Below are 55917 nucleotides of genomic sequence, written 5' to 3'. Positions count from 1 at the left end.
CGGGATGGAGAGCGCTATTTTGCCCTCCAGAAGGTCAATACCATCAATTTTGAGGCACCAGAGCAGGTCCGTGCCCGTATCAATTTCGACAACCTGACCCCCCTCTTCCCCGAGCGCCGTCTCCGCATGGAAACCGAGCCGACAGGGGAAGCTTGCGCTGCTCCGGCTCCTGCCAAGGGCAAGGGGCGTGATCGCAAGGACCAGAAGGATTACACCTCCCGTGTGATTGATCTGGTCTCTCCCATCGGCATGGGGCAGCGTGCCCTGATCGTTGCACCGCCGAGAACGGGTAAGACGGTGATGCTTCAGAGCATTGCTGCTTCCATTTCTGCCAATCACCCGGATGTGTTCCTTATCGTTCTGCTGATTGATGAACGACCTGAGGAAGTGACGGACATGGCCCGGTCCGTTCGTGGTGAGGTCGTTTCCTCCACCTTTGATGAACCGGCCCACCGCCATGTGCAGGTGACGGAAATGGTGCTGGAAAAGGCGAAACGCCTTGTCGAGCACAAGCGTGATGTGGTCATCCTGCTGGATTCCATTACCCGTCTGGCCCGGGCCTATAACACGGTCGTGCCCTCATCCGGCAAGGTGCTGACCGGTGGTGTGGATGCCAACGCCCTCCAGCGGCCGAAGCGTTTCTTCGGTGCGGCCCGTAACATCGAGGAAGGTGGCTCGCTGACCATCATTGCCACGGCCCTGATTGATACAGGTTCCCGCATGGATGAGGTCATCTTTGAAGAGTTCAAGGGCACGGGCAACTCCGAGCTGATGCTGGACCGCAAGCTGGCAGACAAGCGCACCTTCCCGGCCATCGACATCACCAAGTCCGGCACCCGCAAGGAAGAGCTGCTGGTGGACCGGGCTTCCCTCTCCAAGATGTGGGTCCTGCGCCGTATCCTTGCCCCGATGGGCACGATGGATGCCATGGACTTCCTGCTGGACAAGCTGCGTTACAGCAAGACCAATCAGGACTTCTTCGATGCGATGAACAACTGATTAACAGCCTGGTCTGTTGTCCATGAAAGAAAAGGCAGGGCCATGCATATGGCCCTGCCTTTTCTTTAGGTGAAGTCCATGTCAGACCATCAGCCATGGGGGATCAGAAGGTGAAGGAAGCTTGCCATCAAGATGATGGCAAGAGTGCCCATTCCCCAGAGGGCCAAGAACCACGCTAGACGTTTGGAGAAGGAGGCTGGCACCTTCTTCTTATCGTATGTGGTGAACTTAGTGATATCCATCGGCTTTTGTGACCTTTCCACGGAAAAGATAGTAGGAATAGATCGAATATCCCGTGATGATGGGGAGTAGGATGACGGTCCCGACGAGCTGGAAAAGCTGGCTGGGAACTGGAGATGCTACATCCCACAGGGTCAGGGTTGGTGGTACAGCGTAGGGCCAGATGGTAATGGCCAGGCCAACCAGGCTGAGCAGGAACCATCCAATGGCGCACAGGAAAGGCGTGATGGCGTGTTCCTTGTCTAGGGTCCGCCACATCAGGAAACCGGCCAGTGCCACCAGTAGAGGAACAGGCAGGCCGAACAGAATGTTCGGAAAGGCAATCCAGTGATGGAGATAGGGCGCATGGAGAAACGGCGTCCAGCAGCTAACGGCAATGATGCAGAGAATCATCAGAATGGATAATCTTTTGGACCAGCGGCGGCATCGTGCTTCCAGTTCATCGGATGTGCGCCAAACGAGCCAGGTCGTACCAAGAAGAGCATAACCTGTAACAACGGACAGGCCACAAAGAACGCTGAACGGTGTCAGCCAGTCCATGGCTCCTCCGGCAAAGGCACCGTGGCTTGTATGCACCCCCTGAACGTACCCGCCAAGAATGCAGCCCTGACAGAAAGCGGCAAGTGTGGACCCTGCCATGAAGCCCGTATTCCAGAAGGCCCGATGGTTGGGTGAGTGCGCCATGATGCGGAACTCGAATGCAACACCACGGAAGATCAAAGCCCCCAGCATGATGATGATGGGGATATAGAAGGCAGGCAGCAGCGTGCTGTAAGCACCGGGGAAAACACCGAACAGGGTTGCTCCACCCAGAACCATCCATGTTTCATTACCATCCCAGACGGGGGCAATCGTGTTGATCATGATGTCACGATGCTCCGGTTTTTTCTCGAAAGCAAAGAGCATGCCAATTCCCAGGTCAAAGCCATCAAGGATGACGTAGACCGAAATGGCCAGAATGACGATGAACGCCCAGATGAAGGGAAGATAGAATGCAAGGCCGGACATGTTATGACGCATCCTTGTTCTGAGAGATCGTATGATGATGGCTACCTAGGATCATGATGTCATCGCTGGTGTTGTCAGCAGCTTCTGGGGTGGCCCGTAGCAGGCGGATGAGCATCAGGAGGCCTGAGCCGAAAACAAAGAGATAGACCGCAACAAAAAACAGCATGGAGAAAGACAGGCTGGAGAGTGCCAGCGGTGAGGCGCTGTCTTTCGTGCGAAGCAGGCCATAGACCGTCCATGGTTGCCGCCCGACTTCTGTCGTAACCCAGCCACAGAGCAGAGCCAGAAACCCAGCTGGTGCCATGGTGAGTATCACCCGCAGGAAAAGAGGATGGTCGAACAAACGCTGTCGGCGCCGCAGCCAGAGTGACCAGAGGCCGCAGAGCAGCATAAGCCCCCCTAGGGCAATCATGATGCGGAAAGAAAAGAACACGATTGGTGCCGGGGCCCGCTGGTCTGCCGGATAATCTTTCAGGCCGGGCACCTTGCCGTTGATATCATGGGTCAGGATGAAGGAGCCCAGTAGCGGAATCCCTATGGCGTAATCCGTACGTTCTGTCTTCATGTTCGGGATGCCGAACAACAGTTCAGGGGCTCGTGTTTCGCTTGTCCAGTCGCCTTCCATGGCGGCAATCTTGGCGGGCTGATATTTCAGGGTGTTCAGCCCATGCATGTCGCCCGCTATGATCTGGAGAGGGGCTGTGATGACAATCATCCAGAGGGACAGGGAGAACATGAGGCGGATCGTACTGTCTGCCTGTGTACCTCCCTTTTTGGCCTTGAGCAGATGCCATGCACCTGCGGCAGCTACCGTGAAGGCCACTGAAAGCATGGCAGCCAGCCCCATATGGGTGATCCGGTAGGGAAAGGATGGATTGAAGATGATGGCCAGCCAGTCATGGGGCAGGAAATGGCCTGTCTTTTGGTCAATGACATAGCCTTGTGGGGTTTGCATCCATGAGTTGGATGCAAGGATCCATGTCATGGAGATCAGCGTTCCTGTAGTGACGGCACAGGTTGCAAAGAAATGCATTCTGCGGCCGACACGGTTCAGCCCGAACAGCATGACACCAAGGAAACCAGCCTCCATAAAGAAGGCCGTCATGACTTCGTAAGAGAGAAGCACGCCTGTGATGGGCCCTGCCTTGGCAGAGAAGCCTGCCCAGTTGGTACCGAACTCGTAGGCCATCACGATGCCAGAGACGACCCCCATACCGAAGACGATGGAGAAGATTTTCAACCAGTATTTAAAGAGATTCAAATAACGGTTATCATTCGTTTTTAACCACATGCCTTCAAGAAAGGTGAGGAATACAGATAGACCGATCGAAAATGCTGGGAATATTATATGTACGCCAACGGTAAAGGCGAATTGTATTCGTGCGATTGTGAGAGGTAACTCATGGTCATTAACCATATATAATCATTCCTTTTCGTTGGAATGGGAGGAATTTGACATTTTTTCATTATTGATTTTGGCGAGTTTTCAACAATTGATTTTATTTTTCTTCTTATAAATATTTTTTAAATAAAAAATTCCCGTCATTTTTTGCGGGGTCAGGCCGATGGCAGGTGATGAAAATTTGCCATCATATTTTTGTAAGATCATGTGATGATCAGCTTTGGCAATAAGGTAAGGCTGGATGATCCCGTGTTTCAGGAACTGGATGCTTCTTGTTCCAACCCCAGCAGGAAGGCCTTGCTCTCTGCGCCTTCAAACCCGCTATAGTCACCATGGCCCCTGCCGTGGGAGGGCAGGACACGGTGGCAGGGGATGAGAATGAGCAGCGGGTTGCGGGCCACGGCCTGACCGATGGACTGCGGGCTTCCACCGACAGTTTTGGCCAGGTCGCCATAGGTCCGGGTCTGCCCGTGCGGAATGGCACGCAGGGCCGCCCAGACACGTTTCTGATAGGCCGTGCCATCAAGCATCAGTGGAATGGACTGGAAATCCACCGGCTCTCCATCAAAATAATCCTGCATCATGTCCCGCACTTTCAGCAGGAGGGGCGTCTCACTCTGGTCCCGGCCCCAGCCTTCATCAAGGGAGACGATCTGCCCCTCTTCTTCGCTGAGGGTCAGGGCACCGAGGGGAGAATGGAAAGAAAGCTGTGGCATGGCTGTCAGGCTGCCCCTTTTGCGGGAGAGCGTCAATTCTTTCTTTGGCCCGCTGCTTTTCGGGCATGAGTGCTGTATGAAAGGCGGCATGACATCATCCAGCATTTCCACCAAGACGGTTTTTGCGTTGGCGACAGGCCCGGTGCAGGGGGCGATTGCGGTCATGCGGGTCAGCGGGCCGGAGAGTGCGGCCCTGCTGGCGGCTCTCTGTGATGCCCTGCCAGCTCCCCGTCATGCCAGCCTGCGGGCTTTGCGGCATGAAGGTGACGTGCTGGATCACGCTCTCGTCCTCTGGCTGCCGGGGCCTCGGTCCTATACGGGGGAAGACAGCTTCGAGCTGCATCTTCATGCCGGTCCGGCCATCGTGGAGGCAGTGGCGCAGGCCCTTGTTTCCCTTGGTGCCCGCCCTGCCGAACCGGGAGAGTTCACCCGTCGGGCCGTGCAGGCAGGACGGATGGACCTGTTGCAGGCCGAGGCCATAGCCGATCTGATCGAAGCCGATACGCAGGCCCAGCGGCATCAGGCCCTGAAACAGGCTGATGGTGCCCTGAGCCAGCTTTACACGGAATGGGCGTCCCGCCTGCGGCAGGTTCTGGCCCAGCAGGAAGCCCTGATCGATTTCCCGGATGAGGAACTCCCCCCGGAGGTGGAAGACGCCCTGCTGGGTGACTGCCGGACCCTGGCGGAAGAGATGCAGGCCCATCTGGCCGATGAACGGGGCGAGATCGTCCGTGATGGTCTGAAGATCGTTCTGGCGGGGGCACCGAATGTGGGAAAATCCAGCCTGCTGAATGCGTTGAGTGGTCAGGATGCTGCCATCGTCACGCAGAAGGCGGGTACGACACGGGATGCCATCGCCGTGGACTGGATGATAGAGGGCATCCGTGTCCGGCTGATTGATACGGCAGGCGTGCGGGAGACGGAGGATGAGATCGAGGCGGAAGGCATCCGCCGGACCATGCGGCACGTGAAAGAGGCCGATCTGCTCTTTCATCTTGTCGGGCCGGGGGATGAGACGCCCCTGCTGGCGGATCACGCCATAAGGCTGCGGACGAAGACGGACCTCGCCCCGGCACGGGAGGATGAGCTTGGCATCCATACGAAGGATGAAGCCGGTCTGGCCCCTCTGAAGGCATGGCTGAAAGCCCATCTGTCCCGTCTCATGGCTCAGCGTGGCACCCCGCCCCTGACCCGTGCCCGCCATCGGGCAGGGCTGAAGGAGGCACAGGAACATATGACCCGTGCGCTGGAAGCCCCATGGCCGGAGGTGCGAGGAGAGGAGCTGCGTCTGGCCATGCAGGCCCTTGGCCGACTGACGGGCCATGTGGATGTGGAAGCCCTGCTTGATACGATTTTTGGCCAGTTCTGTATAGGAAAGTGACGTTACCTCAATGAGCACATCACCTGCGCAAACCTATGATGTCATCGTGGTGGGGGGCGGTCATGCCGGGACGGAAGCCGCCGCTGCCGCTGCCCGCTTCGGGGCCCGGACATTGCTGCTGACGCACAGGCTGGACACCGTAGGCAGCATGTCCTGCAATCCGGCCATCGGAGGCATCGGCAAGGGCCATCTCGTGCGGGAGATTGATGCCTTTGATGGTCTCATGGGCAAGGCGGCAGACCGGGCGGGAATTCATTTCAAGTTGCTGAACCGTTCCAAAGGGCCAGCGGTACATGGGCCACGGGCGCAGGCGGACCGCTCGCTTTACCGGGCCGCCATACAGGACCTTCTGGCGGCCACACCAAACCTGACCATGCTGGTCGGGGCCGTGGGCGACCTGATTGTCGAGAAGGGCCATGTCCGGGGTGTGATCTGCGAGGATGGCCGCCGTTTTTCCGCCGGGGCGGTCGTGCTGACAAGCGGCACCTTCCTGCGGGGCGTGATCCATACGGGGCGGGTCAGCCAGCCAGCCGGACGCATTGGCGATGCGCCCGCCACGCAGCTTGGGGAGCGGCTGGAAGCCCTGGGGCTGAAAATGGGCCGCCTGAAAACAGGCACCCCGCCCCGTCTGGCCCGTGACAGCATCGACTGGGAGGCCCTGCCTGCCGATGAGGGCGATGCCGAGCCGGAGGCCTTCAGTACGCTGACAGCCTCCCTGCCCAATAGACAGATCGTCTGCCGCATCACGCAGACAACCCCACAGACACACAGGATCATTGAGGACAACCTGCATCTTTCGGCCATGTATGGCGGTGAGATCACCGGGCGGGGTCCCCGCTACTGCCCGTCCATCGAGGACAAGATCGTCCGTTTCGCAGGGCGGGACAGTCATCAGGTGTTTCTGGAGCCGGAGGCCCTGCCGGGCAATCCGGGTGGGGAGCTGGTCTACCCCAACGGCATCAGCACCTCTCTGCCTGCCGAGGTGCAGGCGCAGATGATTGCTTCCATGCCGGGGCTGGAGACGGCCCGCATTGTCACCCCCGGTTATGCCGTTGAGTATGATTATGTTGACCCACGGGAGCTGCGTCCGTCTCTGGAGCTGCGGGCCTTGCCCGGCCTGTATCTCGCCGGGCAGATCAATGGCACGACAGGGTATGAGGAAGCGGGCGCACAGGGTCTTCTGGCCGGTCTGAACGCTGCCCGGGCCGTGGCAGGCAGGGAGCCCCTGACGCTGGGACGGGAGGAATCCTACCTTGGCGTGCTGATTGATGACCTGACTCTGCATGGTATCAGCGAACCTTATCGCATGTTCACCTCACGGGCGGAATATCGCCTTCTTCTGCGGGCGGACAATGCGGACCTGCGCCTGACACCAAAGGCCATCGAGGCCGGATGTGTTGGCACAGAACGTGAGGCGGCCTTCCGTGAGACGGTGCGCCAGATTGATGAAGCGATGGAGGAAGCCCGGAAACCGGCCTTCCTGCCCCAGCACCTGCGGGAGCATGGCATCGAGGTCTCGCAGGATGGACGGCGGCGCAGCCTGCTGGACGTACTGGCGACACAGGCCGATGAGACACGGATTGCCAGTCTCTCTCCATGGTTTGCCGCTCTGCCGGTCCGTATCGGGCGGCATGTACAGACAGAGGCCCGCTATGGTGGCTATCTGCGCAGGCAGGAGCGGGAAATCCAGCAGCTGAAGAGTGAGGCGGCCTTGCGCCTGCCGGATGATCTGGATTACGGGGCGATCGGGGGGCTGAGCCAGGAAATGCAGGAGCGGCTGGGGGCTGCCCGTCCGGCCGATTTCGCCGCTGCGGGGCGTGTCCGGGGTGTGACGCCCGCTGCCCTCATTGCCCTGCTTGCCCATGTCAGGAGCCGTACATGATGACGCATGTTTCACATGAAACAGAAAAGAAGCTCGCCCATTTTGCCAGCCTGCTGACCCGCTGGAATGAGAAGATCAATCTTGTCAGCCCGAAGGATATCGCCCACCTCCGCCAGCGTCACATTGAGGACAGTCTCCAGCTCGTCCCGCATGTTGCGGCTGGTGTGCGGATAACGGACCTTGGTTCTGGCGGTGGTTTCCCCGGGCTGATCGTGGCGATTGCAACAGGAAACCCGGTCACGCTGATTGAGTCCGACCAGCGGAAGTGCGCCTTCCTGCGGGAAGCAGCACGGGAATGTGGTACCCGTGTCACCGTGCTAGCAAAACGGATCGAGCAGGCAGAGGTGGAACCGGCGGACATTGTGACAGCCCGTGCGCTGGCCCCCCTGCCCCAGCTGCTCGACTGGGCACGGCCCCTGCTGAAGGAGGAAGGTTACTGTCTTTTCCTCAAGGGAAGAAAAGCGTCAGATGAGTTGACCAGTGCCCGTTCTGACTGGCACATGAGATATGAAAGTTTCCCAAGCCGAACAGACCCAGACGGGGTCCTTCTCAGGATCAGTGATTTCAGACGTGTCTAAAGCTGCTTCACATACACCGCACATCATCGCCATTGCCAACCAGAAGGGGGGTGTCGGCAAAACGACGACCAGCCTGAATCTGGCGGCAGCTCTGGCGCAGCGCAAGCGTGTCCTGCTGGTGGACCTTGACCCGCAGGGCAATGCGTCAACAGGCCTCGGGCTGGATTATGATGAGCGTGGCCGTGGCACCTATGGCGCCTTGCTGGAGGATGCCCCGGCGGAGACGCTTCTCCGTTCCAGCGTGGTGCCGAAGCTGGATGTCATGCCTGCCAATGGCGACCTGGCCGGAGCCGAGCTGGAGATGATCGACCAGGACCGGCGGGAATACCGGCTGCGGGATGCCCTGAAACCATTGCTTAACCGGTATGACATCATTCTGATCGACTGCCCGCCCAGCCTGGGGCTGTTGACCCTCAATGCGCTTGTCGTGGCCCAGAGCGTTCTGGTGCCGTTGCAGTGCGAGTTCTTCGCTCTGGAGGGGATCAGCCAGCTGGTCCGTTCCATCGAGCGGGTGCGTCTTGCCTTCAATGCGGACCTGCATCTGGAAGGGATCGTGCTGACAATGTTCGATACCCGCAACAATCTCTCTGCTCTGGTGGCGGAGGATGCCCGTGGCTTCTTTGGTGATCAGGTCTTCAAAACGATGATTCCCCGTAATATCCGTATTTCCGAAGCACAGAGTCATGGGCGGCCTGTCATGGATTATGCCCGCAGTTCCACCGGGGCACTGGCCTATGAGGCTCTGGGGGCCGAGCTGCTGAAACGGCTGAAGAAGAAAGGCTGAGCACCATGGCAAAGAAGGCATCCCCCTCCTCCCGCAAACTTGGCCGGGGTCTGGCCGCTCTTCTGGGGGATCAGGCGCCCAATCTGGCCCGTGTTGGGGCCCCGCAGGGTGAGGTTCAGGCTCCGTCCCAGCCAGGAAGTCTGGGGGTGGATCTGCTCGCTCCCAGTCCGTTCCAGCCGCGTCGGGACATGAATGAAGACCGGCTGGCCGAGCTTGCTGATTCCATCCGCTCCCGCGGGGTGATCCAGCCCATTCTTGTGAGACCGGACCCCGAGCAGAAGGGGCGGTATCAGATCATTGCTGGTGAACGCCGCTGGCGGGCTTCGCAGAAGGCGGGCCTGCATGAGGTGCCCGTCTATATCCGTCAGCTTGATGATACGGATGCCATGGCGGCGGCCATGGTCGAGAATCTCCAGCGGTCGGATCTCAACCCTGTTGAGGAAGCAATGGGGCTGCAACGGCTGCTGCAGGATTATAGCCTGACGCAGGAGGAACTGGCCGGGGCGATTGGCAAGTCCCGCTCTCACATCACCAATACCATGCGCCTGCTGAACCTGCCGGAGGCTGTTCTGGTCCAGCTGCGGGATGGTGGGTTGAGTGCCGGTCACGCCCGTGCCCTGCTGGGCCATCCCGACCCGGTGGCCGGTATGGCTGAGGTGCTGGCAAAGGGGCTGAATGTTCGCCAGACGGAAGACCTTGTGGCCCGGCTGAACAAGGCGGCCAGTGAGGAGAAGACCACGGCTGCCCCGGCTCCGGAGATCACCCGGCTGGAGGAAGACCTCTCAGCCCGTTTCGGGCTGAAGACGCAGATACGCTTCAATGGGAAAAGTGGATCGCTGAAGATCAACTATTCCTCTCTGGAGCAGTTTGAGGCCCTCATGGCCCGTCTGACCGGACAGAGCTGATTTTTTTGAGAAAATATTTAAAATCCCCTTGTCAGCCTTCATGAAGGCTGATAGATAACCATCCATCGGTTACCGATTGTGGGCACATAGCTCAGTTGGTAGAGCAGCTGACTCTTAATCAGCGGGTCCTAGGTTCGAGCCCTAGTGTGCCCACCACAATCGGCCGGTTCCCCTGAAAAGATGTCGAAAACTTTCCGGATGCCAGCGGCAGGACACCCGCTCTGCGTTTTCTGCTGGAAAGAAGATGATCCCCTTTCTCCTAAAAACCGCTCTGTCCGCCGTGCTCGTGGCCTCCATTGCCACGGTGGCCCGTCGCCTTCCTGCCTTGGGTGCGCTCATTGCGTCCCTGCCGCTTGTGTCTGTTCTGGGGATGATTTTTCTCTGGGCTGAGAAACCGGACCGTGAGCTGATGGCCACTCATAGTGAGGCGACTTTCTGGTACGTTCTGCCATCCCTGCCCATGTTTCTGCTCATTCCCGCCCTCCTGCGGCGAGGCTGGCCTTTCTGGGGCAGTCTGGCGGTTGGCTGTGTATTGACGGTTCTGCTTTATCTTGTCGTGGTCTGGTGCGCCCGACGTTATGGCATGGTCCTGTAAATGGTCAGACAGGACATGCTCATGATTATTCTGCGTCTTGACTGACGTTACCCTGCGTTGACTTTTCATTTATTTTTTTGAAAAATTACTCTTTCTTTCTGGAGGATGAAACGTGAAGAGTGCCAGTCCGTTCGGCTATTTCATAAAAGGTATAAAAAATTAGGTGACATTCAGCGGACGGGCAACTTGTCCTGAATACTGGTATTTTAGGCTTTTTGAATGTATTTTTTATTTTGTTATTGAAATAATTTATTATATATTTGTTAGTATATTTCCATGGATTGTTTTTTCTATTTTAATGTTTTTACCGGGTATAGTTGTTGGGATGCGACGGTTACATGATACTGGTCGGTCCGGTTGGTGGGTATGGCTGCCGTCAGCATCCTTCTCAGTGATCGTTTACTATGTTGCGTTCCTGTATAAATTAAATCCGTCAGGGGGACATCTGTCCCCACTCGTTTTCCTTCCCATTATCCCATTCCTGCTTTGCCCGATCGCTACTCTCATTTTTTTGTGTCAGCCGGGGACGCCGGGGAACAACAGGTTTGGTCCTCCGCCTGGTAACGGCAGAGGCTGAGAGTAAAATCTGTTTCATGTCCTGAGAAAGGCATAAGCGATATTCAGCAAGTTTCGATGGCTGGCATCCTCATGGAGGTTGCCAGCCATTTTTTATGGGCAGACCGTTTCATGATGATGACGTGTTTCCTCATGTTAAGGATATATGGCTGGATCAGGGCACTTTATGCGGGCAGGCCGGCCATAAGTCTGTTATGGACAGGCAGGACAGGATAGGATGGCAGCGTCAGAGAAGATGAGAGTGCTATGCGTGTAAGCGATTTCAAGCCTCGGCCAGTCGCAGGGCGGCATCAGCCGGTGATAGCCCTGGTCGGGTGTGATGGAAGTGGGAAGTCCACCGTGGGGACGGCCCTGCTGGCGCTGTTGCAGGCCGAGCGGCCGACGGCTTTCTGCCATCTCGGCAAGCAGGCAGGTAATCTGGAGCGTACGCTTGCCCCCCTGCCCTTCATTGGCCCGTATGTGACAGGCAAGGCCAGGAAAGAAAACAGCCGGATACAGACCGGCAAAAAAGCAGGCGTGCTGGCGGCCGTGTCGGGTTTCGTTCTGTCCATGCGGCGTGTGTTTCGTTTCGCACTCATGCGGTGCAAACATGAACGGGGCATGGCCGTGCTGACGGATCGTTATCCGCAGAATAGTGTGCCCGGCCCCATGGATGGCCCCACTCTGGCCAATCTGAACCGGGATGGCGTCCTGCTGCGGATTTTCAGCCGGGTGGAGCGGGCGCTTTATGCACGGATGGCCCGTTTCCGGCCAGATGTTGTCATACGGCTGAATGTTGACCTGGAGACAGCCCTGCAACGCAAGCCGGACCATGTTTCTTTCAAGCTGGCCCGCAAGATTGAAGACCTTGCCCGGCTGGATTTTTCTGGTGCTCCCATCGTTGATATCGATGCCACCGAGCCGCTGGCGCAGGTGCTGGCACAGGCAGAAGAAACAGTCCGCAAGGTGCTGGCACTCTATCCCCGTTCCGGCCAGGGATTGGCTGCGCAGCCCCGGGCAGGCTGTCTGGTTTCGCTGGTTGGGTGTGATGGGTCTGGCAAGTCCAGTATCAGCCAGTCTCTGGTCCAGCATTTTTCTGAAACACGTCCAACCGTTTATGGGTATCTTGGTCTTGGTTCGGGTGATCTTGGGCGGCGGATCGGGGCTCTGCCCCTTATTGGTCCAGCGTTGGAGAAGAAGCTGAACGGCAAGGCCAAGAAGGCCCGGACCAAGGGTGAAAAAATGCCGGGCCTGATGACGGGTCTTGTTCTGTTTGTCTTTTCTCTGGTGCGGCTGAAGCGCTTTCTACGGGTCAGGCGGGCGGTCGAGAAGGGATTTCTGGTGGTGACGGACCGTTACCCGCAAATGGAAATTCCTGGCCAGTGTGATGGTCCTGGTCTTTCAGCGGCTTATAGCAGCAATCCGCTGATCCGGTTTCTGGCCTGGCTGGAACGTGGCATCTATCGCCGGATCGTGGCCTTCCGGCCTGATCTGGTCATCCGGCTGAATGTGGATGCGGAAACAGCCCATGGCCGCAAACCGGACCATGACCTCGAGGCCCTGCGGATCAAGGCGGAGCTGATGCCGCAGCTGAATTTCAATCATGCTCCGCTGGTTGAGGTCGATGCCCGCCAGTCTTACGAAGCTGTGCGGCAGGACGTGCTGGATATTCTGGTACGGCACGGGCTTGTCTGAAGCAGGAAGGCCCATCCGTTTTTCTGGATGGGCCTTGCCGCAAGGGGCGGGCGTTCAGTGTGGGCTGCGTTCCAGGAAGGCCCGGATGCGCTGGGGAATTCCCTCCGGGGATTGGAAGCGGTCCCGCCGGTAATCCTGCGTTCCCTCCAGTTTTTTCTCGATCAGCCCGTCATGGAAATCGCCCATCATGCCGTTGATCGTGGCGAGATATTCTGAAAGCTGGTCCAGCGCTCTGGAGGGGCGGATCGTGCGCAGTGTGTCATTGAAGGCCACCCGGCGGCTGATGATCTTGCGCATGACATGGAATTCATGGCCGGTTGTGGCATCCAGCGTGCGTATCAGTTTTGCCAGTCTGGCATTTTCTTTCTTCTGGTAAGCGATGATGCCTGCCGTACTGTCTTCTTTCCAGAGAGCGATGGGGGCGGCGATCAGCCAGTAATAGACCGGTGAGAGCACGACCCAGAGGATGAGGCCGTTGATCAGCGTAGCCCGCCGCTGGTGGTTTTTGAAGGCATCCTGCATGTTGCCCATGATGATGGTGACAACATGCAGCAGGAGCGGATAACGGTGCTGCCTGGTGAAATTGGCACAGGCAAAGCGCATGTGCTTGAATTTGGCCCGTGCGTATTTGAAGGCCAGCTGTTCGTCCTTGCTGGCTGTGCCAGAGAGGGCAATCTTCAGGATCAGGCGACGGAAGGCCTTGCGGTCCACGCCATGTTCGAGAAGCTGCCAGCAGAGATTGTAGCCATCCCGGATTTCAGTCTTCTCACAGGCGGGCAGGACATCCTCGGGCAGGGGGGTGTCAGGGTGGGGAACGTCATCAAGGAGAACATGCTCAAAGACGGTATCCAGCATCTTCTGAGGGAAAGCCGGTGTGCTGCGGCGGCTGGCAGAAGGGCGGAAAGGGAAAATGGGCATGGCTGGGCTGGCATCTCCTGGCAAGGTATCAGCTGCCGGGCGAGGCGGGCAGGCTGTCGGTCTGGCGGATCTCCCTTTCATGAGGGAGGATGATCCTGTTGCGGCGCAGATAGGTTATACCCATTATGGCGAACGTGGTCATGGTAGCAAAGAACATGCCCAGGGCATAGGCAAGCCCGGCGCCGTTCAGGCCGTAGTGATGGCCCATGTAGACAAGCAGCGGGACGTAAAGAATCACGGAAACGAGCTGGGCCAGCATGATGTAATGGGAGCGTCCCGCCGTGTAGAGCACGCCTTCCATTGGCAGCCCGGCGGTGAAGAAGACCAGAGCCGGAGACATCCACATCATCAGGGTTGCGGCATCGCCAAAGCGGTGACCGAACATGCTGATGACGGGTTTCCCCCCGATATAGACAACCAGCATGGCCAGCATGCCCAGTGCGCCGGAAAGGACGCTGGTCCGCAGGGCCAGCTTCCATGGGGCGGAGGTCCGTGGATCCATGAGAACGACTTCGGGGTAGTAGCTTTTCTCCAGCAGTTTTGCAGGCCGCTGGACAGCATCCAGAAACTCCATGGCGAGGGAATAGAGGCCGGCTGCCGATGTGCTGACGATCTTGCCGACCAGCAGTTTGCTGATCGGCTCCCAGACCGTTTCCAGCAGGGTGGTGATGTTGGCGGTCCAGACGAAGCCCCACATGCCCTTTGGCATCTGCCGGGCTGCCTTCAGGATGCTGGGGCGCAGCCCTTTCAGCAGGTCATGGCGTTTCAGTTCCAGCAGGGCCGTGGCCCAGAGATATATCTGGCCAGCCAGAAGAGCCAGGTACCAGGCGATGACGAAACCGGCCAGCTTCATGCCACTGCCCCATGCCAGCAGGCAGCAGACAGCCCGGACAGCTGGCGTGATGAGCTGCTGCCGGGAGACGAGGTCTATGCGGTCGAAAAGGCGGAGGATGCCGTAGGCGGCCGTGCTGCCTATGCCGGGGATCAGCGTGCAGTAGAGCAGGATCAGCAGGGTTGGCTTGTCATGGACACCCAGCACTTTGCCCAGACAGAGGAAGGCCACCATGCCGAACACCATGGAGAGAAGCCCCGCACAGATATCCAGCCCCATGGCCAGGCTGATACTGGTCTGAACAGTCTTGCGCTCTCCCTTCTGCCAGGGAACAGCAGCATAGTGCAGGACAATCTGCCAGCTCTGGAACTGGCCGATGGCGGCAATCGTCTCGATGTAGGAGGCTATCAGTGTCAGCACGCCGAAATCATGCGGGCGCAGTGTTCGCCCGGTCACGACCAGTGCGACGAGGCCCATGACAGCCCCGATGAGTTTGGTCGATCCCAGCTTTCCCGCATTTTTCAGAACAACGCGGAAAAGATCATCCTTGAACCACCCTTTCATTCTGCGGGCTCGTGGAAGGCAGGAAGTTCATTGATGGCAACAACCCGCCAATACCCGGCAATATGTTCGATGATGCTCAGGGAAAGATTCTGGATGCAGAAGCGCAGGGCCGTTTCCACGGGGATGTCCAGACAGTGGGCAAGAGCCATGCGAATGGCGCCGCCATGGCTAAGAATGACCATGTCTTTTCCGGCATTCTGTCGGGCATGGCTTTCCAGCGCCAGGCCGATGCGCTGGCGGACATCCACCATGCTTTCACCCTCTGGTGGACGTTCATCTGCTGCGATGGACCAGAAAGGGGGAGCCGGTTTTCTGAGCAGGGATGGAAACGTGTCGTGGGGGGTACCGTTCCATTGCCCGATGGACTGTTCAATGAAGGCGGGGTCAATCCTCATGGGAGTGGAGAAATTGCCGGCTTTCTGAATGGTCAGGCCGGTGTCGCGGGCCCGCTGGAGGGGGGAGGAAAACCATGTCGCCTTGCGGGGCAGGCGCCGGGCCAAGGCCTCGTAGGCGGGCTTCTGGCTGCGGAGATGCTGGGGACAGAGGGGCACGTCCAGCGTGCCGTACATGGTCTGTCGTGCTGCTTCTTCCACGATGGCATGACGCACCAGCCAGAAACGTGTCACACCGGCGGGGAGGTCCGGTCCATCCAGAAAATGCTCCTGAGGGTCTGGCATGGCGGGCTGCGTCACAAAAAAACCTCTCGAATGGGTCAGACAGCTGTGTCGGTTTGCCGGGGGAGGGCTGACAGGCTGATCACAGATTCATGATAAGGCGCATAGCGGGGAAAGAAACAGCTCTCAAGGAGAAGTTTCATAATTTGTGAAAACTGTTGCGGTCCTGGATGCGGTTTTTCATTCCGTTCTGACGCCGGGACAGCTATCTGATAGGCATGGCCCCGTCAGGTGGGGAACAGGCCAGAAAGCCACGAAGGAGAGAGACGGACATGAAACTTTCAGCAGGGCCGGTCATGGCTCCGGGTTTCTGGGTCAGGCTGTTCCGCACGGTCTGGCCGAAGAGCGACAATGAAGTATTCGTGCTGGATGGCAAATGGGTGATCCTGTTTCATGTCGTCATTGTTGCCATCCTTATCGGCGTCCATCTGATTCTGATGAACCTCAAGGATTTCTGACAGGACGCAAGGCTTTCCGGGTCATGACGGTTCCAGCCAGCAGGTAGAGGCCGACACCGCCCAGACTGATCCAGAATGGCAGGGGAATGTCGCTGTACCAGGCGAGGAGCAGCCCGCCCCATGAGAGCAGAAGCGCCCCCAGAACGGAGCAGACCATGCCCCGGAAGGGAGGGAGCTCCAGCTTCAGGGCAGCGGCAGCGGGGCCGACCATCAGGCTGAAACAGAGCAGTGCTCCGGCGATTTCCGCACAGGCCGCCGCAGCGAGGGCGGCAAGCAGGAGGAAGAGCTGGCCCAGCCGGGTTGGCGAGAGGCCCTGTGCCTCTGCCAGGCTGGGGCAAAGGCTGCTGAAAAGCAGGGGGCGCCAGAGGATGGCCACCCCTCCAAGACAGACAGAGACCAGCCCTGCCAGCATGCCAAGGGTTGGGCCATCCAGCCCCAGGACATCGCCAAAAAGCAGGGTCGTTGTCTGGGAAGACGCTTCATTCGCTTCATGAAGACACCAGACACCAATCCCCAGGCTGGCGGCCAGAATGAGGCCGGTCATCGTGTCCCGCTGGGTGGGATGCTGTCTGCCCCGCTGTTCCTGCCCCATGAAGAGACCGCCCACCATGCTGGCGGCCATCATGCCTGCCAGTGGGGGGAGATGCAGCCACACGGCCGCTGCTGCCCCACTGAAGCCGATATGCGGCAGGGCATGGGCTGCAAAAGCCTGTCGCCGCAGCAGCATGAGCCAGCCCAGCGTGCCAGCCAGCAGCGAAACGAGAAAACAGCCCAGAAAGGCATGCTGCATGAAGGGGAAAGAAAAGGGATTGGTCTCAGACATGCAGCGCTCCCTTTGACAGAGTGATCTCTCTCATGGGCAGGTCAAGGCCAGTGGTCTGTAGCGGCCCATGAACCGTGATGAACAGACTGACCTTTTTCTGCTGGTGAAGCTGGCTGAAAAGCTGTAGCAGCGCTTCATGGCTGGCACGATCCAGGGCGGCAAAGGGTTCGTCAAGAATGAGCAGCCTCGGGGAGCCGGCAAGGGCCTGTGCAAGGGCAACACGTTGTCTTTCGCCGCCAGAAAGCGCTCCGAGCGGGCGTGAGGCCAGAGGCAGGGCCCCGACTTCAGCCAGAAGGGCCCTGGCTTTCCTGCGGGTTTTGCGAGGGGCAGGAAAGCCCCAGTGCGTGCCATCCAGACAGGCCATGACATGGCTGATGACTGGCAGCATGGGCGCCGTGTCGTCAGCCTTCTGCGGCATGTACCCACAATGGCGGCGGGCTCTGGCGGGTGGGTGGCCATTGATGAGAAGCTCTCCCCCCTGTAGGGGAAGCAGCCCCATGAGGGCTCGGAGAAAACAGGTTTTTCCGGCTCCATTCTGTCCACGCAGGATGGTCAGGCCCTCCAGGGGAACATCAAGAGTGGCATGATGCAGGACAGGATGGCCCCCTACCTGGAGGCTGACATCCCGGCAGGTAAGGCGGGCTTCCTTCATGGATGGGGGGGTAGCGGGGTGTTGCGGGGCGCTGTCTGGTACAGGGCCTGTTCGAGCGATGTGAGGATGCCGTTCAGCCAGTCCTGCCAGTGTTGCCCGGTGGGCAGGCTTTCCCCGATGGCAAGGACTGGAATGCCGGACTGACGGGCCATGTCCTCCATTCTGCTCGCCTGTGGGGCGCTGATGGCCGGATTGCTGACCAGAAAGCGGATGGTCTTCTCGTGCAGGGCTGTTTCCAGCATGGCGGTGTCACGGGGAGACAGACCGGATTCGTTCATCAGGGCACGGGCCCAGCTCTGGTCTGTCATGACCAGCCCAGCCGCCAGCAGGAGACGTTCCCCGGCTGGTTCGGTCATGGCGAAGGGGGCGCCATGGTCTCTCTGCTGGATGGCCTGCTGGCGGGTGGCGATCTGGTCGATCTGCTGTTCGAACAGGGCGAGGCGCCTGTCAATGTCCTGCTGGGCCTGGGGGCGAAGCCCGGCAACCCAGACGGCGATCTGTCGGGCCGTATTCCGGACCGTAGGGAGATCAAAAAAGAGATGCGGGTCTTCTCCGGTCTGCCAGTCCCCCTGACTGGCAGCAAGGAAGAGCTTCACAGAGGCGGGAAGCAGCTTCATGGCCCAGTCATCATAGGTGGCTCCATTGAGCAGCACGGCATCACTGGCTGCCAGCTGGCGGGCCATGAGGGGTGAAGGCTGGAGATGGTGCGGGTCCAGCCCCTCGCTGGTGATGAGCGAGCGTGTCCGTAGCGCTGGGCCACCAATCTGCTGGGCGATATCGCACCAGACGGGTTCCACGCAGCTCAGCAGGGGGGCTGGTCGGTCCGGTCCCGTTTCCGTGCTGGCCCGGGAAGGAAGGGGCAGCAGGCCTGTCAGCAATGTCAGAAAAAGCGGCAGGCAGGGGAGAAAACGCACCGTGAACATGGAAGCCTTTCAGGGCCATCAGCAGACGTGGATGTTATATAATAACATTTCGTTTGTCTGAAAAGGCACGGTCCTCCCCTCCCCTTCTCTCATTTGTGCCCGAACAGATGGCGGAGATCGTCACTGAGATGCTGGAAGGCATCCTCGTTGCTGCGCCGCCGCCTGTTCCCTTTCTCGGAAATGGCTGTAACGGTGACGGTCATGCCGGCAGCGAGGTTGAGGTCCTGCGGGATGGAATCCAGGCTGATGCGGACGGGAATACGCTGGGCCAGCCGCACCCATGTATAAACAGGGTCCACGGTGGGCAGGCCGAGGGCATTGGTCAGGGCGTTCCTGCTCGCAATGCCACGGGTGATGCTGTGGACATGCCCATAAAGCGGGGTGTGATAGCCCATCAGATCCATGCGGACAGGGTCTCCCACGCTGAGATCATGGACCTTCACTTCCTCGAAATACCCATCCACCCAGAATGAATTCGTGTCGATGACATGAATGTTCACCTGCCCGGCGGAGGCATAGTCCCCCGGCCTCATGGTCAGGTTTGTGATGATGCCGTCTATGGAGCTGCGGACGGTCGTGCGGTCCAGATTGATCTGGGCCTGTCTGCGCTGGGCAAGGGCTGTGCTGTAGATGGCCCGGGCCTGCTGTGCCAGAGCCTCATACTGCGTCTTTTCTTCCTGCGAGACGGCCGCTCCCGGGATGGCATGGCGCCACCGGGCCTGATTCAGGCGGAACTCCAGGTCTGCCTTGGCCTTGTTCACATCGGCATCGGCTTTTTCGAGGGCGACCTGATAGTCGAACGGGTCGATGACATACAGCACGTCTCCAGCATGGACCTGTTGGTTGTCATGGACAGGAACGGTGATGATCTGCCCGGAGACACGGGGAGCAATATTGGCCACCTGTACACGCACCTGCCCGTTACGGGTCCACGGGGCGGCGGTGTAATAGTCCCAGAGGACAACAGCCACGAACCCGGCCACGCAGAGGATGGAAGCCGTGACAGCAAAACGGATGAGGCGGTAGGCACGGGTAAACACTGGCAGCCTTATAGCAGGATGGTGAACAGGCCGAGCAGGCAGATCATGATGGCAAACTGTGCCAGAGGCGGGTTGGCGAAGAAACGCCAGAGCCTCATCCACTGGAGCATGAGGCGGAGCAGGAAGGTCCCCAGCAGGGCCAGGGCCAGGTCGATGATGAAGGAGGACACGAACAGCCCATCCAGATTGATGACAAGGTGGCGTGTTACCATCGCCTGCGCCCTATTCCGTAATGGCGGAGCGCGGATCCGTTCTGCTGGAGGAGGAAGCGGACTTCCTCCAGCCCTGCAGCACATAGAACCGCTGCAACATGGGCAGGCCCGCTGGAGGCTGGCGCCCGGGAGAGCATCTTCTCTGCCATGAGGGGCAGATGGTCTGCCAGTGAAAAGAGCTTCATGCGGGTCAGGCTCCTCTGCATGGTGTCCGCCAGTGGTGCCAGTTCCGTGTACTGGCGGGCCGTCTTGAGGTCCAGCTCCAGCCGGGCCAGGGCTGTGGTGAGGTCTGCCAGACTGATGAAACGCTGGCAGACCCTCCAGGCTGCCTTGCCTTTCTTCTCCTGGCTGATGGTCTGGCTCAGCATGTAGAGCTGGTGGAGCCGGTCATATTTGCGGCTCAGCAGGGCTGGTGTGAAGGATGGTGACCGGGCGGCAAACTGGCGTTCCAGCTCCCTAGCGATGGAGAGAGTGATGCGGAAGCGGGTCCGCCGTGGCCGTGGCGGCAGGAACAGGATGAGGAAGAAGGCGGTGATGCCAGCCGCACAGAGATAGAAGGTGTTGCGGTCCACAAAGGCAAGAAGGTTGTAGTCATGGTGATTGTTCAGCCCCAGAAAGACGAAGAAAAAGGCGCCGTAATGTGAGCCTGCGGCCGCCGTTGCGGGATTGATGATGAGCAGGCAGCTGAACATGACCTGGAAGAGCATGACAATGGCCATGCCCATCATGGTGTTGACATGCGGCAGGATGAAGAACGAAGTCAGCCCCGCCGTCAGGATGCCCAGCGGTGTTCCGATCAGGATACCCCGGCCGAAAGCGGCACTGTTGGGCTGGGTGATGCCCAGGCAGAGCAGCATGGCGCATTGAGAGAGTGCCGTGGCGGCATTGGGCAGGCCGCTGCCGATGAAGAGGGCCGCTGCCGCACTGAAACAGAGCAGCACCCTGATGGCATTGACGAGAGCTGCGATCCTGTCCGGGTGGAAGGCGAACCGGCTCATGGTTTTTACCTGGCCCAGTGGGGCTGCCTTCAGCAGCGTGTTGAGACCTTTGCGGCTGATGTGGCGGCTGGCAATCAGGCTGGCCGTGCGCTCCAGGCGCCAGGCATCGGCCAGGGTCAGCCGGGGGGCCTCTGGCGGCAGGCGGCCGAGCAGGTCTGCCAGGATGGTTTCTCTGTCCGTGCCAGAAGGGGCGTGTATGTCGAAGCGTGTCAGGGCCAGCACGGCGGGGGCGATGGTGGCCTGGCGCATGAGAGCCAGCAGGCTGCGGCAGCAGGACAGGGCCGTCACCATGCCAATGAGACAGACCTGTGCCCCTTTTGCGCGCAGCCGACCTCGGGTCAGTTCGGTGCGTGTATCATGCACCTGGTGGGTCAGGGCAAAGACCGTGCTGGAAAGCGCTATGGTTTCCAGTGGGGAAAGGGTTGGCACGGTGTCATCAAGGGCGAGACGGGTTTCATGGCGTACTTCGGCTGCCGTTTTCTGCAGACTGCGCACGAGTCTTTGCCAGACATGCGGTGTACCGGAAAGCAGGGCGACCGTGGCAATGGCGGCAACGCCGATCATCACGGTGGAGACACGGGCCACCGTGACATCAAAGGCATTCTGGGGGGCATCAATGTGGGAAATGGCGATCAGGGCCACGACATAGCCTGAAAGGACGGCCCCATAGGCCCGGAATCCTCGGCGCAACGTGCCAGCATAGGCGCATATGGCCATCCAGACAGCACAACCACCCAGCAGAAGCTGGCGTTCCTGCCCGAACATGGAGACAAGGCAGAGGGCCACGACACCACCAACCAGAGTGCCGACCACCCGGTAGAAGGCTTTGCTCAGGGCCTGCCCCCGCAGGGGTTGTGCCAGCAGCATGACGGTCACGGCAGCACTGGCGGGAGAATCAATCTGCGCCCAGAAGGCAACCAGCAGGGCCAGCACGAGCGCTGCCCAGATGCGCAGGGTGAAGCCCCACCAGCCTGGTGGAAAGATGCTGCCTGCGGCCACCCGGAGACGGGACATCATGGCAAGGGGTGCCTGCATCAGGAAAAACGCACGACCGGGCATGAAACAGCAGAGCAGCCAAGGCCGGGACAGGCACTGTCATCAGGCAGGTAAGCCGGCTGATGTTTCACATGGGACAATTTGTAAGAGGATATCTGGTGGAGCCAATCGGGATCGAACCGACGACCTCTTGAATGCCATTCAAGCGCTCTCCCAACTGAGCTATGGCCCCACTTTTGCAGTGTGTCGATGACGCACCGTGTGGGGAGCATATATCCCCACATGGGAGGAAAAGGCAAGGGGGAAGATGCAATTTTTTCCATAAATTATTGCACGGGCTTCCTGCTGCCTGTCAGCCAGGCAGGATACCATGCTGTCGCAGGGCAGCCAGCAGCGGGATGAGCGGCAGCCCGGCAATGGCATCACTGCTCCCGGTTACAGTGTCAAAAAGCTGGATGCCCAGCCCTTCGATCCGGTAGCACCCTACGCAGGAGAGCAGAACGTTCCCTTCCTTCTGGAGATAATCGTCCAGAAACACCTCCGAAAAGGAGCGCATGGTCAGGGTCGGGCTGCTGATGTGGGACCAGAGGGGCTGACCGTCCCTCCAGAGGGTCACGGCGGCATGGAGGGCATGGGTCCGGCCCCGCAGGGCCAGAAGATGGGTGCGGGCTTCGGTCAGGTCAGCCGGTTTGGCGAAGGCCCGGCCTTCCAGCTCCAGAATCTGGTCCGCAGCGATGATGAACCGTCCGGGGTGCTGGCCGGAGGCTGCTTCTGCCTTGGCCTGGGCCAGGGCAAGGGCCGTGTCCCGCAGGGAGAGACCTTGCGCTTCGGCCTGCCGACGCAGGGCGTCTTCATCCACATCAACCGGGCTGGCCGTGACAGGGACTCCGGCGGCATGAAGAAGCTGAAGCCGGATGGCAGAACCGCTGGCAAGAACAGGCATGGGGACCCTCCGTGTAAATGATCGGGCAGCCGCTATCATATCATGCCATCGCATGACAGAGCTTCATTCCATAGTTGACGCCTTCCGCCCCAGCGGGGCAAGGATAGCCGTATGGATGCCATCATGGCTATGGCCGTGGGAGGGGGGTATCTTCCCTCCCCTTTTTTCGGGATGTTGGACAAGGCGCAGGCATGACACAGCAGGACAGAGCAGTTCCTTCAGGGATGGACAAACAGGGCAAGCCGCTTCTGCGGGCCTTGCGGGGCGAGGCCGTCTGGCCGCCGCCTGTCTGGCTGATGCGACAGGCAGGGCGTTACCTGCCGGAGTTCCGGGCCATGCGGGAGCAGGCGGACTTCATCACACGCTGCATGACGCCCGATATCGCTGTGGAGCTGACCCTGCAACCCATCCGTCGCTATGGCATGGATGGAGCGATCCTGTTTTCGGACATCCTCATCCTCCCCTGGGCCATGGGGCAGGACCTGCGCTTTGAGGAAGGGCGTGGCCCGGTGATGACGCCCATCCGCAGCGAGTCTGACCTTGCCCGGCTGGATGAAGGCCGGATGATGGAAGCGGTGGCCCCCGTGCGGGAGGCCCTGCGCCGCCTGCGTGTGGAACTGCCGGAGGAGACGACCCTGCTCGGCTTTGCGGGCAGCCCCTTTACGGTGGCCTGCTACATGGTCGAAGGAGGCAGCTCCCGTGATTTCGCCCATATCCGGGCGATGATGCAGAAGAACCCGGCCCTGTTTGACAGGCTGATGGAGAGTCTGACCCGCAATACGGCAGAGATGCTGTGCGGCCAGATCGAGGCCGGAGCGGAAGCAGTCATGCTGTTCGATTCCTGGGGGGGTATCCTGCCGCCGGAGGCTTTCCGCCGTCATGTGATCGAGCCGACACGGCAGATCGTCGCCCATATCCGTGCCCGCCATCCTGACGTGCCGCTGATCGGCTTCCCCCGTCTGGGCGGTGTCATGGTGGCGGAATATGCCGGGAAGACCGGCATCAATGCCCTGGCCCTCGATACGGTGGCGGACATGGCCAAGGTGGCTGAAATGGTGCCCGAGACAGTGACCCTCCAGGGCAATCTCGACCCGATGATCCTGCTGAATGGTGGCGAGGCCCTGAAGGCAGAAGCCCGCCGTATCCGGGACAGCCTCAGGGGGCGGCCACATGTGTTCAATCTGGGACATGGTGTCATCAAGACCACGCCGCCGGAACATGTGGCCACGCTGGTTGAGACGATCAGGGACATCCAGTCATGAAAAACGCATTACGGCCAGGGCTGAAGCTGGTCATTTTTGATTGTGATGGCGTGCTGATTGACAGTGAAGGGCCATCCTGCCGGGCGACGGCGGGGTTTGCCCGCTCGCTGGGCCTGAACATTTCCGATGAGGAAGGGCTGGCCCGCTTTGCGGGCAAGGCCCTGCCGCAGGTAGTGAAGGAGCTGGAGGCGGAGTTGGGCCATCCCCTGCCCCCGGGCACCCACACGAAAATGCGGGACAATCTTGTCAGGCTCATGAAGGAAGGTACGGAACCCGTGGCTGGGGCCGTTCCCCTGCTGGAGGCTCTGGCGGCACGGCATGTTCCTGTCCGTGTCGGCTCCAACTCATCCATGGCGGAGATGGAGGCAAAATTCGGTTTTACCGGGATGGATCGCCTCCTGCCGGAGGCCCGCATCCATTCGGCTGCCGATATGGGGCATCCCAAACCGGACCCGGCCGTCTATCTGCATGGGGCCGAGGTGGAAGGTGTCCGGCCGGAGGAAACGGTGGTGATCGAGGACAGTGACACGGGGGCGGAAGCAGCCCGCCGGGCCGGCATGTCCTGCATCCTGCTGCGTCCGGCATCCCATCCCCTGCCGGGCTTCTGGCCCGTGGAGGGATTCGTGCGGGTGGAGCATCTCGATGAGGTCATGCCCCTTCTTGAGGCGGCTCTGGCCCGGAAATGACATGACAGCCGGAGAGGCTGTCTGATGTGCGGGAAGACCGCCCCATGATGGAGGCGGGAAGAACGGAAGGTAACGGGATTATGGCACTGTTTCTGCTGAAGCATCTGAACTGGTTTGTCTCACTGCACATCATGGCTTTCGTGTCATGGATGGCAGGACTGTTCTATCTGCCCCGGCTGTTCGTCTATCATACGCAGATAAAAGCAGGCTCTGAGGAAAGTACCCGTTTCAGCCTGATGGAGCGTCGCCTTCAGAAGCAGATCATGGCACCGGCCATGATTGTGACCTTTTTTACCGGTGCTCTGATGGCCTCTCTCCCGGGGGTGGTGAGCTGGTCCTCCGGCTGGTGGTGGGTCAAGGTTTTCTGCCTGTTGGGCATGTTCATGTTCCACGGGGCCTGCTCTGTCTGGCGCCGTGATTTTGCTGCCGGGCGTAACCGGCATGGTGAGCGTTTCTATCGCATTGCCAATGAGATTCCGACCATCCTGATGGTCCTCATCGTCATCATGATCGTGGTGCGCCCATAAAGGGAGGGGGATTCCCCTCCCTCAGGCTTCAGTGGGAATGAGGGCAGAAGCCGTATCTGTTCTCTTCCGGCTGGCTCTTCAGGCAGAAGACAGTGCAAAGCGGCAGGAGACCCACGATGGTCACGGGCAGGAAACGTCTCCTGCCCGATCAGTGCTGATGCGCCCGTTTCTTTCTGGCCTCACGCCGTTTCTCATCGGCAAGGGCTTTCCTGATGAGGGCATGTTCGTGGTGGCGGAGAAAAAGGAACGACCCGCCCAGCACTGCCAGCATGACAACGGCAAGCCCGATGCCGAGAGGCCCCGTAAAGCTGTCGATCTGGCTGCCCAGTTCGTAGGGGACGAGAACATAGCATGTTCCCCAGAGCAGCCCGCCAAGGGCATTGTAAATTGAGAAGGGCAGCCAGGGCATCCGGGAGGCCCCGGCGAGGAGGGCGATGAGAATGCGCAGGAAAGCGATGAAACGGCCCAGCAGCACGCCCGCTCCGCCAAACCGGCGGAAGAGATAGCGGCCAAGGGTGAGGCGGTCCTTGTGCAGGCCGATTTTGCGCCCGTGTTTTTCCAGCAGATGATAACCGAGCTGATGGCCGATGAGGTATCCGACATTGTCCCCGATGATGGCCCCGCTGACAGCGGCGATGATCAGCCCCTCCGGTGTGAAGTGGTGCGTGTGGGAGGCATAGAGGGAGGCGAAGATGAGCAGGCTCTCGGCTGGCAGGGGAATCCCCGTGCTTTCCAGCAGAATGATAAACCCTAGTGTCAGATAGGCATAAAGCGGGGGGAGATGCTCAAGAAAGGCGGAGAGATGCTGTATCAGGGGATGGGCTTCCTCTAGAAAGGGGGCACTGCGCCGCACCAAGTCCAGTCAGAAGAAACCCGGTCCAGCAACGGCCTGCCAGTGCTTTCTCCTGTCAGAATACTGGGGTAGGCAGAAATAAGGCAAGAACGTTTTTTGCAGGAGAGACATCATGACAGCAGCCCCTTCCCTGCCCTGGGTCACGCCGGAGCTGATGACACGCCGGACACGCAGCCTGTCGGAGATCAGGGCCGTGGCGGGATGGGTGCTCTGGCTGGAGCGGCGGCCGGATGAACAGGGCCGCAGTGTCGTGGTCGGGCGTGCGCCGGATGGCACCCTGCACGATCTCACCCCACCAGAGGCCCAGGTGGGTACGGACATGCATGTCTATGGTGGTGGGGCCTGGGCTGCGGAACGTCATGGGTCGGACATGGTCGTGCTGTTCAGCGACAGCAGGCAGGGTGGCCTCTGGCGGAGCCGCAACGGTCAGGCCGCCCAACCGCTCTGCCCGGCTGCCGGTGATGATGGCGTGACATGCCGTTATGCGGACCTGTCCCTTCAGGACGGACGGCTCGTCTGCGTGCGGGAAGTGGAAACGCCCTCCGGGGAGGAAAAGGCCGACCTTGTGGAGGTTGATGCACAGGGGCGGCTCCACTCCCTCCAGAGTGGGGCGGATTTTTACATGTCGCCCCGGCTTTCACCTGATGGGCGGTTTTTGGCCTTCATCGCATGGCAGAATCCGCATATGCCGTGGACGGAAACGGGCCTGTATGTGACGGACCTGTCCGGTGCGGGCGGGACGGTCTGCCTGACTGGTGGAACGGGGCAGGACTGTAGCGTCATGGGGCCGTTCTGGGATGGGCGGCGGCTTCATGCGCTGTCCGATGCTGCTCCGGCTGGTGCCTTGCCTGAGTCTGACCGGCACTGGACGCCGGTTGCTTTCGAGCCGGAAGACATCACCGGGGGCGGCACGGCATGGCGGGCCTGTCCCCTGCCCCCGGCTCCGGCCGAGGTGGGGCTGCCTGCCTGGGTGTTCGGGCAGTCCTGCTGTGCGGCCCTGCCGGGGGGGCGGCTGCTGGCCCGTGGTGTGCGGCAGGGCGTGCCGGTAACCCTGCTGCATGAACCGGCTTCAGGCTGGCGGGACGTGCTGGCAGGGGCCGTGCCGGATGATGTTCCCGTGCCGCTGGAGGGAGGCTCACGCTTTGTATGGCTGAACAGCCCGCCGGATGGTCCCCCTGCCCTGATGCTCGGCACGCTGGACGGAGCTGCGGAAGACCGGGAGATCATCCGCAGGGCCTGGGAGATGCCGCCTCATGTGGTCGCGGCGGACATCGCCCTGCCGGAGACGCTGTCCTTTCCCGTGGAGAACGGGCCGGGGCCGCTCCATGCCCAGTTCTACCCTCCCGCCCGGGGGCCGCACTGTGAAAAGGTGGCGGGAAAGCCCCCTCTTGTGGTGATCGTTCATGGAGGGCCGACCGGGCAGGCCCGGACGGACCTGTCCTTCAAGGTCCAGTGGTGGACATCCCGGGGCTTTGCGGTGCTGGATGTCAATTATCGTGGGTCCACCGGTTTTGGCCGGGCCTATCGGGCGGCACTGGATGGCCAGTGGGGCGTGCTGGACGTGCAGGACTGCTGCCGGGCCGTTCAGGGGGTGATCGAGCAGGGGCTGGTGGACCCGCAACGCTGTGTCATCCGGGGCAGCAGTGCCGGGGGGCTGACGGTCCTTTCCGCTCTGGCCCGGTCCGACCTGTTCGTGGCGGGCACATCGCTCTATGGCGTGACGGACCTTCGGGCACTGGCCGAGGAGACGCACCGTTTCGAGGCCCGGTATCTGGATGGTCTCGTGGCGCCGTGGCCGGAGGAGGAGGCCGTGTATCTGGCCCGGTCTCCCCTGTCATGGCCGGAGAAGATCACGGCTCCCGTCCTGTTCCTTCATGGGGATGCAGACCGTGTCGTGCCGCTGTCTCAGGGGCAGGCTTTGCAGAAGCAGCTTCCGGCCTCGTCGCTGCATGTCTATCCGGGTGAAGGGCACGGCTTCCGGGATGCCGGGGTGATTGCGGATTCCCTTGCCCGGGAGCTGGCTTTCTACCGGGACGTGTTCGCTGGCAGGAGAGGCTAGCGCATTTTCCCCTTCCGCTGGGGCAGCGTCTGGCCGAGGCGGTGGATGACGGTGAGGGCAGCGACAAGGGCCAGTGAGCCGATAAGCGTGACGCCCAGGGCCTGACCGATCATCACCCCTTTGGGCCCGTAATGGATGCCGATGGCTATGAAGGGAATGGTCCCCACTGTGGCCCTGCTCCAGTTGAAAGCTGTGGAGTAGAGGGGGTGCCCCAGATTGTTGAAAGCCGTGTTGGAGACGAAGAGCAGCCCGACAAACATGTAGCTGGCCACGGCCCAGTGGCAGAAGAGCCGTACCAGCTCCACCCCCGTGCCCTGGACATGGAATATCTGGAGGATCAGCGGCTCGCCAAGGGCAAAGACCAGCCAGTCCAGCCCGACACAGAGGGCCGTGAGCTTGAGGGCGCAGAGAAAGGTCTCTTTCACCCGGTCCGGCTGCCGTGCTCCCAGATTCTGGGCCATGATGGGGCCGACGGAGCCTGTCAGGGCAAAGACGAAGGCAAAGGCGACCGGCACCATGCGGTCCACCACGGCCTGCCCGGAGACGGCCTCCAGCCCGAAACGGGACATGGCGTGCGTGACGATGAGATTTCCGATAGGGGTGGCCATGTTGGTGCCGATGGCGGGCAGGGCAATGGCCCCTATGGCCCGGCTGGCATTGGGGATCGTCCTCAGGCGGGGACGCTCCAGCATGTCATGCCCCCGGAGATTGAGGAACCCGCTGAGAGAGATGACACAGCGGGACAGGACCGTGCTGATGGCCGCCCCTTCCAGCCCCAGATGCAGGCCAAAGATCAGGATGGGGTCCACGATGACCGTGCAGGCGGCCCCTGTCAGGGTGACCCGCATGGCACTTCTGGCATCCCCCACGGCCCGCAGCAGGGAGGAGAGAGCCATGCCGAGGCAGACCAGCGGCAGGGCGGGGGAGGTGATGTAGAGAAAATGCGTGGCGTGTTCCAGCGCTGCACCATGGGCGCCGAGCAGGGCCAGCAGGGGGCGGGCCAGAAAGGCCGTGATCAATCCCAGCGTGCTGGTGACAGCGAGCATGAGCACCAGAAAGGCGGAAGCCTGCCGTCTGGCCCGGAAATGGCGGCAGGCCCCGATAAGCCGGCCGGTGCTGGCTCCCAGCCCGATGGACATGCCCAGAGAGACGGCCACCTGCACGAACCCCAGAGAGGTGGCGAAGGCGATGGCCGCTGTCAGCGTCGGGTCATGCAGGTGTGAGATGTAGAAGAAATTGAGCAGGTCCACGAAAAAGACGGCCATCAGCCCGATGGCGCCTGTCCCGGCCATGGTGACGACATGGCGCATGATGCTGCCATGTACGAATCTGGCCCGTCTGGCTCTCTGCCGGGCGCAGGGGGACTCCTTGCCCCCGGCAGGAGTGACGGGGGAAGAAACCGGGGTGAGGGTAGGATCAGGCTTCGGCTGCATGGCTCTTCATTCTGCCCTGTTTGCCGGGGCAGGGCCAGTGCAGAATGAAAGGAAAGCAGCGTGTCTGCCATGTCCGGGGGAGGAGACTTACTCCATTCCGATGAGTTTCCATTTCACCTGATGGTAATGGGCGCGCGGGTCATACAGGGAGACGTGCAGGTTGAGCTCTTTGGCTGTCAGATGACCTGTCGCAGCGGCCAGATGGTAGGAATCCTCAATCAGGTTGGCTGCATTCTGGACGAGGGTTTTCTGCTGGTCGAAGAGCAGTTCCTGCTGCTGGAGAACTTCAAAGGTGGTCCGTACGCCCAGCAGTTCCTGCTGCTGGATGGCATGGAGGGCCTCCACACCGGTGGCGACGGCTTTCTGGTTGCGGGCGAGCTGGTCGCTGTCGGCTGTCAGTTTCTGCCAGGCGCTCATGGCATTTTCGCGGGCCTCACGCCGCTGTTCGGCCAGATTGTGGAGAGCTGCATCAACGGCCTGCTTGGCGGCACGGATGCGGGCATATTCCGCACCGCCCTGATAGAGCGGAAGAGAGGCCTGAAGCATCACGGCTGTGGCGTCTTCCGAGAATTTGCCGTTCCCCTGGTTCACCTGCCTCTGGTAGGAGGCCTGGGCGGATATCTGGGGCAGCAGGTCGGCGATGGCCAGCCGGACATCATGTTTTGCTGATTCCAGCTGGTACTGGGCCTGCATGACCTGGGGAAGGTCATTGATGGCCAGCTGGTTTATTTGCGCCTCCGAAACGAAAGGGGACGGAAGCCGCTCCGCTGGAGACAGTTTCTCTGGCGGAATGATACCTATGACACGCTGGAACGTTGCCTCTGCCACGCGGACCTGTCCCTCGGCCTGACGGGTGGAGGCCTGTGCTGCCTCAAACTGTGATTCCGCCTGGAGGGCATCGGTGCGGGTGGCCTGGTTCAGGGCAAGCTGTCGTGTAGTCAGCTGGACCTGCCCTTCCAGCGTGTGTTCATTTTCCCGTGTCAGGGTCAGCAGGGCCCGGGCCTGTGTGACGGCAACATAGGCGGAAACAACATTGACGAAGAGCTGCTGCTCGATGTCCACAAGGTGTGCCCGTTCCCCGAGGATGGAGCTGCGGGCCTTGTGCATGGAAGCCCATGTCTTGCCTCCGCGGAAGATGGGCTCGGTGATGGTCACGCCCGCTGCATAGCCGGGGGCCCTGAATTTCTGATTGTACCGGAAGCTCCCGCCATACGGGAAGGTGACGTAGTTGGACTCGTTGTAGTTGGCGGTCGCACTTCCGCTCACGGTGGGCCGCCATCCGGACAGGGCCTCCGGCATGGATTCATCAGTCTGCCGCAATATGGCCTGCTCACGGAGTATCTGCGGGTTGGAGCGATAGGCAATGGCCATGGCTTCCGGCAGGGAGAGATGCGTGACGGGCGCAGGAGCAGGGTCCGGGTCTGCCGCCATGGCAGGAAGCGGCGAAAAGAGCCCGATGGACGCTATCAGACGAAAGGCGTGTCTTTTCTCTGGCAAGCAAAAGAAAAGATACATAAGTCATTAACCCTAAATTAATAAAGCATTAGCCATTTAACGACTTGCTTGTTTTGTGGACCACTATAGTATTATTCCTGAAAATTATTAATATTTCCTTATCGTTTTGTTTAACTGTACTGTGTGGTGTATGGCGGAAGACTCAGCAAGCCCGCTTTTCAGGGGGGAGGCCCTGAAATGGCGGCAGGAGGCGTGGATCGGCTCCGTCCAGTTGATCGAGCCTCTCTCGGGTAAAATTGCAGCGCTCTGTACGGTGGCGCTCGTTATCTGTGTGGGGATTTACGTTTTTTTCGGGTCTTATACGCGGCGCATCCATGCTAATGGTGTCATGCTGCCACCAGAGGGGCTGGTCGTTGCGGAGGCAGATCAGGGTGGTGTCGTTGCGGCCATCCACATTCATGAGGGCGATCATGTTGCGGCGGGGGAACGGCTCTTCAGCGTGGATGTTTCCAGCTGGTCGGAGGATGGGGCCACCGGGCAGCAGCTTGTCGAAGGGCTGCGCCGACAGAAGGACCTGCTGGAACATCGCCAGAATCTGCTCGCTGCTGATGCGCCCGTGGAGCTCTCCTCCCTGAAGGATGAGCTGGAGTCCCTGCGTCAGCAGTATGGCATGTTGCAGGAGCAGTCAGGACGGGACAAGAAGTCCCTGCCGTTGATCGAGCGGGCCATGAATGAGATGCGGACAGCCATGGACCGCCACCTCGTGACGGAAACGCAGTTTCAGAGTCAGCTGTTCAGCTATGTGCAGTTCATGGACACGCAGTCCCAGACATTGCGGACGCTGGTTGAGATGAACGGGCATATGGCGGATCTTCAGTACCGGATCAACCGGCACCAGTACAAGGTGGCCGAGGACATGAATGATCTCGCTGTCCGCCTTTCGGACGTGCAGAGGCAGCTCATCCAGGCGCATGGGCAGAGCATGGGGGTCATCAATGCCCGTGTGAGCGGTACGGTTGATGGTATCCGCACGGTTGTAGGCCAGCGTGTCAATCCGGGGCAGTCCCTGCTGAGCATCCTGCCCGACAGGGCGACCCTGCAGGCAGAACTTTACGTGAACAGCCAGGCCATAGGGTTTGTTCGGCCCGGGCAGCATGTTCTGCTGAAATATGCTGCCTATCCGTACCAGCGTTTTGGTCTTTATGAGGGCGAAGTGGTGGAGGTTACCAAGGCGCCTCTGCCGGAGCGGAGCAACTACGCTGCCCGGACAGGGCAGCAGGGCGGCAGTGCTTCTGCGCCCCAGCCGGGGGCGGATGTGTACCGTATCCGTGTCCGTCCGAACCAGGAATTCGTCATTGCTTATGGCAAGCATGAAAAACTGAAGCCCGGCATGGCCGTGGATGCCGAAATCGCCATCGACCAGCGCAAACTCTACCAGTGGCTGCTCGACCCGGTCGTATCCATGGTGGATACGGTCCGCTCCATATCGGGTGGTGGTGCACCGGCACGGTCCCTGGCCGATAGCGCCGCCCAGCCGGATACGCCCTCACCTGCTCCATCCAGACAGAATGACACGAAGGGGACGCCGTGAATCTCCATACTATCCATACTGGTTTCCGGCGTAAGGTTCCCGTCATCCTTCAGACAGAAATTGCAGAGTGCGGACTGGCCTGTCTGGCCATGGTGCTGTGCCATTATGGGCGGCTGGTTGACCTTGTTTCCATCAGGCGGGAGACGTCTGTCTCCGGTACGGGGCTCAACCTGCGGGCCCTGATGACAATTGCCGGACGTTACGGGCTGCACTGCCGGCCTGTCCGGCTGGAGCTGGACGACCTTGGCAAGCTGGCCCGTCCCTGCATTCTGCACTGGGACTTCAATCATTTCGTTGTCATGACGAAGGTGACGGATACCGGTATCGTCATCAATGACCCGGCCCGTGGTGAACGGAAGATATCCCTTGAGGAAGTGTCCCGCCACTTTACGGGTGTGGCGCTGGAGCTGACGCCTGAGACGAAGTTCGAGAAGAAGGATGACCGCCGTCTGTTGAAGGTGGGGGACATGTTCCGCCACATCGTGGGGCTGAAGACGGTCCTCTGGACCCTTGGAGGGCTGTCCCTGGGGCTGGAAGTCCTGGCCCTGATCAACCCCATGCTGGGGCAGGTCGTCATTGATGAAGTGCTGACAACGGGGGACAAGTCCCTTCTCTGGACCATCGCTGCCGGGATGCTCATTCTCGTCATCGTGCAGGGTGTGATCTCTACCTTCCGTACATGGCTGGTGATGATTTTCTCCACCCGCATTTCCCTGCAGTGGAATGTCAGCCTGTTCACCCACCTGCTCAGCCTTCCGCAGGACTTTTTTGCCAAGCGTGGGGCCGGTGACATCATGTCCCGCTTTGGCAGTCTCGGGGCCATCCAGCATACCTTCACGACGGATCTGGTGCAGAGCATTCTGGATGGCATCATGGCTATCGGTATGCTGGTGATGATCATCATGTACGGCAAATGGCTGGCAGCGCTGGTGACCATCACCGTGCTGGTGGATCTGGTCGTGCGGTTCATCCAGTATGGTCCGTACAAGGAAATGACCGAGGAATCGCTGGTTCATTCGGCTGCACAGCAGGGGCATTTCATCGAAACCCTGCGGGGTATCCGCAGCATCAAGCTGATGGGGTTGCAGCGGCGCCGGACGGTTGTCTGGACCAACCGGATGATTGACAACATCAATGCCGGGCTGCGTATCCAGCGGTATGATCTCATTTTTGCCCGTGCACAGGAATTCCTGGTCGCTCTGGACAAGGTGGCAACCCTTGTGCTGGGGGCCAGGATGGTGATGTCCGGTGCCATGTCCATCGGTATGCTCATGGCCTTCATGAGCTATCGTGACCAGTTCTGTGGCCGGGTGGGCAATCTGATCAGCGTCGTGTTCAAGATCAAGAACCTCAAGGTCCAGTGTGACCGTCTGTCCGACATTGCTCTGGCCGAGGCTGAAGGAACCGAGGCAGACAGTCCGCTGGGCGAAACGGCGGGTGTTTCCGATGATGACGGCATGGAGAATCCGGAAATTCCCATGCTGGAATGTCGCAATCTTGGCTACCGGTATGGCAAGGAAGATGCGTGGGTTTTCCGCAACCTGAATCTCAAGGTCCATCCCGGAGAGAGCCTGGCGATCATCGGTCCGTCCGGCTGTGGCAAATCCACCCTCCTGGGGCTGCTGATGGGGCTCATCCAGCCGGAAGAGGGCCAGATATTCTGGAAAGGCATGGAGCTGAAGGCCGCCAACAGGGACGCTTACCGCGCCCGGATTGCCGGTGTTCTGCAGGATGACATTCTTTTCTCTGGCAGCATTGCGGAAAATATTTCCGGCTTTGACGATGAGATGGATATGGAATGGGTGGCCGACTGTGCAAGGAATGCACAGATATATGAGGACATCCAGCGAATGCCGATGACCTTTGAAACCATTGTGGGCGAGATGGGCAGCACGCTTTCTGGTGGGCAGAGGCAGCGCCTGATTCTGGCTCGGGCGCTGTATCAGGCCCCTCGCATCCTTTTCCTTGATGAAGCGACCAGCAACCTTGATCCTGCTTCCGAGCAGGCTGTGGAAGCGGTTCTGAATGAACTGCCCATCACGAGGGTGATCGTGACGCATCGCCCTGGTACGGCAGAGAGGGCAGACAGGATTTTTGCCATGGGGTTGCCGCAGGAGATCGTGGACACTCTGGCGAAAGAAACGTCGGCCATCGTGACCGGTCTGCCAAGCCCCAGCCCGGACTGATGCTGGTTCCGGGGGAAGCAGGAGGGGGGGATGGATGATTGGACATGATCACATGTCGGCAGGTGCTTTTTATTATTGCGGATAAAGTTATTTGTGTTTTTGGTCTTTGGTGAGGGGAGGTACGATCAATTGCAAAATATGGCCGCGTTCTTTTAGGAATCTGCATCCGGAGTGTCTGCAGATCATCAGAACGATCTAATAAGAACCTTGGATATGGAGAGAGGAGTGTGAGTTACTTTTGCAGACATAATGTGGTGGGCGTCATAAAAAACACCCGCCAGGCCCGGGAGGCTTGACGGGTGTTCCTCAGACTTCAAGGATACATTGATGAAGACTTGGTATCAGATCCGGATTGCTGCTGCATTCGGACCCTGGCCAATTGTACCATTGGCCGTGCCCTGGATAAGCTGGTTGATCCATGTCTGGCCATTGCTGAAGCCATAGATCGCACCAAGGATACCACCGTTGATAGCCCCCATGAGCGTCGGAATGACCAGACCAACAGCCTGACCGATAGATCCAATGCCCAGAACGCCACCGCCGTCACCACCATGGATACCGCCGATGATCATACCGCTGTTTGCGCCAATGGCAGCCCCGGCAATAGCACCGATGATGGAGTCACCGAGACCGGAAGATGTACCGCGACCAGCTGCCTGATTGGCAGCCTGATTGTTGCCAAAACCAAGAAGGTTACCCAGGAAGCCGCCACCGGAAACGGAATCCAGTTCCGCAACGCTCAATTCACGCATTGTGTACCTCAAAAAGAAAGAATGTGGTTCATTATGATATGAACCGGGAGTATTTTTGTACTATTTTTTTAAAAAAAACGTGAACAAAGAAGAAAAATAGTATGAAAAGCGGTAAAATTGTATAAAAAAAAATTATTACAGTGTTATAACATAATTATAACATAATTTAATTGCTTTTAAGTATCACTCGCATCTGCTGTTGGGTGCGGGTTATTTCGATAAGGTTCTGGATGATGCGTGAACTTTCTTTTAACGAGCTTGGCGCGGTATCTGGTGGTGGTCTTTTCGGCTACCGCGACGGGACGGCTTCTTCAGGAAGCAGCAATAGCAGCACTGGTCTTTTTCCTGTGCGCGCTTCGCTTGGTTTTGCGGACAGCCTCGTTGGCGGCGTCGTGGATGGTATCGTCGGTGCAGCCGTTGGTGGTCTCACGGGTGGTGCCAATGGTGGTGCCAACGGTACGGGCGGTGTCATCGGTGTCGGCGTGATCGCCGAGGCTGTCGGCGTGATCCTGGGACTGACGGTTGGTGGCCTGACGGGCGCAATGCTGGGTCTGTCCGGTGGTTATGTCGGGACGCAGGGCTACCGCGACGGTGCGGTGCAGGCCTTCCTGACAGGCAGCCTGTTGCCCAAGGGCGGCGGACTTTTCTGATCCGCCATGACATGACCGCCTGTCCAGGGCGGTGACATGGATATTGAAGAACCACCGGAGGGCCATGGACCCCGGTGGTTTTTTCTTCAGACCGTCCCGAAACCGGCCTTCTGGATGAGGAGCGCACAGTCTTCCCTGGAGAGGGCGGGGCCAGTGAAAATGATGTGTGCCTGTGGCGGGTCGAGCGTGACGGTGGCCGTCTCGATGGCCGGAGAGGCTTCAAGGGCACGGGTCAGAGAGCGGACACAGCCATCACATTTCAGGCCGGTGAGAGGGAGGACGAGGGTTTCGCTCATAAAAAATCCCGTTTCATGATAAGGGATGGCAGGGGACTGTCTTCCCACAGGGGAGGAACCTTCCTGATCTGGTGTCCGTTCCGGAGCGAGAAAAGGCATTTCATGTCTGTTGGGCGGTTTTTTTGCATGATGATGGGAGTGGTGCTGTACCTGATGATGCAGCTGCCGTCTTTTGTCATGCCCATGGCCATGGTGGACGGCATGATGATGTCCGCGCCTGCGCATCAGCTTCTGCCTGCCCGTGACATCGCTTCTCCTGATGCCGTGATGGTTCCGCCGGGGGGGGGCATGGTGATGGAGGCGGCTGTTTCTTCCCGGCCGGATGCGGAAGAGGATATTGCTCCCTGCTGCCAGAGTCACCATGCTGTCTGTGAAGCCGGCCTGTTGCCGGAGGGGCAGAGGCTGGAACCGGCCGGTCTCTGGCAGAGGGCGGTCCCGTTTCACGATGTCAGGCTGCTGCTGCGTTCTGCTGTCGTGCTTCCCTGGCGCCCTCCAGCAATCCTGCCTGTCTGACCTGTCTCTGTGCTGCCTGTTTCCGGGCGGCATTTCTGTGTCACGTTTTTCAGGTAGTTTGTCATGTCACGTCATGTTTTGCTGCGCCGCCAGTTTCTGGGCGGGCTGGGCGCAGCTGGTCCGCTCATGGCTCTTCCAAGGCTGGGCCGGGCTGCGGCCGCCACGGCCGGGGCAGTGCCCCCGCTGGAGATGGACCTGCACATCACCCGCCGCAATGTCCGTATCGCAGGCCGCACCGGGGTAGGATATTGCGTCAATGGCCAGATGCCCGGCCCGGTTCTGCGTTGGCAGGAAGGGCGGGATGTCCGCATCCACGTTCATAATCACATGGATGAGCCAACATCCCTGCACTGGCATGGTGTCCGCCTGCCAAGTGATCAGGATGGTGTTCCGGGGTTGAGTTTTGCCGGGATTCCGGCAGGCGGACGGTTCACCTATTCCTTTCCGGTCCTTCAGAGTGGGACATACTGGTATCACAGCCATATGGGGCACCAGGAATCATCCGGTCTCTATGGTGCCCTGATTATCGAGCCAGCTGGTGCTTCGCTGCTGCCGAGGGCGGACAGGGATCATACGGTCCTGCTGTCGGACTGGTCGGATGTGTCTGCCAGCCAGATCATCAACAATCTCAAGATGCAGGATGATTACTACAATTTCCGGCAGCGCAGCCTTGCGTCCCTGCCGGAGGAAAGCCGCCGGGCTGGAGGGCTGATACCCGCTCTGAAGAGTCGCCTGCAATGGTCCCGCATGAGGATGAGTGCAACGGACATCTCGGATGTCAGCGGTGCCATCTATACCTATCTCATGAATGGTGAGGCCCCGGCACAGGGATGGAGCGGCCTGTTCCGCCCCGGTGAGCGTGTGTGCCTGCGGGTCATCAATGCCGCGGCCATGACGCTGTTTGATGTCCGCATCCCGGGGCTGGAGATGCAGGTTGTGGAGGCGGACGGGAATCCTGTCGTGTCCGTGCCGGTGGATGAGTTCCGCATTGCTCCAGGGGAAACATATGTCGTGATGGTGACGCCGTTGCAGGCACAGCCTTACACGATCTTTGCCCAGAGCGAGGACCGCACCGGCCATGCCCGTGGCACGCTGACACCTCGCCCTGGCCTGTTGGGGCCTGTCCCTCCCATGGACCCCCGGCCCGTGCGGGGGATGGTGGACATGGGCATGGCCATGCCCATGATGAAGGGCATGAAGGCGATGGGGGACATGCCCATGTCCCCTCCCGTGGAGCGGACTCCGGCGGATGAAATTGATGATCCCGGCCCGCCCCCCCTGAATGTGGAAAACCAGAACATCGCCACCCATCCGGTGGAGCGTGTCGGCAGTCCGGGAGATGGGCTGGAGGGAACGGGCCGCCGGGTTCTGGCCTACAGTGATCTGGTGGCGTTGCGTCCGCCGCCAGACCAGCGACCGCCTTCACGAGAAATCATCCTGCACCTCACAGGCAACATGGAACGGTACATATGGGGGTTCAATGGCCGGAAATATTCCGAATCCGGGCCGATCCATCTGGCCCGTGGTGAGCGGGTCCGGTTCACGGTCATCAATGACACGATGATGGAACATCCCCTTCACCTTCATGGCCTGTGGAGTGAGCTGGAAAATGGGGCGGATGACCAGCACCGTCCCCTGAAACATACCGTCATTTCACAGCCGGGGTCCCGCATGAGTGTTCTGGTCACGGCGGATGCGCCGGGTGTGTGGGCTTATCACTGCCATCTCATGTATCACATGCAGACAGGCATGTTCCGGGAGGTGGTCATCTCATGATGGGAAAAGACATGCTGCCCCTGGGGCTTGTCGCCTGCTTTCTGGCCCTGCCAGCCCAGGCCATGGATGATATGGCTGGATCGGCCCGACCGGGCCAGACGATGGCTCATGACATGTCCGGAATGGCCATGGATGATATGGATATGTCGGACATGGCAGACATGGAGATGCCGACCACGGCGCCTCCGGCTGTGCAGAAAGCCCCGCCAGCGCCTTACCAGGTGCGGAAGAAAACACCGCATGTCGTTCACAGGGCTGTTGATGCCCCCGGCCCTGTCGTGGATATTGGCCATCATATGCAGGCCATGGACATGGGCCGCTGGTTCCATGGTGTGCTGGATGAGTTTGAGGGGCGCTACCAGGCGGGTGGCCGGTCTTCACTCCGTTGGGATGGGGAGGCCTGGTATGGTGGCGACTACAACCGCCTCTGGCTGAAGAGTGAAGGCACCATGACGAAAGGCAGGGTCCGTGACGGAGACCAGGAACTGCTCTACAGCCGGGCCATATCCACCTATTTCAACCTTCAGGGGGGCCTCCGGCTGGACCTGGACAGTGGTCCGACCCGTGCCTGGGGAGCGGTTGGTGTGGAGGGACTGGCCCTGTACCAGTTTGAGGTGCAGGCGACCGGTTATTTCAGTGACCGTGGCGTGGCGGGACGGTTTGAAGGGTCTTACGACATCCTGCTGACCAACAGGCTGATTCTCCAGCCACAGGTGGAGCTGAATCTGTATAGCCGGGCCGATCCCCGGCGACAGGTCGGATCAGGCCTGTCGGACATCGATACCGGGTTGCGCCTGCGGTATGAGGTCTGGCGCAAGATGGCTCCCTATGTGGCTGTTACATATGATTCCCCCCTCACCCAGGGACGCCACATGGCCCGGAAGCGAGGCGAGCGGGCAAGTGAGGCCCGTTTCACGTTCGGAATCAGGAGCTGGTTCTGAAATAATGGTAACAGCCTGCCCTGCCGGCTCTGGCTTGGCCGGCGGGCTGTTCCCTCCCCTTTTTTAAAGAAAAACAGGTTACTGTGACAGATTCTTTCCCAGATTAAGTTCTTTCTGGGGTGTTTCAGGAAAAGGTTGCTGTAAATATTCCTTTAATATGAGAACGGAAAATGGTTTATTTCAACATTATTTGATCAACAGGAGCTTACCTGTAATCTTTTTTTAACCCCTGTTGCCTTAAGGCGGCCCTGTCATCGAACATGATGAAGGTCAGGTTATCTTATGGCAACGGCGTTGGTCAGGGTGTCAGCCGGAACGGCTACCGTTTACAGCAGCGGGTCTCTTTCCAGCCTGGTGGGCTTGGGGGCCATTTCTTCCATTGTCGTAACCCGAACAGATCAGACACCGCCCAATGATCCGGTGAAGGTGGATCTGTCGTCGATCCTGGGTCAGTTGCGGGGAGACTGTACCATTACCGTTCAGGGCGGGGCCACGGCCTATGTCGGGGGTGGCCTGGTCAATGTCGGGGTGGTGAACGGGCTGACCCTGAATGGGGGGCGGCTGGTTATCCAGTCCACCCTGCTCAGTGCTTCGCTGGGCTCGACCATCACGGTAGGCCCCAATGCTGGCGAGCTGCGGATAGAGTCACAGGGCTTTGGCGTGAGTGTCGATTTCCCCGTGAAATTCGTGGATGCGCAGGGCAATCCCACAACCAGAATTCCGCCCAATTTTGTCATGGATTTCCCCAACACCCAGTCGGTGGGAGCTGTCTATAAGCCTTCGACGAACCAGACCGTGATTGGTGATGGCGTGAGCGCACTGGGCCTCATCAACGTCGGACGGACGACCACGCTGGAAGGGGACCCGTTCAATCTGAGGGTCAATGGCAAACCGCAGACGGATTTTTTGGGTGGGCTCACGGGGTATGGCTATACGTTCAGCCGCAACAACGGTCATGATGATGGCAGGAATGGTGTCATCACCTGCTATCTGGCTGGCAGCCTGATCCGGACCGAGACGGGTGACGTGCCCGTGGAGGTGCTGACGGTGGGGGATGCCGTGGCCGTTTTTGCACCGGATGGCCAGCCGCAGGGCTTCAGGCGGGTAAAGTGGGTAGGCCAGGGCCGTGTGACTGTTCAGCCAGCTCTGCCAGATGATGAAGCTGGCTGGCCAGTGCGCATCCGTCGTGGCGCCCTGGGGGCCAATATCCCCCACAAGGACATGCTGGTGACGTCGGAGCACTGCCTCCTGCTGGAAGGGCACTTCGTGCCGGTCCGCATGTTGGTCAACGGCAGTTCCATTGTCTATGACCGGAGCCTTGAGGAGTACGAGTACTGGCATTTCGCCGTAGAGCCGCACGCCATTGTCGAGGCGGATGGAGCCCTGACAGAAAGTTACCTGGATACGGGCAACCGGCAGGGATTTGTCTCCCAGGCGGGGCAGTGGGCGGAAGGGGCCCGGGGCTGTTGGGAGACGGATGCCGCCGCTCCGCTGGGGGTCAGCCGGACATTTGTGGAGCCCCTGCATGAGGCGATCCGGCGGAGGTCTGGAGGCCGGATGGAGAAGCCGGGCGAGCTGGTGGATGAGCCGGATCTGATCGCCCTGACTCCTTCCGGTCAGACCCTGCCGCTGGTGCGGCAGGCGGGGCAGCGTTACCTGTTCCGCCTTTCCGAAGGATGCAACGAGATATTGCTTGTCTCCCGTGTCAGTCGCCCCTGTGATGTCATCGGTCCGTTTGTGGATGACAGACGCTGGCTCGGGGTGCTTGTCAGCCAGATACAGCTCTTCTGGGAGGATGGAGAACGGAAAAATGTGACGGAATTCCTCTCTGCACCCCGGCAGGATGGCTGGGATGTACAGGAGGCTGCCCCCTGCCGCTGGACAAACGGGGCGGCCCGCCTCGTGCTACCGGTGCATCCGGGCAGGAAACAGCCGCTGTTCGTGTCGGTCGAGGTCCTGGCAGGAGGGCCGTATCTTGCCAAAGCCCGTCCGACCGAAGGAATCCGTCTGGGGGGAGGGATGTTCTGACAGGACCGGCTCCGGGGCGGCATGGTGGACAAGCCATGCCGACCTGCCCATTATCTGGGTGCGATGGCCATTCAGGGCCATGCGTGATGAGATATAGGGGAGGAGCTGGATCATGGCACAGGGCAGAACCGTACTGGTAACCGGGGGAACGTCCGGTATCGGGCTAGCAAGTGCAGAGACGTTCGCCCGGGCGGGGGACAGCCTCATCCTGCTGGGCAGCAGCCCGGAGCGTGACTACACCAAGGCCGTGCAGGCGGTGCAGGCTGCCGGGCGTGAGGCCGGGCACGACGTGCAGGTCTGTGCTCATGGGGTGAACATCACGGATTTTGATGCCGTGAAGGCCCTGCTGAAGACCATCAGCGACAGGGTAGGCCTGCTGGACGTGCTGGTCCATTCCGCAGGTGTTTTCTTCAACACGCCCATCACGGATGAAACACCCGATGCGTTCGACAGGGTGATGCGCATCAACGTCAATGGCATGTGGCACATCGTGCAGGCCGCCCTGCCTTTCATCCGGCAGAAAGAGGGTGACGTGCCGGGCGGGAAGGTCGTGGCCATTTCGTCCATCTGCGGATTTTACAGTTTTGCCGGCTATGCGGGCTATGCCGCCAGCAAGGCGGCGGCCACGGCTCTGGTCCGCAGTCTGGCCCTCGAGCTCGGCCCGCTGGGCATCAACATCAATGCCGTGGAACCGGGCCGCGTGAAGACCTCCATGCATGATGCGCTGATCAACGATCCCTCACAGGTGGATGCCCTCAGGGCCGTGGCGGAGGCCAATCCCAGCAAGCGGACCTTCTCCTCGCCGGAGGACATCGCTGCCGTGGTGCAGTTCCTTGCCAGCCCGGGGGCGGTGGCCCTGCACGGCTCGGCCATCGTGGTGGATGAAGGAACATCGCTCGGTCTCGTCTAGGCCATACATCCCGTCATCATGATGCTGGAGCTTGAGGTCTCCCCCGGTGCGGGGATGCTTGAAAGCCGGGGAGGCCTCTCCCATATCTGCTCCATCTTTCAGCGGCGGGGCAGGCTGGCCGCCGAAGATGGAGCACATACGGAGCCTGCCATTTTGGAGGAGAGCAACGCATCATGAGTGATGGCAAAAACGCAGCGGAGATGCAGCAGCACAGTTTCAGTGCCGAGGTCGGGCAGCTGCTCGATCTGGTTGTCCATTCCCTTTATTCCGATCGGGAAATCTTTCTGCGTGAGCTGGTCGCCAATGCGGCTGATGCCATGGACAAGCGGCGGTTCGAGGCCCTGACCAACCCGGCCCTGTCCCTGCCGGAGGTCCCGTCCATCCATATTTCCACCGACAAGGACGCAAAGACCATCACGCTGTCCGATGACGGACTGGGGATGAGTCCGGAAGAGCTGACCCAGAATCTTGGCACCATTGCCCGTTCCGGCACCAAGGCGTTTGGTGAGAAGCTGAGCAATGCCAAGCCGGAGGAGCGTCCGAACCTGATCGGTCAGTTCGGTGTGGGTTTCTATTCCGCCTTCATGGTGGCGGACAAGGTGGATGTTGTCTCCCGCCGTGCCGGTGAGGATGTGGCCGCCCGCTGGGTGTCCGAAGGCAAGGGCTCCTACAGCCTTGGCCCTGCCGAGCGTGACCGCCCGGGCACGGACATCGTCCTGCACATGAAGGATGATGCTGAGGAATTCATCGATCCGTGGCGCCTGCGCAGCATCATCCGCAAATGGGCCGATCACATCGCCTGGCCAGTCGTGCTGCACGAGCCGGACGAGGATGGCAAGGAGAAGGAAGAGACCATCAACGAGGGCAAGGCCCTCTGGCTGCGTCCGAAATCCGAGATCACGTCCGAGGAATATACCGAGTTCTACCGCCATGTGGCCCGTGCGTTTGATGAGCCGTACGCCACGCTGCACTGGAAGGCCGAAGGCACGGTCGAGTTCGCTTCCCTGCTGTTCCTTCCCGGTGCCCGTCCGTTCGACTTCATGGAGCAGAGCAGCCGTGAAAGCCGCCTGCACCTGCATGTGAAGCGCATGTTCATCACGGATGAAGCCAGTCTGGTGCCGAACTGGCTGCGTTTCGTGCAGGGTGTGGTCGATACGGATGACCTGCCGCTGAACGTCTCCCGCGAGATGCTCCAGTCCACGCCGGTTCTGGCCCGCATCCGCAAGGCCGTGACCAAGCGTGTCATCAGCGAGATCAAGAAACGGGCGCAGGAAGGTGGCGAGTCCTTCACCGGTTTCTGGAACAATTTCGGCCTCGTCATCAAGGAAGGGCTGTGGGAAGATTCCGAACACCGGCAGGAAATTGCCGAGTTCTCCCGCTTCCACTCCACACATGATGATGAGCTGACGACGCTGGACGACTATATCAGCCGCATGAAGCCGGAGCAGGAGACCATCTATTATCTGGTCGGGGACAATCTGAAGGCCCTCAGGGCCTCCGCCCAGCTGGAAGGGTTCCGTGCCCGTGGGCTGGAAGTCCTGCTGCTGTCTGATGCCGTGGACAGCTTCTGGCCGGACCGTCTCCATTCCTACAAGGACAAGACCTTCCGTTCCGTGGCCCAGGCGCATGGTGATCTCGAGAAGTTCGCACCGGAAGCCGAGGAGCAGGGCGAAGCAGCCAATGTCGAGAAGCTGACCCCCGCCCTGAAGGACGCTCTTGGCGAAGCGGTGAAGGATGTCCGCAGCACCGTACGTCTGACAGGCAGTGCCGTGGTGATGACGAGCGAGGGGGGGCCGGACCTGGCCATGCAGCGTCTCATGCGCCGTTCCGGTCAGGAGATGCCTGCCCTGCCGCCGGTGCTGGAGATCAACCCCCGCCATCCGCTCATCCGTGCGCTGGCCGAACGTGTGGAGAAGGGCGAGAGCGTCGCAGAACATGCCCGCATCCTTCTGGACCTTGCCCGTGTTCAGGAAGGCGAGGCCCTGCCCGACCCCAGCGGCTTTGCCCGCACGCTCGCAGGCCTGCTTGCCGGGACTGTCGAAAAGTAATCTCAGGCAGATCGTCTGATGAAAAGGAAGGGGCTGCACGCCGGGTCGTGCAGCCCCTTTTCTGTTGAGCCTCAGTCTTCGTCCGTCAGCAGCGCAGGCAGGACTTCCTTGAGGCTGCGGGACGCATTCCGGCTGTTCTGGCGCAGCTCCGTGAGGATGGCGGCATCCTCTGTCAGGGAGAGTTTTTCTGCCAGCAGCAGGAGCAGGGCAAGGGAGGTACGCAGCCGGGCGATGCAGCCCGCAATGTCCAGCATCACGCCCAGAAGATGGACAGGCACATCCCCCGAGGGAAAGCAGGTCACCACCGTGTCCAGCAGGCCAGAGAGCGTGTCGGAGTCGTTGCGGGGTTTTTCCCCATGCGTGCGGAGGAGGTGGGCGACCTGCCGCTCCTGCTCCCGGTTCTGGTCCAGGATGGTGGTGATCCAGTGCTGGAGAGGGGGGGGAGCGGCCGGACGGCTGAGCAGTTCCAGCAGGCTCTCCCGCAACGTGCCCGTCAGGACCAGATGGGCATGGAGGCGGTCACGGTAAGTACGGCGTATGGAGGGCTGTTCGGCAGGATGACGTGGCACGTCTGTCTCCATGACGAAAAGGGGAAGGAAACCTTCATGGGTGCCCTGTCCTTCGGCGGAAGGCAAGCCCGTTCCAGTGGAGCTGGTCAGGTTTCGGGCGGCTGCTGGGGACGCTGTGCATAATGGCGGGCGATGACGGTGCAGACAAAGAGCTGGAGCTGGTGGAAGATCATCAGCGGCAGGACGATGATTCCGGCCGAACCGGGAAAGATGACGCTGGCCATGGTCACGCCGGATGTCAGGGCCTTCTTGGAGCCGCAGAACTGTAACGTGATGTCATCCTCGATGCTCTGGCCCATCATCCGGCCCAGCAGATAGGTGAGCCCGAGGGCCAGGGCGAGCAGCAGGGCATCCGCCACCCCGACACCGGCCAGCAGGATGAGCGGAATGCGATGCCACAGCCCCTGAAGCACCGCTGCACTGAAGGCGGAATAGACCAGCACGATGATTGAGCCACGGTCACTGCATGAGATGAGAAACTTGTGGCGGTGGACAACCGGCCCCAGCCAGCGTTGCACGCACTGGCCCAGAATGAAGGGCAGGAGCAGTTCTTCTGCCACGTTCAGGATGGTCTGAAGACCAGACCCGCCACTGCTGCCGTGATCAAAGAAAAGGCCACAGAGCAGGGGGGTGATGAGGATGCCCAGAATGTTCGAGACCGTGGCCGCACAGATGGCGGCCGGGACGTTGCCCCGGGCCATGGAGGTCAGGGCAATGGAGGACTGTATGGTGGAGGGCAGGCAGCAGAGGAACAGCATCCCGGCCCAGAGGTCCGGCCCCAGAAAACCGGTGGAGGACAGCCGGTGGGCGAGCCAGGACATGCCTGCCCCGAGCAGGGGGAACACGGCAAAGGTGATGAGCAGCGTGCAGCCCTGCAACCGCCAGTTTTTCACGCTGTCGAGCAATGCACGGCGTTTCAGCTTTGCTCCCTGGAAGAAGAACATCAGCATGATGAGCAGTGATGTCAGGCGGGAGAGCCAGGGCTGCCACACAACAGGGCAGGGCAGGAAGGAGGCCAGCAGAACAGCGCCGATCAGGCACATCAGGAAAGGATCAAGGCGTTTCATCGGGCGGTGTCCCTGCAAGGCTGTGGCATCATGGTGGCGAAAGCGTGCCCTGTATGGGGCCGCTGGTACAGGGGGACGGTAAAACAGAAGGTCCGGGCTGCCAATGCGTGGCACCAGGGAAAGATGTCCGTTCCGTGTCACGGTCAAGGAATGGCTTGCCAGAGAGGGCTGGAAAGAGGCATTTTCCCGGCAGGCCTTCGGACAGGGCCATCTCCATCAGATCGTAGAGAGGGGGGTCAGAGGATGACCGTCAATCGACGTATGGTTCTGGGATCATTTCTGGCGGCAGGTGCCCTTCTGGGCAATGGCAGAGCCCGTGCAGCCGTTGGGGGTGGAGGCAGCGCCGCACCGGCACAGCCCAACAATGCCCATGCCGAGCCGGGCAATGCGGCGGCGGCGGCTCCGCAGCCCGTGCATGAGACACTGGCCGACAAGCAGTACCGCCCCCGCATCCATTTTTCACCCTCCACCGGGTTCATGAATGATCCGAACGGGCTGATCTTTGATGGACGCTATTACCATCTCTATTACCAGTACAATCCGTTTGGGCCTTATGCAGGCCATGTGCACTGGGGCCATGCCGTCAGCACGGACCTCTATACATGGCAGGATCTGCCGATTGCGATTCGGGAGACGGAAGCCGGAGAGGCCTACAGCGGCTGTGCCGTGCTGGACAGGGACAACCGTTCTGGTCTGTTTCCGCCCCGCACGCAGGACAAGCCTCAGCCGGGGTCGGTCGAGACAGCTGCCCAGAAGGCCGCCCAGCTTTTTCCGTCATTGCCGGAGGATGAGCAGGCACGGCGCCTTGTGGACAGGCAGTCGCACGATCTTCTGAAAGGGGCGAATTCCTCCCCCAGCCTGCTGAAGGAGCTGGGGGATGATCCTGTCTCCCGCGAGCAGTCACCCGTCCCCATGTCTCCGGCCCTGCCGCCAATGGCGGGCGGCCTGGTCGCCATCTATACACGGGCAACGCCGCAGCGGCAGACGCAGTATATCGCCTGGAGCCCTGACGGAGGGCAGACGCTGAAGGATTATGAAGGGAACCCGGTGCTGGATATCGGGCACAATTCCTTCCGTGACCCCAAGGTGTTCTGGCATGCCCCGACTGAAAAATGGGTCATGGTCGTGGTGCGCTCCCGGGAGCACAAGGTGTCCTTTTATGGGTCATTCGACCTGAAACACTGGATGCATCTGAGCGATTTTGGCCCATCTGGCATTACTGGCGTGGATTATGAATGTCCGGGGCTGGCCGAGGTAGAGGTGGAAGGCGAGACGCCCGGTGAAAAACGCTGGGTCCTGTTCGTGTCCATCAATCCCGGTGGACCGCAGGGGGGCAGCATCACGCAGTATTTTGTCGGCCAGTTCGATGGTGAGCGCTTCACGCCGGATGATACGATCGTGGATCTGACAGATTTCGGCAAGGACAGCTACGCCCTCCAGACTTACGAGAACATGCCGGGCAACCAGACGGTCTATGTCGCCTGGCTGGACAACTGGCAATATTGTGAGGAGCTGCCCAACAAAAGCTGGCGTGGCGTCATGACCATTCCTCGCAAGGTTGTGCTGCGGCGTGACACATCAGGCTGGCTGCGTATCGCCCAGACTCCTTATGCTCTGGAGGCCCTGCGGCGTCCTGCCATCCCATTCACCCTGTCCCGTCTGGAGCCCCAGAGCAGTCGGCAGGTGTCTCTGCCTACCGGCGAGGCCGTGGAGCTGCTGCTGGATGTCTCTCTGGAAGACCGGGGCAGTACCCTGCCAGATGGAGACCATGGGCGTGCCGGACGTTTTGTCGTGGCCTTCTCCAACCATCAGGGAGAGAGCCTGAGCATCGGTTTTGATGGTTTCTCCTGCCAGCTCTGGCTGGACAGGAGCAACCTGCATGGCTTTACCCATCCCTTCTTCACGGGCACCTTCTCTTCTGCCCTTGTCCCGGGCAGCCGCCGTTTCAACCTGCGGATCGTGCTGGATGCCTGTACGCTGGAGGTCTTCGCCAATGAGGGCATGTCCGTCGGCACGGCCCTGATCTATCCGGCCAACCCTCTGGAGACGCTGAGTTTCCAGGTCACCAATGCGGCAGCTGTCATTCATCAGATGGCTCTGTATCCCCTGCGGCAGACGATGGACCGCATGGAACAGGGGTAACGGCCCTTTGTTCTGGCGCCCCTCTCTGCCCCGAAGGTGGGAGGGGCGCCGTTTCTGTCAGATGACAGCCAGCGTTTCCTTGCCATCAGGTGGCGGGAAGGCTGCATCAAGGGCCGCCAGATCGTCATGGGAGAGCCGGATTTCCTGAGCGGCGATGTTGAGGGCCTGATGATGGGGCGTGCCGGCTTTGGGAATGGCGATCATGTTCCTGCGACGCAGCACCCATGCCAAGGCGATCTGCGCCGGTGTGGCGCGGCCGAGGCTGGTTTCATGCTGGTGGGCAATGGCCCGCAGGGCAGGGTGATGCAGCAGCTCGCCCCCTTGGCCGATCGGGCAATAGGCCATGCTGGTGATGTGCGCCTGTTCGTCCCGTGGCAGCAGGTCATACTCCGTGCCACGATATTCCAGGCTGTAGAGAATCTGGTTGACGAGAGGATAGGCTCCCAGCTCAGCCAGATCGTTCATGTCGGCCGTATCGAAATTGGAAACCCCCCAGTCCCGGATCAGCCCCCGTTCCTTCAGTGTTTCAAAGGCGTAGAGCGTTTCGGTGAAGGGAGTGGAACCGGGCCAGTGCAGGAGATAAAGGTCCAGATGGTCCGTGTTGAGATGTCTCAGCGAGCGTTCGCAGGCCTCTATCGTTCCTCTGGAGGTGGCATTGCCCGGCAGGACCTTGCTGATGAGAAATGCCTGATCCCTTCGCCCCCGCAGGGCTTCGCCGACCACCTCTTCTGAGCGGCCATGGCCGTACATTTCTGCCGTATCGATGATTCTGAGGCCAGAATCCAGCCCGCTCTGCAGGCTGTGGACTTCGTGGGCCCGCAGGGCTGCATCATCGCCCATACGCCATGTGCCCATGCCGAGCGCTGGAAGCGTGATGCCGTTTCTGAGTGTGACAGTAGGATAGGGAGTCGTGGTCATATGATATCCTTCCCTTGGGCACGGACGAGCGGACTCGCCCCCGTGTGCATAGGGTAAGCCTGTGCCGGACGGAGGAAAAGGCATTTCGCACGGAGGTTCTGCCACGCCATGGGAGAAGAGGCGCTTTGTGGCGGACGTCAGCCAGTTTTTCAGGGAAATAAAAATGGTGCCCAAGGGCGGGATCGAACCACCGACACTGCGATTTTCAGTCGCATGCTCTACCAACTGAGCTACTTGGGCACCGGGCCATGGCAGCAGGGCCACCCGGCTATGGAGAGGGGTTTACCCTATGCAGGGCGGGTTATCAACCCTCTTTGCAGAAGAAAATGCACGGATCAGCGGGCTGATTCAGCGGGTTATGACCCCCGGGATCAGGGCCTGTGGCGGGAGGTTTCCTCCGCCAGCCGTGCGGCCTCGGCCTCCAGTTCTTCCGGGTCGTTGTCCTGCCGCAGGGACGGCACACGGTAATCCCCCTTGAACCAACGGCCAAGGTCCACATCAGCGCAGTGCTGGGAGCAGAACGGGCGGAAGGCGGGCATGGTGGGTTTCTGGCAGATCGGGCAGCTCATGAGAGACTCCAGCAGGATGATGGAGGCACGGGATGACTGAGGAGGGTAAGGCGATGGCCTGTGAGATGGAAGAGGTCTTCCAGCGCCCCGGAATCGGCTTCAAGTGCCTGGATGATGGCTGGTGGTGCGTGGAGCCGGTCGCCCTTCAGCCCCTCACTGGCGATGTGCTGGAGGATGGCCAGCCCTTGCCCGTGGGGTGAGGCGTACAGCTCATGCAGCGGGGCCCGATGGCGGGGGCGGGTCATTTCCAGCAGGCCGCCGGGCGTGATGCCGGTGATGCGGGGCTGGAGCGGGTCCTGCTCCCTGTCCGCTGCCTTGCGGAGGAACGGGACAAGGGCGGGCCGTTTGCTGCTGCGGACACCTGCCGGGTCGATCAGGATGGTACCGGAGAGATTGCGTAGCCGGATTTCCCGCAGGAGTGGGCCGAAACAGGCCAGATTGGCGGCAAAGTCCGGGGTCTGATGGGCGTCCAGATCAATGGCGGTGAGGGCATGGGTGGGCGTGATATGGGCTGTCAGCGGTCCGACCTGGGCATCCGGGCTGGTCAGGGCGGCCCAATCGGCCTCCAGAACCTCATCAAAGCTGCGGCTCACCCGGTGCAGGCGGGCATGAAGACGGGGCGGCAACCGGGCCGCCAGGGCGGCACTGTCGGTCAGGATGGGGCAGTCTGATGGGGCCAGCCCCAGAATCTCATCCAGTGGCGTGGGACCGGATGTGAGACGGCGGGGGGCGGTTCCGGCCTCCATGTCCTCCGGCCATGGGAGGGCACGCAGGCGCAGGCCCTTGCCATTCTGTGCCGAACGGGTCACCTGGGCACGGACGAGACTGCCTTCGGGAGGGAGTTTGCGCCCTTTCATGAAGCCCGTACAGGCTGGACTGGCCAGCTCGACGAAAGCCCCGCCCAGGGCTGGCGCATGGGCGGTGATGCGGACGATATGGACATCCCCCCAGCCATCCGGCGCACCGGGCCGCCAGAGGGCAGCATCCAGCAGCGCATCGTCCTTCAGCAGGGCGATGCGGATTTCTCCGGGCGCACTGGCAAGACGGATTTCCATGCCGTGTCAGCGCAGCCAGTGCTGTCCGGCGGGCAGGGGCTGACCCCGGAGCAGCTGGGCGGTCTCGAACAGGGGCAGGCCGATCACGCCGGAGGGGCTTCCCCCGACCTGTCGGATGAAGGCGGCCGCCTGCCCCTGAAGGCCATAGCCACCAGCCTTGCCGTGCCAGTCTCCCCCTTCGATGAGGGCGTCAATCTGCCGGGGTGTCAGGCGATTGAAGATGACGTGGCTTTCCACCACACGCTCGCAGTAGCGGCCTTCGGCCCAGTCTGCTGTCGGCTGGCAGACCACGGCGGTGAAAACCTTGTGGCGGCGGCCGGAGAGAAGGGTGAGGCAGCGGCGGGCTGTCTCGGCATCTTCTGCTTTGGGCAGGATGCGCCGCCCGGCCGCCACGACCGTGTCAGCCCCGATGATGAGGGCGGGACCATCATGGCGGGCGGCGACATGGGCCGCCTTGGCCCGGGCCAGCCGCAGCGCATGGGGACGGGGAAGTTCGTCCTTCTGCGGGGTTTCATCCAGGTCTGCCGGGCAGACAGCATCCGGCTCCACCCCGATCTGGCGGAGCAGGGCGATGCGGCGGGGCGAGGCAGAGGCCAGGATGAGGGCGGGCCGGGAGGAATCAGCCATGAGGGAAGAGATGGTCCTGTCTTCCGCTGTCTTACTTGAAGCGGAAGGTGATGCGACCCTTGCTGAGGTCGTAAGGGGTCATCTCGACATTGACCCGGTCACCGGCCAGCACGCGGATGCGATTCTTGCGCATCTTGCCGCTCGTATGGGCGAGAATGGTGTGCTCATTGTCCAGCGTGACGCGGAACATGGCATTGGGCAGAAGCTCAGTCACCGTGCCGGTAAATTCGATCAGGTCTTCTTTAGGCATGAATATCCCTTGCAGGAAGTGGGTAGAAACTGTGTGGGCCACGGGCCAGCTCTGGAGAGGCCTGGCCTGCAGCCCCGTCATGACGGCGCATTATGTGCGGGCACGGAGGTGGGACGTCAAGGTTTTTTGCTGGGTGGAGCGGGATCAGGCAGGCGGGCTTTGGCCTGCCAGCAGTACCATGCCAGTGTGGAGCGATGGGGACTGAAGCCCATCGTGGCGTCCCGCAGCTGGCGGGGTGTGGGGCGGACAGGCAGTTTTTTCAGCCTCTTCCATCCTTCCTGAACGCCAAGATCGCCCGCTGGCAGGATATCCGGCCTGTTGAGATGGAAGATGAGCAGCATTTCGACTGTCCATTGTCCCACGCCACGCAGGGCTGTCAGCTGTTTTATCAGTGTGGCGTCATCCAGCTGGCGGGCTTCAGCGAGGCTGGGCACCAGCCCGTCCAGCCGTCCCCGGGCGATGGCCCGCAGGCTGGCGGCCTTGGTGGCGGAAAGGCCGCAGCGGCGCAGGGTGGCATCATCAAGGGCCAGAAGTTCCTGTGGTGCAGGGGGCGGCCCGTTTTCGTCATGGTCGGCCCCAAGGGCGCAGAGACGCCTGAAGATGGTCCTGGCCGCAGCATTGTGGAGCTGCTGGCCCGTCACAGCCTTGATGAGTGAGGCATAGGGATCGATTGTCTGCGGGTCTGGCGCAGCCTGTTCGTGCAGGCGGCAGGGGCCGACGGTGGCGATGAAGGCTGCCAGATCGGCATCCCGGGCAAGGCAGGCAGGTGGATGCATGGAACGGACTTTCTTCATGGGGCTGATGGTGGTGGAAGGGGGTTACACAAAAGTAGCGGTGGGGCACTTTTCCGGTGATGACAATATGGCCCTTTTTGAGGCACAAGGGAGGGGTCATGATCCTTATCAGTCTGCGCCCCTCTTTTTGCCAGCGGGTTTTCCGCCCGTGACGATGCAGGACGCCCCTTTGCAGAGGCGCCGGGAGCGGCTGGGAGATCATGCCGAACCCGTGGCCGGGTTGCGGACTGAAGCGCGCACCCCCATGCGGCGGACGCAGGTTCTGGTCGATCCACCACTGTTCGGGCCGCTGTTTCTGGCGGCCAGTGTCCATGGCATTGCCCTCTGGCTGATGATGCAGACCAGCGCTGCCGTGCATGGTACGCCAAATGGTGCACAGCAGCCGCAGGTGGAGATGGTGTTTGATGCCCCTCCGGCAAAGCACAGCATGAAGGGGGAGCCGACACATGAGGTTGGTGGTGCGGCCAGCGCTCCGGCGCCGACCACGCCGGAGGAGGCAACCCCAGCCCCGATGGAGCCGACGCCTCACACGCCGTCTTCCCCGCCGACGGCCCCCTCACCTACCGGGGAGCTGACCCGTGCGGAGATGTCGGAAAAGCCGCTCTCCAGGGCTGCTCCCCGTCGCCCCCGCCGGAGCCGGGCAACCCCGACGCATCAGCGTATGACCCGGCAGAGCGAGACGAACCCTTTCGCTCACCCGATGGATCTGTCCTTTGATGGTGAGCCAGCCTTGCATCCTCACAAGCGGGGGCGCCATGGGGGGACACGGGGGCCGGTCGATTTCTCTCTCGGGCCGCTCAGCCTGAATGGGCAGATCAATGCGCCGTACAAGACGAGCAGCAGTGTCCGGGGTGTCAGCTCCGATTATGGGAGCGAGATTGACCGTTGGGTGCGGAACCACATGTTCTACCCTGATGAGGCTGTGCAGAACGGGGAGGAGGGGCCATCCTCCGTCCATGTAGTGATTGACAGGAGCGGGAAGGTCATCCGTGTGCGGCTGACGGATTCATCAAACTCTTATGCGCTGGATGCCGCCACGACAGGCATGTTCCAGGGGGCGCAGCTCCCTCCCGTTCCGCCGGACATGCAGGGTGACCATTTTGATCTGGATGTGACGATCCATTACATGCTGATCCGCCATTAGGGGCTCTGGCCAGCGCTCCCCCTGTGGTCAGGAGAGGGAAAGGGCGTTAAGTTGCGGGGCCTGCCGGTCGGGTCCGGTCGGCTCTTGTCCAGAAATATTGCAGGGAAAGTGGGCTGTTCATGCGCTTCTGTCGTAAGCTGCTGCTATCAGGGCTGTGTGTGCCTCTTCTCGGACTGGGGGGGTGCCTGCAGGTGTACAAGCCATTTGCCCATAATCCGGGCAATCAGGCCCAGCATCTTGTCAGGGACAACATTCCGCCTGCCCGGCTGGCCGTGCCTGTTCCCGTGCCAGAGAAAGCGCCATGGCGGGCGCCTACGGCCATGTGGGCACGGGATGTCGTGATCGCCCTGGTGGGGCAATCCATTCCTGCCGTGGCGAAGGTGCCGGAGCCGGGGGACTGGTGGGTCAGGCTGGGGGCTGTCCGGGCGGAGAATGGGGGTATCCGCCCCCGCTATGCGATTGTCGGGCCGGATGGCAAGGTGAAGGCCCGTGGCTTTGGTGCCGTGATTGATGAGGAAGGCTGGCGCAGCGCCGACCCGGCGGCCCTGAACACGGTGGCCCTCCAGATGGCCCCGGAAATCGCCCGTGAGCTGACAGAGATACAGACCCGCATGATGATGGATGACCCGCAGAGTCTCATGCACCGTTCGGCCCGCATCTGTTTCGAGGGGGTACAGGGCGCCCCGGGTGATGGCAACAAGTCTCTGGCCGAGGCGTTCTACATGATGCTGCCGGACAGCCACAACAGTGTGCAGACCACACGCACTGGGGCGGATTACATCGTGAAAACCGTGGTCAGCATCAAGCCTTCACCGGATGCTCCTCCGCCGGGAGAGGGGCCGAAACAGCAGGTTACCATCGTCTGGCACGTGACAACCCCACAGGGCGTGGAGGCCGGGGCAGCCACTCAGGTTCATGATGTTCCCGCACATTCTCTGGATGGCCCATGGGCTGATGTGGCCGGCGCTGCGGCGCAGGAGGCTGCCGAAGCGGTGAAGACCATCGTTACCAACTATTCAGGCCGGTCTCGCAAGGCGGCGACGGCTCCGTCCGATATTGGCGGGGATGCGTCCCGTGAGAAGGATGGCATGAAAAAATTCGTTGCAGGGCCGGAGCCGGAGGGCAGTGCCTCCAGATGATGGCAGCCCAGCCTTTCTGGGAACAGACGGAACGGGGACATTTCCTGCCGCAGGGAGTGTCCCCGTTTCTCTGAAATCCCGCACAGGATAGACGTCTCCTCGAATGGACAGGGTGTATCAACCAACTTATACAGGTTGCAGATTGATATTTGCTGGCCTGTCATGCGTTCCATTTTTCTGAAATGTCTACTGGTTTCATGGGCCGTTGTGCATTGTCAGCCTGTATTGGCCGACGTTTATCATCCTGACTTTGACTGTAGCCGGATGGACAGGAACGAACCGGGACAGGTTCTTCTCTGTTCGGATTCTGATTCAGCCAGAAGTGAATTGGTTCTGGATCAGGCCTATTATGCCCTGCGCCATCAGAGTGCGGCCTACAGTCTTCCCCAGCTGAAGGCGGAGCTGATCCATGATCTTGCACCGTTGCAGGCGTGTTTTTCACCGGCGGGTGTGCAGGGAGAGAGCCAGGCCCAATGCTACCAGCGGGTTGTGGCGCAGGTTGCGGACAGATACCGCTCCCGCCTGACAGGTCGTGCGCATGAGGAAGCGACCCGTCCGATTGATGCCCATATTGCCCTGCAAAGAAAACTGCAGGCGCTCGGCTTTCTGCCGGCTGCCGTCGTGCTGGATGGCGTATATGGCGAGGCGACCCGGCGGGCCATCCTGCGCTGGCAGGAGCAGGCCGGGCAGCCCAGCCGGGACGGATTTCTGGGAGATGATGATGCCAGGGTGCTGATGCCGGACCTGGCTGTTGCTCCGGCCCCATCTGAGGCTTCTCCGTCCCCACCTGAACGTGCTGCACCCCGTCAGGCAGAGGCAGGCACAGTCGGCGGGGATGGACCGGTTGCGTCCATCCTGCGGCAGAGTGGAACAGCCGGTGCGGCCGGGCCTCAGCCATCCCCGC

53 protein-coding genes and 3 tRNA genes (2 of these 56 cut by a window edge) are annotated in these 55917 nt (G+C 60.5%); 28 read left to right on the top strand and 28 right to left on the bottom strand.

Annotated elements, in window-relative coordinates:
• On the top strand, positions 1 to 999 hold the 3' portion of the coding sequence (gene rho / locus J8Z04_RS01000) for a transcription termination factor Rho (protein WP_043559152.1). It extends 312 nt beyond the left edge of the window; 999 of the gene's 1311 nt are visible here — the last part of the coding sequence; its start codon lies off the left edge, out of view; it ends in the stop codon at positions 997 to 999.
• Between the two features lie 228 nt (positions 1000 to 1227).
• Here the strand turns inward: rho and cydB are convergent, their stop codons facing one another.
• From cydB to J8Z04_RS00985, 3 genes are all read right to left on the bottom strand, one after another.
• Positions 1228 to 2247 (bottom strand): cytochrome d ubiquinol oxidase subunit II, encoded by a 1020-nt coding sequence (gene cydB, locus J8Z04_RS00995; protein ID WP_043559149.1) that lies wholly within the window; start codon positions 2245 to 2247, stop codon positions 1228 to 1230.
• A 1-nt stretch (position 2248) separates the two neighbouring features.
• The gene (locus tag J8Z04_RS00990; RefSeq protein ID WP_043559146.1) at positions 2249 to 3664 is read right to left on the bottom strand and encodes a cytochrome ubiquinol oxidase subunit I; all 1416 of its coding nucleotides are present in this window, start codon (positions 3662 to 3664) and stop codon (positions 2249 to 2251) included.
• A gap of 239 nt (positions 3665 to 3903) precedes the next feature.
• Positions 3904 to 4365 carry a methylated-DNA--[protein]-cysteine S-methyltransferase gene (locus J8Z04_RS00985; protein WP_081562444.1) on the bottom strand — a complete coding sequence of 154 codons (462 nt, stop codon included), beginning with the start codon at positions 4363 to 4365 and terminating at the stop codon, positions 3904 to 3906.
• 88 nt (positions 4366 to 4453) lie between these two features.
• Here J8Z04_RS00985 and mnmE point away from each other — a divergent pair, with 88 nt between their 5' ends.
• The 9 genes from mnmE (at position 4454) to J8Z04_RS00940 (ending at position 12740) form a co-directional block, all read left to right on the top strand.
• Positions 4454 to 5746: a tRNA uridine-5-carboxymethylaminomethyl(34) synthesis GTPase MnmE gene (gene mnmE, locus J8Z04_RS00980; protein WP_192848742.1), complete on the top strand. Its 1293-nt coding sequence runs from the start codon at positions 4454 to 4456 to the stop codon at positions 5744 to 5746.
• Positions 5747 to 5756: 10 nt separating this feature from the next.
• Positions 5757 to 7628 (top strand): tRNA uridine-5-carboxymethylaminomethyl(34) synthesis enzyme MnmG, encoded by a 1872-nt coding sequence (mnmG, locus tag J8Z04_RS00975; protein ID WP_192848673.1) that lies wholly within the window; start codon positions 5757 to 5759, stop codon positions 7626 to 7628.
• Positions 7628 to 8206 (top strand): 16S rRNA (guanine(527)-N(7))-methyltransferase RsmG, encoded by a 579-nt coding sequence (rsmG, locus tag J8Z04_RS00970; RefSeq protein ID WP_192848743.1) that lies wholly within the window; start codon positions 7628 to 7630, stop codon positions 8204 to 8206. Before mnmG ends, rsmG begins: the two co-directional genes overlap by 1 nt.
• Positions 8190 to 8990, top strand: coding sequence for a ParA family protein (locus tag J8Z04_RS00965; protein ID WP_408610233.1), 801 nt, complete (start codon positions 8190 to 8192; stop codon positions 8988 to 8990). The genes rsmG and J8Z04_RS00965 overlap by 17 nt, the downstream gene beginning before the upstream one ends.
• A gap of 5 nt (positions 8991 to 8995) precedes the next feature.
• Complete coding sequence (locus J8Z04_RS00960; protein WP_103765673.1) at positions 8996 to 9895, top strand: ParB/RepB/Spo0J family partition protein; 900 nt, start codon at positions 8996 to 8998, stop codon at positions 9893 to 9895.
• 80 nt (positions 9896 to 9975) lie between these two features.
• A tRNA-Lys gene (locus tag J8Z04_RS00955) sits at positions 9976 to 10051 on the top strand.
• Between the two features lie 88 nt (positions 10052 to 10139).
• On the top strand, positions 10140 to 10490 hold the full coding sequence (locus tag J8Z04_RS00950; RefSeq protein WP_043559132.1) for a DUF3147 family protein: 351 nt from the start codon (positions 10140 to 10142) through the stop codon (positions 10488 to 10490).
• Positions 10491 to 10653: 163 nt separating this feature from the next.
• Positions 10654 to 11067 carry a DUF805 domain-containing protein gene (locus J8Z04_RS09475; RefSeq protein WP_192848674.1) on the top strand — a complete coding sequence of 138 codons (414 nt, stop codon included), beginning with the start codon at positions 10654 to 10656 and terminating at the stop codon, positions 11065 to 11067.
• Between the two features lie 245 nt (positions 11068 to 11312).
• Positions 11313 to 12740, top strand: a complete 1428-nt coding sequence (locus tag J8Z04_RS00940) for a nucleoside/nucleotide kinase family protein (RefSeq protein WP_197981644.1) — start codon at positions 11313 to 11315, stop codon at positions 12738 to 12740.
• Between the two features lie 54 nt (positions 12741 to 12794).
• On the opposite strand, the gene J8Z04_RS00935 is transcribed toward J8Z04_RS00940, so the two are convergent.
• Genes J8Z04_RS00935 through J8Z04_RS00925 form a run of 3 tightly spaced genes read right to left on the bottom strand, consistent with a single transcriptional unit; the run spans position 12795 to position 15731 of the window.
• Positions 12795 to 13658, bottom strand: a complete 864-nt coding sequence (locus tag J8Z04_RS00935; RefSeq protein ID WP_052348980.1) for a hypothetical protein — start codon at positions 13656 to 13658, stop codon at positions 12795 to 12797.
• A gap of 28 nt (positions 13659 to 13686) precedes the next feature.
• Complete coding sequence (locus tag J8Z04_RS00930) at positions 13687 to 15054, bottom strand: lipopolysaccharide biosynthesis protein (RefSeq protein ID WP_086431607.1); 1368 nt, start codon at positions 15052 to 15054, stop codon at positions 13687 to 13689.
• Positions 15051 to 15731: a histidine phosphatase family protein gene (locus tag J8Z04_RS00925; RefSeq protein WP_192848675.1), complete on the bottom strand. Its 681-nt coding sequence runs from the start codon at positions 15729 to 15731 to the stop codon at positions 15051 to 15053. The genes J8Z04_RS00930 and J8Z04_RS00925 overlap by 4 nt, the downstream gene beginning before the upstream one ends.
• Before the next feature lie 269 nt (positions 15732 to 16000).
• Between J8Z04_RS00925 and J8Z04_RS00920 the strand changes: the two genes are divergently transcribed.
• The gene (locus tag J8Z04_RS00920; RefSeq protein WP_043559129.1) at positions 16001 to 16186 is read left to right on the top strand and encodes a hypothetical protein; all 186 of its coding nucleotides are present in this window, start codon (positions 16001 to 16003) and stop codon (positions 16184 to 16186) included.
• On the opposite strand, the gene J8Z04_RS00915 is transcribed toward J8Z04_RS00920, so the two are convergent.
• From J8Z04_RS00915 to J8Z04_RS00880, 8 genes are all read right to left on the bottom strand, one after another.
• On the bottom strand, positions 16173 to 17009 hold the full coding sequence (locus J8Z04_RS00915; RefSeq protein ID WP_043559127.1) for a metal ABC transporter permease: 837 nt from the start codon (positions 17007 to 17009) through the stop codon (positions 16173 to 16175). The two genes, J8Z04_RS00920 and J8Z04_RS00915, sit on opposite strands and share 14 nt — an antisense overlap.
• A complete protein-coding gene (locus tag J8Z04_RS00910) occupies positions 17002 to 17661 on the bottom strand; it encodes a metal ABC transporter ATP-binding protein (RefSeq protein ID WP_086431606.1) in 660 nt (219 codons plus the stop codon). The genes J8Z04_RS00915 and J8Z04_RS00910 overlap by 8 nt, the downstream gene beginning before the upstream one ends.
• Complete coding sequence (locus J8Z04_RS00905) at positions 17658 to 18584, bottom strand: metal ABC transporter solute-binding protein, Zn/Mn family (protein ID WP_192848676.1); 927 nt, start codon at positions 18582 to 18584, stop codon at positions 17658 to 17660. Before J8Z04_RS00905 ends, J8Z04_RS00910 begins: the two co-directional genes overlap by 4 nt.
• An 89-nt stretch (positions 18585 to 18673) precedes the next feature.
• On the bottom strand, positions 18674 to 19624 hold the full coding sequence (locus J8Z04_RS00900; protein ID WP_192848677.1) for an efflux RND transporter periplasmic adaptor subunit: 951 nt from the start codon (positions 19622 to 19624) through the stop codon (positions 18674 to 18676).
• A gap of 8 nt (positions 19625 to 19632) precedes the next feature.
• Positions 19633 to 19836: a DUF1656 domain-containing protein gene (locus J8Z04_RS00895; RefSeq protein WP_043559119.1), complete on the bottom strand. Its 204-nt coding sequence runs from the start codon at positions 19834 to 19836 to the stop codon at positions 19633 to 19635.
• Positions 19830 to 21851, bottom strand: coding sequence for an FUSC family protein (locus J8Z04_RS00890; RefSeq protein ID WP_181005224.1), 2022 nt, complete (start codon positions 21849 to 21851; stop codon positions 19830 to 19832). Before J8Z04_RS00890 ends, J8Z04_RS00895 begins: the two co-directional genes overlap by 7 nt.
• A gap of 135 nt (positions 21852 to 21986) precedes the next feature.
• A tRNA-Ala gene (locus J8Z04_RS00885) sits at positions 21987 to 22062 on the bottom strand.
• A gap of 120 nt (positions 22063 to 22182) precedes the next feature.
• On the bottom strand, positions 22183 to 22773 hold the full coding sequence (locus J8Z04_RS00880; protein ID WP_043559116.1) for a Maf family protein: 591 nt from the start codon (positions 22771 to 22773) through the stop codon (positions 22183 to 22185).
• A gap of 224 nt (positions 22774 to 22997) precedes the next feature.
• Between J8Z04_RS00880 and hemE the strand changes: the two genes are divergently transcribed.
• From hemE to hemJ, 3 genes are all read left to right on the top strand, one after another.
• Positions 22998 to 24035, top strand: coding sequence for a uroporphyrinogen decarboxylase (hemE, locus tag J8Z04_RS00875; protein WP_043559114.1), 1038 nt, complete (start codon positions 22998 to 23000; stop codon positions 24033 to 24035).
• On the top strand, positions 24032 to 24721 hold the full coding sequence (locus J8Z04_RS00870) for an HAD family hydrolase (protein WP_081562433.1): 690 nt from the start codon (positions 24032 to 24034) through the stop codon (positions 24719 to 24721). Before hemE ends, J8Z04_RS00870 begins: the two co-directional genes overlap by 4 nt.
• Before the next feature lie 80 nt (positions 24722 to 24801).
• Entirely contained in the window at positions 24802 to 25248 is a 447-nt protein-coding gene (gene hemJ / locus J8Z04_RS00865) for a protoporphyrinogen oxidase HemJ (protein WP_043559109.1), read from the top strand.
• 148 nt (positions 25249 to 25396) lie between these two features.
• On the opposite strand, the gene J8Z04_RS00860 is transcribed toward hemJ, so the two are convergent.
• Positions 25397 to 26101 carry a DedA family protein gene (locus tag J8Z04_RS00860; protein ID WP_227449746.1) on the bottom strand — a complete coding sequence of 235 codons (705 nt, stop codon included), beginning with the start codon at positions 26099 to 26101 and terminating at the stop codon, positions 25397 to 25399.
• A 112-nt stretch (positions 26102 to 26213) separates the two neighbouring features.
• On the opposite strand from J8Z04_RS00860, the gene J8Z04_RS00855 reads away from it, so the two are divergent.
• A complete protein-coding gene (locus J8Z04_RS00855) occupies positions 26214 to 28160 on the top strand; it encodes a S9 family peptidase (RefSeq protein ID WP_192848678.1) in 1947 nt (648 codons plus the stop codon).
• On the opposite strand, the gene J8Z04_RS00850 is transcribed toward J8Z04_RS00855, so the two are convergent.
• Complete coding sequence (locus J8Z04_RS00850) at positions 28157 to 29593, bottom strand: MATE family efflux transporter (RefSeq protein ID WP_081847677.1); 1437 nt, start codon at positions 29591 to 29593, stop codon at positions 28157 to 28159. The genes J8Z04_RS00855 and J8Z04_RS00850 overlap by 4 nt on opposite strands.
• Positions 29594 to 29680: 87 nt before the next feature.
• Complete coding sequence (locus tag J8Z04_RS00845) at positions 29681 to 31024, bottom strand: TolC family outer membrane protein (protein WP_043559475.1); 1344 nt, start codon at positions 31022 to 31024, stop codon at positions 29681 to 29683.
• A 214-nt stretch (positions 31025 to 31238) separates the two neighbouring features.
• Between J8Z04_RS00845 and J8Z04_RS00840 the strand changes: the two genes are divergently transcribed.
• Positions 31239 to 32639 carry an HlyD family efflux transporter periplasmic adaptor subunit gene (locus J8Z04_RS00840; RefSeq protein ID WP_081562429.1) on the top strand — a complete coding sequence of 467 codons (1401 nt, stop codon included), beginning with the start codon at positions 31239 to 31241 and terminating at the stop codon, positions 32637 to 32639.
• Complete coding sequence (locus tag J8Z04_RS00835) at positions 32636 to 34825, top strand: peptidase domain-containing ABC transporter (protein WP_192848679.1); 2190 nt, start codon at positions 32636 to 32638, stop codon at positions 34823 to 34825. The genes J8Z04_RS00840 and J8Z04_RS00835 overlap by 4 nt, the downstream gene beginning before the upstream one ends.
• A 341-nt stretch (positions 34826 to 35166) precedes the next feature.
• On the opposite strand, the gene J8Z04_RS00830 is transcribed toward J8Z04_RS00835, so the two are convergent.
• Positions 35167 to 35577: a colicin V synthesis protein gene (locus J8Z04_RS00830; RefSeq protein ID WP_192848680.1), complete on the bottom strand. Its 411-nt coding sequence runs from the start codon at positions 35575 to 35577 to the stop codon at positions 35167 to 35169.
• A gap of 230 nt (positions 35578 to 35807) precedes the next feature.
• On the opposite strand from J8Z04_RS00830, the gene J8Z04_RS00825 reads away from it, so the two are divergent.
• Positions 35808 to 36227, top strand: coding sequence for a hypothetical protein (locus J8Z04_RS00825; protein ID WP_043559103.1), 420 nt, complete (start codon positions 35808 to 35810; stop codon positions 36225 to 36227).
• 86 nt (positions 36228 to 36313) lie between these two features.
• On the opposite strand, the gene J8Z04_RS00820 is transcribed toward J8Z04_RS00825, so the two are convergent.
• Positions 36314 to 36523, bottom strand: coding sequence for a heavy-metal-associated domain-containing protein (locus J8Z04_RS00820; RefSeq protein WP_043559101.1), 210 nt, complete (start codon positions 36521 to 36523; stop codon positions 36314 to 36316).
• Positions 36524 to 36649: 126 nt separating this feature from the next.
• Here J8Z04_RS00820 and J8Z04_RS00815 point away from each other — a divergent pair, with 126 nt between their 5' ends.
• From J8Z04_RS00815 to htpG, 6 genes are all read left to right on the top strand, one after another.
• The gene (locus tag J8Z04_RS00815) at positions 36650 to 37036 is read left to right on the top strand and encodes a hypothetical protein (protein WP_152332651.1); all 387 of its coding nucleotides are present in this window, start codon (positions 36650 to 36652) and stop codon (positions 37034 to 37036) included.
• Between the two features lie 63 nt (positions 37037 to 37099).
• Positions 37100 to 38812 carry a copper resistance system multicopper oxidase gene (locus J8Z04_RS00810; RefSeq protein ID WP_192848681.1) on the top strand — a complete coding sequence of 571 codons (1713 nt, stop codon included), beginning with the start codon at positions 37100 to 37102 and terminating at the stop codon, positions 38810 to 38812.
• Positions 38813 to 38973: 161 nt separating this feature from the next.
• Positions 38974 to 39753, top strand: a complete 780-nt coding sequence (locus J8Z04_RS00805) for a copper resistance protein B (protein WP_408610234.1) — start codon at positions 38974 to 38976, stop codon at positions 39751 to 39753.
• A 282-nt stretch (positions 39754 to 40035) separates the two neighbouring features.
• A complete protein-coding gene (locus J8Z04_RS00800) occupies positions 40036 to 41781 on the top strand; it encodes a Hint domain-containing protein (RefSeq protein ID WP_192848682.1) in 1746 nt (581 codons plus the stop codon).
• Positions 41782 to 41893: 112 nt separating this feature from the next.
• Positions 41894 to 42691 (top strand): SDR family NAD(P)-dependent oxidoreductase, encoded by a 798-nt coding sequence (locus tag J8Z04_RS00795; RefSeq protein ID WP_192848683.1) that lies wholly within the window; start codon positions 41894 to 41896, stop codon positions 42689 to 42691.
• A gap of 173 nt (positions 42692 to 42864) precedes the next feature.
• The gene (gene htpG / locus J8Z04_RS00790; RefSeq protein ID WP_043559091.1) at positions 42865 to 44739 is read left to right on the top strand and encodes a molecular chaperone HtpG; all 1875 of its coding nucleotides are present in this window, start codon (positions 42865 to 42867) and stop codon (positions 44737 to 44739) included.
• A 71-nt stretch (positions 44740 to 44810) separates the two neighbouring features.
• Here htpG and J8Z04_RS00785 read toward each other — a convergent pair whose 3' ends face one another.
• Positions 44811 to 45308 (bottom strand): DUF892 family protein, encoded by a 498-nt coding sequence (locus J8Z04_RS00785; RefSeq protein ID WP_143539845.1) that lies wholly within the window; start codon positions 45306 to 45308, stop codon positions 44811 to 44813.
• A gap of 86 nt (positions 45309 to 45394) precedes the next feature.
• On the bottom strand, positions 45395 to 46375 hold the full coding sequence (locus tag J8Z04_RS00780; RefSeq protein ID WP_192848684.1) for a bile acid:sodium symporter family protein: 981 nt from the start codon (positions 46373 to 46375) through the stop codon (positions 45395 to 45397).
• 243 nt (positions 46376 to 46618) lie between these two features.
• On the opposite strand from J8Z04_RS00780, the gene J8Z04_RS00775 reads away from it, so the two are divergent.
• A complete protein-coding gene (locus J8Z04_RS00775) occupies positions 46619 to 48517 on the top strand; it encodes a glycoside hydrolase family 32 protein (RefSeq protein WP_081562421.1) in 1899 nt (632 codons plus the stop codon).
• Positions 48518 to 48574: 57 nt separating this feature from the next.
• Here the strand turns inward: J8Z04_RS00775 and J8Z04_RS00770 are convergent, their stop codons facing one another.
• The 7 genes from J8Z04_RS00770 to J8Z04_RS00740 all read right to left on the bottom strand — a co-directional run bounded on the left by J8Z04_RS00770 (position 48575) and on the right by J8Z04_RS00740 (position 52712).
• On the bottom strand, positions 48575 to 49435 hold the full coding sequence (locus J8Z04_RS00770) for an aldo/keto reductase (RefSeq protein ID WP_192848685.1): 861 nt from the start codon (positions 49433 to 49435) through the stop codon (positions 48575 to 48577).
• A 164-nt stretch (positions 49436 to 49599) separates the two neighbouring features.
• Positions 49600 to 49675: transfer RNA gene (locus J8Z04_RS00765), tRNA-Phe, on the bottom strand.
• Positions 49676 to 49806: 131 nt separating this feature from the next.
• Positions 49807 to 50004 carry a DNA gyrase inhibitor YacG gene (locus J8Z04_RS00760; RefSeq protein ID WP_043559082.1) on the bottom strand — a complete coding sequence of 66 codons (198 nt, stop codon included), beginning with the start codon at positions 50002 to 50004 and terminating at the stop codon, positions 49807 to 49809.
• Entirely contained in the window at positions 50001 to 51059 is a 1059-nt protein-coding gene (locus tag J8Z04_RS00755) for a ribonuclease E/G (RefSeq protein ID WP_192848686.1), read from the bottom strand. The genes J8Z04_RS00760 and J8Z04_RS00755 overlap by 4 nt, the downstream gene beginning before the upstream one ends.
• Before the next feature lie 6 nt (positions 51060 to 51065).
• Positions 51066 to 51686: a Maf family nucleotide pyrophosphatase gene (locus J8Z04_RS00750; RefSeq protein ID WP_154981062.1), complete on the bottom strand. Its 621-nt coding sequence runs from the start codon at positions 51684 to 51686 to the stop codon at positions 51066 to 51068.
• 31 nt (positions 51687 to 51717) lie between these two features.
• Positions 51718 to 51936, bottom strand: a complete 219-nt coding sequence (infA, locus tag J8Z04_RS00745; protein ID WP_043559458.1) for a translation initiation factor IF-1 — start codon at positions 51934 to 51936, stop codon at positions 51718 to 51720.
• A 116-nt stretch (positions 51937 to 52052) separates the two neighbouring features.
• Positions 52053 to 52712, bottom strand: coding sequence for a DNA-3-methyladenine glycosylase family protein (locus J8Z04_RS00740; RefSeq protein ID WP_192848687.1), 660 nt, complete (start codon positions 52710 to 52712; stop codon positions 52053 to 52055).
• Between J8Z04_RS00740 and J8Z04_RS00735 the strand changes: the two genes are divergently transcribed.
• The 3 genes from J8Z04_RS00735 to J8Z04_RS00725 form a co-directional block, all read left to right on the top strand.
• Positions 52711 to 53874, top strand: a complete 1164-nt coding sequence (locus tag J8Z04_RS00735) for an energy transducer TonB (protein WP_227449735.1) — start codon at positions 52711 to 52713, stop codon at positions 53872 to 53874. The genes J8Z04_RS00740 and J8Z04_RS00735 overlap by 2 nt on opposite strands.
• 119 nt (positions 53875 to 53993) lie before the next feature.
• The gene (locus J8Z04_RS00730) at positions 53994 to 55013 is read left to right on the top strand and encodes a hypothetical protein (RefSeq protein WP_181005222.1); all 1020 of its coding nucleotides are present in this window, start codon (positions 53994 to 53996) and stop codon (positions 55011 to 55013) included.
• A gap of 327 nt (positions 55014 to 55340) precedes the next feature.
• Positions 55341 to 55917 carry the beginning of a DnaJ domain-containing protein gene (locus J8Z04_RS00725; protein WP_192848688.1) on the top strand. It continues 1559 nt past the right edge of the window, so the window shows 577 of its 2136 coding nt (coding positions 1-577); it begins with the start codon at positions 55341 to 55343; the stop codon falls past the right edge of the window.

The organism is Bombella apis (genome assembly GCF_018221685.1).
In the GTDB taxonomy this organism is placed as follows: Bacteria; Pseudomonadota; Alphaproteobacteria; order Acetobacterales; family Acetobacteraceae; genus Bombella; species Bombella apis.
Note: the sequence above shows the minus strand (reverse complement) of the source record. Positions and strands in the feature narration are given on the sequence as shown.

What these genes read in the sequence shown, in the direction of transcription:
- cydB (WP_043559149.1), bottom strand. Translation starts at nt 2,247, where the DNA reads ATGTCCGGCCTTGCATTCTATCTTCCCTTCATCTGGGCGTTCATCGTC.
- J8Z04_RS00990 (WP_043559146.1), bottom strand. Translation starts at nt 3,664, where the DNA reads ATGGTTAATGACCATGAGTTACCTCTCACAATCGCACGAATACAATTC.
- J8Z04_RS00985 (WP_081562444.1), bottom strand. Translation starts at nt 4,365, where the DNA reads ATGCCACAGCTTTCTTTCCATTCTCCCCTCGGTGCCCTGACCCTCAGC.
- mnmE (WP_192848742.1), top strand. Translation starts at nt 4,454, where the DNA reads ATGACATCATCCAGCATTTCCACCAAGACGGTTTTTGCGTTGGCGACA.
- mnmG (WP_192848673.1), top strand. Translation starts at nt 5,757, where the DNA reads ATGAGCACATCACCTGCGCAAACCTATGATGTCATCGTGGTGGGGGGC.
- rsmG (WP_192848743.1), top strand. Translation starts at nt 7,628, where the DNA reads ATGACGCATGTTTCACATGAAACAGAAAAGAAGCTCGCCCATTTTGCC.
- J8Z04_RS00960 (WP_103765673.1), top strand. Translation starts at nt 8,996, where the DNA reads ATGGCAAAGAAGGCATCCCCCTCCTCCCGCAAACTTGGCCGGGGTCTG.
- J8Z04_RS00950 (WP_043559132.1), top strand. Translation starts at nt 10,140, where the DNA reads ATGATCCCCTTTCTCCTAAAAACCGCTCTGTCCGCCGTGCTCGTGGCC.
- J8Z04_RS00940 (WP_197981644.1), top strand. Translation starts at nt 11,313, where the DNA reads ATGCGTGTAAGCGATTTCAAGCCTCGGCCAGTCGCAGGGCGGCATCAG.
- J8Z04_RS00935 (WP_052348980.1), bottom strand. Translation starts at nt 13,658, where the DNA reads ATGCCCATTTTCCCTTTCCGCCCTTCTGCCAGCCGCCGCAGCACACCG.
- J8Z04_RS00930 (WP_086431607.1), bottom strand. Translation starts at nt 15,054, where the DNA reads ATGAAAGGGTGGTTCAAGGATGATCTTTTCCGCGTTGTTCTGAAAAAT.
- J8Z04_RS00925 (WP_192848675.1), bottom strand. Translation starts at nt 15,731, where the DNA reads ATGCCAGACCCTCAGGAGCATTTTCTGGATGGACCGGACCTCCCCGCC.
- J8Z04_RS00920 (WP_043559129.1), top strand. Translation starts at nt 16,001, where the DNA reads ATGAAACTTTCAGCAGGGCCGGTCATGGCTCCGGGTTTCTGGGTCAGG.
- J8Z04_RS00915 (WP_043559127.1), bottom strand. Translation starts at nt 17,009, where the DNA reads ATGTCTGAGACCAATCCCTTTTCTTTCCCCTTCATGCAGCATGCCTTT.
- J8Z04_RS00910 (WP_086431606.1), bottom strand. Translation starts at nt 17,661, where the DNA reads ATGAAGGAAGCCCGCCTTACCTGCCGGGATGTCAGCCTCCAGGTAGGG.
- J8Z04_RS00905 (WP_192848676.1), bottom strand. Translation starts at nt 18,584, where the DNA reads ATGTTCACGGTGCGTTTTCTCCCCTGCCTGCCGCTTTTTCTGACATTG.
- J8Z04_RS00895 (WP_043559119.1), bottom strand. Translation starts at nt 19,836, where the DNA reads ATGGTAACACGCCACCTTGTCATCAATCTGGATGGGCTGTTCGTGTCC.
- J8Z04_RS00890 (WP_181005224.1), bottom strand. Translation starts at nt 21,851, where the DNA reads ATGATGTCCCGTCTCCGGGTGGCCGCAGGCAGCATCTTTCCACCAGGC.
- J8Z04_RS00880 (WP_043559116.1), bottom strand. Translation starts at nt 22,773, where the DNA reads ATGCCTGTTCTTGCCAGCGGTTCTGCCATCCGGCTTCAGCTTCTTCAT.
- hemE (WP_043559114.1), top strand. Translation starts at nt 22,998, where the DNA reads ATGGACAAACAGGGCAAGCCGCTTCTGCGGGCCTTGCGGGGCGAGGCC.
- J8Z04_RS00870 (WP_081562433.1), top strand. Translation starts at nt 24,032, where the DNA reads ATGAAAAACGCATTACGGCCAGGGCTGAAGCTGGTCATTTTTGATTGT.
- hemJ (WP_043559109.1), top strand. Translation starts at nt 24,802, where the DNA reads ATGGCACTGTTTCTGCTGAAGCATCTGAACTGGTTTGTCTCACTGCAC.
- J8Z04_RS00855 (WP_192848678.1), top strand. Translation starts at nt 26,214, where the DNA reads ATGACAGCAGCCCCTTCCCTGCCCTGGGTCACGCCGGAGCTGATGACA.
- J8Z04_RS00850 (WP_081847677.1), bottom strand. Translation starts at nt 29,593, where the DNA reads ATGCAGCCGAAGCCTGATCCTACCCTCACCCCGGTTTCTTCCCCCGTC.
- J8Z04_RS00845 (WP_043559475.1), bottom strand. Translation starts at nt 31,024, where the DNA reads ATGGCGGCAGACCCGGACCCTGCTCCTGCGCCCGTCACGCATCTCTCC.
- J8Z04_RS00840 (WP_081562429.1), top strand. Translation starts at nt 31,239, where the DNA reads ATGGCGGAAGACTCAGCAAGCCCGCTTTTCAGGGGGGAGGCCCTGAAA.
- J8Z04_RS00830 (WP_192848680.1), bottom strand. Translation starts at nt 35,577, where the DNA reads ATGCGTGAATTGAGCGTTGCGGAACTGGATTCCGTTTCCGGTGGCGGC.
- J8Z04_RS00825 (WP_043559103.1), top strand. Translation starts at nt 35,808, where the DNA reads ATGATGCGTGAACTTTCTTTTAACGAGCTTGGCGCGGTATCTGGTGGT.
- J8Z04_RS00820 (WP_043559101.1), bottom strand. Translation starts at nt 36,523, where the DNA reads ATGAGCGAAACCCTCGTCCTCCCTCTCACCGGCCTGAAATGTGATGGC.
- J8Z04_RS00815 (WP_152332651.1), top strand. Translation starts at nt 36,650, where the DNA reads ATGATGATGGGAGTGGTGCTGTACCTGATGATGCAGCTGCCGTCTTTT.
- J8Z04_RS00810 (WP_192848681.1), top strand. Translation starts at nt 37,100, where the DNA reads ATGTCACGTCATGTTTTGCTGCGCCGCCAGTTTCTGGGCGGGCTGGGC.
- J8Z04_RS00805 (WP_408610234.1), top strand. Translation starts at nt 38,974, where the DNA reads ATGGAGATGCCGACCACGGCGCCTCCGGCTGTGCAGAAAGCCCCGCCA.
- J8Z04_RS00800 (WP_192848682.1), top strand. Translation starts at nt 40,036, where the DNA reads ATGGCAACGGCGTTGGTCAGGGTGTCAGCCGGAACGGCTACCGTTTAC.
- J8Z04_RS00795 (WP_192848683.1), top strand. Translation starts at nt 41,894, where the DNA reads ATGGCACAGGGCAGAACCGTACTGGTAACCGGGGGAACGTCCGGTATC.
- htpG (WP_043559091.1), top strand. Translation starts at nt 42,865, where the DNA reads ATGAGTGATGGCAAAAACGCAGCGGAGATGCAGCAGCACAGTTTCAGT.
- J8Z04_RS00780 (WP_192848684.1), bottom strand. Translation starts at nt 46,375, where the DNA reads ATGAAACGCCTTGATCCTTTCCTGATGTGCCTGATCGGCGCTGTTCTG.
- J8Z04_RS00775 (WP_081562421.1), top strand. Translation starts at nt 46,619, where the DNA reads ATGACCGTCAATCGACGTATGGTTCTGGGATCATTTCTGGCGGCAGGT.
- J8Z04_RS00770 (WP_192848685.1), bottom strand. Translation starts at nt 49,435, where the DNA reads ATGACCACGACTCCCTATCCTACTGTCACACTCAGAAACGGCATCACG.
- J8Z04_RS00760 (WP_043559082.1), bottom strand. Translation starts at nt 50,004, where the DNA reads ATGAGCTGCCCGATCTGCCAGAAACCCACCATGCCCGCCTTCCGCCCG.
- J8Z04_RS00755 (WP_192848686.1), bottom strand. Translation starts at nt 51,059, where the DNA reads ATGGAAATCCGTCTTGCCAGTGCGCCCGGAGAAATCCGCATCGCCCTG.
- J8Z04_RS00750 (WP_154981062.1), bottom strand. Translation starts at nt 51,686, where the DNA reads ATGGCTGATTCCTCCCGGCCCGCCCTCATCCTGGCCTCTGCCTCGCCC.
- infA (WP_043559458.1), bottom strand. Translation starts at nt 51,936, where the DNA reads ATGCCTAAAGAAGACCTGATCGAATTTACCGGCACGGTGACTGAGCTT.
- J8Z04_RS00735 (WP_227449735.1), top strand. Translation starts at nt 52,711, where the DNA reads ATGGAACGGACTTTCTTCATGGGGCTGATGGTGGTGGAAGGGGGTTAC.
- J8Z04_RS00740 (WP_192848687.1), bottom strand. Translation starts at nt 52,712, where the DNA reads ATGCATCCACCTGCCTGCCTTGCCCGGGATGCCGATCTGGCAGCCTTC.
- J8Z04_RS00730 (WP_181005222.1), top strand. Translation starts at nt 53,994, where the DNA reads ATGCGCTTCTGTCGTAAGCTGCTGCTATCAGGGCTGTGTGTGCCTCTT.